The sequence below is a fragment of the Actinosynnema sp. NPDC023794 genome (genome assembly GCF_040639675.1).
In the GTDB taxonomy this organism is placed as follows: domain Bacteria; phylum Actinomycetota; class Actinomycetes; order Mycobacteriales; family Pseudonocardiaceae; genus Actinosynnema; species Actinosynnema luteola.
The window spans coordinates 1-57,671 of record NZ_JBFAFR010000036.1; the positions used below are offsets into that span (position 1 = coordinate 1).

A 57,671-nucleotide genomic window follows, 5' to 3' on the forward strand; every position below is an offset into this window, starting at 1 on the left:
AAGCGCTTGTCGGTGTCGCACGCGTTCCACTCCGTCCTCATGGACCCGATGTTGGACGACTTCCGGGCTGTCGTGGGGGAGTTGAGCTTCCGGGAACCGGAGATCCCGATCGCCACGACCGGCGACGTGACGGACTCGGAGTACTGGGTGCGGCACGTCCGTGACGCGGTGCGCTTCCACGACGCCGTGACGCACCTGCGGGATCAGGGTGTCACGAGGTTCGTCGAGGTCGGGCCGGACGGTGTGCTCAGCGCGCTGGTCGAGGACGGCATCGCGTTGCAGCGCAAGGGACGTGACGAGGCGGTCACGGCGGTGACGGGCCTCGGCCGGTTGCACGCAGCCGGCGGTGCGGTCGACTGGTCCGCGTTCTTCGCCGGCAGCAACGCCCGCAAGGTCGACCTGCCGACCTACGCGTTCCAGCGCGAGCGCTACTGGCTGGACGTCCAGCCGGGGCAGGGTGACGTCGCCGCCGCGGGCCTGGACCGGGTGGACCACCCGATGCTGAGCGCCGCCGTCGTCGAGCCTGACTCCGGCGGGGTCGTCCTCACCGGCAGGCTCTCGACGGGTGTGCAGCGGTGGATCGCCGATCACGACGTGCTCGGCACGGTCCTGTTGCCGGGCACCGGTTTCGTGGAGCTGGCGCTGTGCGCCGGGCGGTACGCCGGCTGCGGGCACGTGGACGAGCTGACCCTGGAAGTGCCGCTCGCGCTGCACGTCGGCGTGACGCTGCGCGTGGTCGTGGGTCAGGCCGAGGACGACGGCACGCGTGCGGTGCGGGTGTACTCGCGCGCCGACGGGGACGACGTGCCGTGGGTGCGGCACGCGACCGGCGTGCTCGGCCCGGTGGCCGACCCGCCGACGTCGGAGCTGGTCGAGTGGCCGCCGCCGGGCGCCGCCGAGGTGCCGGTGGACGACGCCTACCGGTGGCTGGTCGACCGCGGTTACGCCTACGGCCCGGCGTTCCAGGGCTTGCGGCGCGCGTGGCGGCGTGATGACGACGTGTTCGCCGAGGTCGCGCTGCCCGAGGAGGCCAGGCGTGACGCCGGCCGGTTCGGGTTGCACCCGGCGCTGCTCGACGCCGCGATGCACGCCGACCTGCTGGACGCGCACGGTGGCGCGTCGGGTGCGACGCTGCTGCCGTTCTCGTGGAACGGCGTGTCGCTGCACGCGTCGGGCGCGACCGACCTTCGGGTGCGGCTGCGGCGGCTGCGTGGCGAGGAGGTCACCGGGATCACCGTCGCGGACAGCTCCGGCAACCCCGTCCTGTCGGTGCGCTCGCTGGTCAGCCGCCCCGTCACGGCCGGCGAGCTCGGCCGGGCCGCGGTGTCGTCCGGTGCGCTGTGGCGGGTCGACTGGAGCCGGGTCGGCGTGCGGACCGGTGGCCCCGTCCCCGAGCACGACGTCCTCGTGGCCGCGCCCGGGTCGGGTGACGTGCCCGAGGCGACCCGAGCGGTCGTCGTCGACGTCCTCGACGGGCTGCGGACGTGGCTGGCCGACGACCGCACCACCTCTTCGACGCTCGTCGTCCGCACCACGCGGGCCGTCGCGACCTCGGGTGACGACGCGATCGACGTGACGCAGGCCCCGGTCTGGGGTCTGGTGCGCGCCGCCCAGGCCGAACACCCGGGCCGCGTCGTGCTGGTGGACGACGACGGCACGGCGTCGGCCGAGCTGGTGGCGTCCGCGGTGGCCCTCGGTGAGCCGGAGATCGCCTTGCGGGCGGGTGAAGCGCTGGTGCCGAGGCTGGTCGCCGCGGCGCCCGCGACCGCCGACCTCTCCGCCGCCTGGCAGGGCGCGGTGCTCGTCACCGGCGGCCTCACCGGGCTCGGCGCGATCCTCGCCCGGCACCTCGTCACCGCGCACGGCGCGCGGCAGCTCGTGCTCACCGGCCGCCGCGGCGCCGAGACGCCCGGCGCCGACGAGCTGAGGGCCGAGCTGACCGGGCTCGGCGCGGACGTGCGGGTCGAGGCGTGCGACGTCACCGACCGCGCCGCCGTCGCCGCCCTGCTCGACCGGATCGGCGCGGACCACCCGCTGACCGCCGTCGTGCACGCGGCGGGCGTGGCCGACAACGCGCTGGTCGGCGACCTGACCGCGGCGCGGACCGACGCCGTGCTGCGGCCCAAGGTGGACGGCGCGTGGCACCTGCACGAGCTGACCACCGACCTGAAGGCGTTCGTGCTGCTCTCCTCGGCCGGCGGCACGGTGCTGGCCGCCGGGCAGGGCAACTACGCCGCCGCCAACGTGTTCCTGGACGCCCTGGCGGCCCACCGCGCCGCGGCCGGCCTGCCCGCCGCGTCCCTCGGGTTCGGCATGTGGGCGGTCGACACCGGGCTGGGCGGTCCGCTCGCGGACGCCGACCTGGACCGGATGGCACGGCTCGGCACGCCCGCGATGGCCGTCGAGGACGCCCTCGCGCTGTTCGACAGCGCCCTCGCGACCGGCGACCCGGTGGTGACGCCGATGCCGGTCGACCGGGCGGCGTTGCGCGCGCGGTCCGACGAGCTGCCCGCGTTGCTGCGCGGCCTGGCCGGTCGGCCGGTGCGCGCGGGCCGGGCGTCCGACGACCGGTTCGCCGGGCTGTCCGGCGCGGAGCGGCTGCGGGCCGTGCTCGACGTGGTGCGGTCGTGCGCGGCGGCGGTGCTGGGCCACGCGAGCCCGGACGCGATCGACGCCGACCGGCCGTTCCGGGACCTCGGCGTGGACTCGCTCGCGGCGGTCGAGCTGCGCAACGCGCTCACCGCGGCGACCGGCGTGCGGCTGCCCGCGACGCTGGTGTTCGACCACCCGACGGCCCGCGCGGTCGCGGCGCTGATCGACGGCTCCCTCACGACGACCACGTCCGCTGTCGCCCCGCCTCCGGTCGCCACGTCCGCCGTCGCGGACGACCCCGTCGTGATCGTCGGCATCAGCTGCCGCTTCCCCGGCGGCGTGCGCGACGCCGAGGACCTGTGGCGGCTGGTGGCCGAGGGCCGGGACGCGGTCGGCGGTTTCCCCGCCGACCGCGGCTGGGACGTGGACGGCATCTTCGACCCGGAACCGGGGCGGCCGGGCCGCACGTACGTCCGCGAGGGCGGGTTCCTGCACGACGCGGCGGAGTTCGACCCCGAGTTCTTCGGGATCATGCCGCGCGAGGCGCTGGCCATGGACCCGCAGCAGCGGCTGCTGCTGCAGGGCTCGTGGGAGGCGTTGGAGGACGCCGGGATCGACCCGACCGCGCTGCGCGGCAGCCGGACCGGCGTGTACGTCGGCGTCATGTACGGCGACTACGGCAGCCGTCCCGGCGAAGTGCCCGAGGACCTGGCCGGGTACCTCGGCAACGGCAGCGCGGGCAGCATCGCGTCCGGCCGGGTCTCCTACACCCTCGGCCTGGAAGGGCCCGCCGTCACCGTCGACACGGCGTGCTCCTCGTCGTTGGTCGCGCTGCACATGGCGGTCCAGGCGCTGCGCCAGGGCGAGATCGGGATGGCCATCGCGGGCGGCGTCACGGTGATGCCGACCCCGGACATCTTCGTGGACTTCAGCCGCCAGCGCGGGCTGTCCGCCGACGGCCGGTGCAAGGCGTTCGCCGGCGCGGCCGACGGCACCGGCTGGGCCGAGGGCATGGGCCTGCTCGTGGTGGAGCGGCTGTCCGACGCCCGCCGCCACGGCCACCGGGTGCTCGCGGTCGTGCGCGGGTCGGCGATCAACCAGGACGGCGCGTCCAACGGGTTGACCGCGCCCAACGGCCCCTCGCAGCAACGTGTGATCCGGCAGGCGTTGGCGAGCGCAGGTCTGTCCACTTCGGACGTCGACGCGGTCGAGGGTCACGGCACCGGCACGCGGCTCGGCGACCCGATCGAGGCGCAGGCGCTGCTCGCGACCTACGGCCAGGACCGGACGCCGGACCGGCCGCTGTGGCTCGGCTCGGTCAAGTCGAACATCGGCCACGCGCAGGCGGCGGCCGGTGTCAGCGGCGTGATCAAGATGGTGATGGCGATGAGGCGGGGCGTGCTGCCCCGGACCCTGCACGTGGACGAGCCGTCGCCCCAGGTCGACTGGACCGAGGGCGACGTTCGGCTGCTGACCGAGCCGGTGGAGTGGGTCGCCGGGGGACGTCCGCGCCGCGCGGCGGTGTCCTCGTTCGGGCTCAGCGGCACCAACGCGCACGTGATCCTCGAACAGGCGCCGGACGAGCCGGTGGCGGAGTCCGCCGGGCAGGCGCCCGACGACCGCGGGGCCGTGCGGGAGGTCGGGCAAGCGCCCGAGCCCGGTCTCGTGCCGTTGGTGCTCTCGGCCGCGGCGGAGAGCAGGTTGCCCGAGCAGGCGGCCAGGCTGAAGGCGCGGTTGGAGGCCGACCCCGACGTCAGCCTGCTCGACGTCGGCTACTCCCTGGCCACCGGGCGGGCCGCGTTGAAGCACCGCGCGGTCGTGCTCGGCGCGAACCGGGACGACGTGCTGCGCGACCTCGCCGACCTGTCCGCCGGCGCGGTCGCCACCGGTGCCGCCGCGAGCGACGGCCTCACCGCGTTCCTGTTCTCCGGGCAGGGCGCGCAACGCGCCGGGATGGGCCGTGAGCTGTACGAGGCGCACCCGGTGTTCGCCGAGGCCCTGGACGAGGTGTGCGCGCACCTCGACCCGCTGCTCGGCCTCTCGCTGCGCGACCTGATGTTCGACCACGACAGCACCGACCTCGACCAGACCCGGTTCACCCAGACCGGCCTGTTCGCGTTCGAGGTCGCCTTGTTCCGGCTGGTCGAGTCGCTGGGCGTCGCACCCGACGTGCTGCTCGGCCACTCCATCGGCGAACTGGTCGCCGCGCACGTCGCGGGCGTGCTGTCGTTGGCCGACGCCTGCGCGCTGGTCGCCGCCCGCGGCCGGCTCATGCAGGCGCTGCCCGCCGGCGGTGCGATGGCCGCGTTGCGCGCGACCGAGGACCAGGTCGTGCCGCTGCTCACCGAGGGCGTCGGCATCGCCGCGCTGAACGGTCCCGAGTCCGTGGTGGTCTCGGGCGTCGCCGAGGAGGTCCGGGCCATCGCCGCCCACTTCCGCGGCACGGAGCTGCGCGTCTCGCACGCCTTCCACTCGCCGTTGATGGAACCGGTGCTCGCGGAGTTCCGGGAGGTCGCCGCGGGCCTCGACTACCGCACGCCGCGGCTGCGCGTCGTGTCCAACCTGACCGGCGGGTTCGCCACCGCGACCGACCTGGCCTCGCCCGACTACTGGGTGCGCCACATCCGCGAGGCCGTCCGGTTCGCCGACGGGATGCGCACGCTCGCCGACGCCGGGGTCACCCGGTTCCTGGAGCTGGGCCCGGCCGGTGTGCTCACCGCGCTGGCCGACGCCTGCCTGGACGACGCGCCGGCCGTGCTGACGCCTGCCGTCCGCAAGGACCGGCCCGAACCCGAGGCCCTGCTCACCGCGCTGGCCAGGCTCCACGTCACGGCCGGCGGCCCCGACTGGTCGGCCTACTTCGCCGGGCGCGGCGCGCGGCGCACCGACCTGCCCACGTACGCGTTCGAGCGACGGAGGTTCTGGCTCGACATGGCACCCGCGAACACCGGCGTCACCGGCGCCGGCCAGGTGGACGCCGACCACCCGCTGCTCACCGCCGTCGTGGTGGCGCCCGAGTCCGGTGGCGTCACGCTGACCGGGCGGCTGGCGCTGGACACCCACGCCTGGCTCGCCGACCACGACGTCCTCGGCACCGTGCTGCTGCCCGGCACCGGGTACGTGGAACTGGCCGTGCGCGCGGGCGAGGAGGTCGGCTGCCCCGTGGTCGAGGAGCTGACCATCGAGGCGTTGATGCCGCTGCCCCTGACCGGCGGCACCGCGGTGCAGGTCGTGGTGGAGGAGGCCGACGCGGGCGGTCACCGGTCGTTCGCGGTGTACTCGCGGGTCGAGGACGCGCCGCCGCACGTGCGGTGGACCCGTCACGCGTCCGGTGTGCTGGCTGAACTCACCCGGGAGCACCCGACCCCCGAGGAGTTCGACGTCGGCCACCGCGAGTGGCCGCCCGCGGGCGCCGAGGTCGTCGACATCTCCGACGTCTACGACTACCTCACCAGCCAGGGCTACCACTACGGGCCGATGTTCCGCGGGCTCAAGCGGGTCTGGCGGCGCGACCGGGAGATCTTCGCCGAGGTCGCGCTCCCCGAGGACGCGCGGACCGAGGCCGCCCGGTTCCGGCTGCACCCCTCGCTGCTCGACGCCGCGCTGAGCGCCACCGACTTCCTCGGCGGGCGCAAGCCGCAGGACGTCGGCGCGTCGCAGCTGCCGTTCGCGTGGACCGGCGTCACCGTTCACACCGGTGGTGTCGCGCACCTGCGGGTGCGGATCAACTGGGTCGACTCCGACGCGGGCGTCGGCTCCGACGCCGTGCGCCTGGAACTCGCCGACACCACCGGCAACCCGGTGGCGACCGTGCGGTCCCTGGTGGTCCGCGCGGTGACGCCGGACCGCGTCGCCGCCGCCGCCGCCGCGTCCACCGGCACCCGGCCGCGCGAGTCGATGTTCCGGCTCGGCTGGGTCTCGCTGCCGCTCGGCGCGGCGGGAGACGCGCCGGTGGGCCGGTGGGCCGTGCTCGGCGACCTGGACCTGCCGGGCGTGCCCGCGTTCGGCGACCTGGACGCGCTCGCCGCGACCGGGCCCGAGGTCGTGTGGTTCGGGTGCCCGGCGGGTGACGACGACGTGCCCGGCTCCGCCCGGCGCGTGCTGTCCGAGGTGGTGGACCTGCTCCAGCGCTGGCTCGCCGACGAGCGGTTCGACCGGTCGCGGCTGGTGGTCGTCACGCGCGGCGGGGTCGACACCGACGACGTGGACCCGGCGCAGGCGGCCGTGCACGGCCTGGTGCGCGCGGCGCAGCAGGAGCACCCCGGCCGGTTCGTGCTGGTCGACGTGCTCGACGGGCGGATCTCCCCGGCGCTGGTCGCGCTGGACGAGCCGGAGCTGTCCGTGCGCGGCAGCGACGTGCGCGTGCCGCGGCTCGCCGAGGTGTCCACGTCCGACCCGGAGCGGGCGGCGCCGTGGGACGCGGACGGCACCGTGCTGGTGACCGGCGGCACGAGCGGCCTCGGTGCGCTGGTGGCCCGCCACCTGGTGTCCGTGCACGGCGTCCGGCACCTGCTGCTCACCAGCCGCAGCGGCGCGACCGCCCCCGCCGCGGCGGCGCTGGTCGCCGAACTGGCGGAGCTGGGCGCACGGGTCGAGGTGGCCGCGTGCGACGTGGCCGACCGCGCGGCGCTGGCCGACCTGCTGGCGGGGGTGCCCGCCGAGCACCCGCTGCGCGGCGTCGTGCACGCGGCGGGCGTCATGGACAACGCGTTGGTCGACTCGCTGGACGCGGACCGGCTGGAACGGGTGCTGCGGCCCAAGGTCGACGGCGGCTGGCACCTGCACGAGCTGACCCGTGACGCCGACCTGACCGCGTTCGTGCTGTTCTCGTCGGTGTCCGGGCTGGTGCTGGGCACGGGTCAGGCGAACTACGCCGCCGCGAACCGGTTCGTGGACGCGCTCGCGCAGCGCAGGCGCGCCGACGGCCTGCCGGCCACGGCGCTCGCGTTCGGCCTGTGGACCACGGTGACCGGCCTGGGCGGCGGCACGGTGGACGCGGACGCGGAGGAGCAGCGGTTGGCGGCGCTCGGCCTGCCGCCGATGTCGTCCGCCGAAGGGCTCGTGCTGTTCGACGAGGCCGTGGCGCTGGACCAGTCGGTGCTCGTGCCCATGCGCGTCGACGCCGCGGCGCTGGCCGCGTCGTCCGCCCCGGTCCCGGCGATGCTGCGCGAGGTCGCCAAGCGCACGACCCCGACCCGGGCCGCCGCCGCGGACCGCACGGCCACGCCCACAGCCGCCAAGCCCGCGCCCGTGTCGCTGGAACAGCGGTTGGCGGGCCTCCCCGACGACGAGCGGGAACGCGTGCTGCTCGACCTCGTCCGCACGCACGTCGCCGCCGTCCGGCACGACGAGCCGGAGGCGATCGACGTCGACCGGGGCTTCACCGAGATGGGCCTGGACTCCCTGGCCGCCATCGAACTGCGCAACCGGCTCCAGACCGCGACCGGCATGCGGTTGCCCGCCACGCTCATGTTCGACTACCCGAACCCGAGCGCACTGGCCGGTTACCTGTTCGAAGAGGTGTCGGACCTGATTCCGGCCGTGACGCCCGCACCGACCGCCGCGCCGGTACCGGTCGCCGCGCCCGCCCCGGCGGCGCCCGACGACGAGGCGGTCCGCCGGGCCCTCACGTCGGTCCCGGTCGACGCGCTGCGCGCCGCGGGTCTGCTCGACGCGATCCTCGCGCTGGCCGGGACGCCGGACGCGGGCCGGCCGGACGCGCCGCCCGCGTCGGACGGCCCGACCGACCAGAGCGACCTGATCAAGAACCTGGACGTGGACGAGCTGGTGCGCGCCGCGCTCGCCGCGAGCGACGACGACTGAGAGTGGGGACGGTCCTCAGTGGACACATCTGTTGAGCGGATCGTCGAGGCGCTGCGCAAGTCCATGCTGGACAACGAGCGCCTGCGACAGCAGAACGCGCGGCTCACCGCGGCGGCCACCGAGCCGATCGCGGTGGTCGGCATGGCGTGCCGCTACCCGGGCGGCGTGACGTCCCCGGACGAGCTGTGGCGCCTGGTCGACGAGGGCCGGGACGGGGTGACCGGGTTCCCCACCGACCGCGGGTGGGACCTCGACGGCCTGCACGACCCCGAGCCGGGCGCGCCGGGCCGCAGCATCGCGCGGGAGGGCGGTTTCCTGCACGACGCCGCCGACTTCGACGCCGAGTTCTTCGGCATCAGCCCGCGCGAGGCGATCGGCATGGACCCGCAGCAGCGGCTCCTGCTGGAGACGTCGTGGGAGGCGATCGAGAGCGCGGGCATCGACCCGCGCTCCCTGCGGGGCAGCCGCACGGGCGTGTTCGCCGGTGTGATGTACCACGACTACGGGTTCGGCACGAGCGACGGCAGCCTGGTCACCGGGCGGGTCGCGTTCTCGCTCGGACTCGAAGGCCCCGCCGTCACGGTCGACACCGCCTGCTCCTCGTCCCTGGTGGCCCTGCACTCGGCGGTGCAGGCGCTGAGGTCGGGGGAGTGCGGGCTCGCGCTCGCCGGCGGTGTCACGGTGATGGCGACCCCGGACATGTTCGTCTACTTCAACGTCCAGCGCGGCCTGGCCCGCGACGGCCGGTGCAAGTCGTTCTCCGCCGCCGCCGACGGCACCGGCTGCTCGGAGGGCGTCGGCGTGCTGCTGCTGGAACGGCTGTCCGACGCCCGGCGCAACGGCCACCCGGTGCTCGCGGTGGTGCGCGGCAGCGCGGTCAACTCCGACGGCGCGTCCAGCGGCCTGACCACGCCGAACGGCCCGGCGCAGCAGCGGGTGATCAAGCAGGCGGTCGCCGCGGCCGGCCTTGCCCTGGCCGACGTGGACGTGGTCGAGGCGCACGGCACCGGAACCGTGCTGGGCGACCCGATCGAGGCGCAGGCGCTGCTGGCCACCTACGGCCGGGACCGGCCCGCCGACCGCGCGCCCCTGTGGCTCGGCTCGATCAAGTCGAACCTGGGGCACACCCAGGCCGCCGCCGGTGTCGGCGGCGTGATCAAGGTGGTCCAGGCGATGCGGCACGGCGTGCTGCCGCGCACGCTGCACGTCGACCAGCCGACGCCGCACGTGGACTGGTCCGCGGGCGCCGTCGAACTCCTGACCGAGGCGCGGCCGTGGCCCGAGCACGGTGGCACGCGCCGCGCCGGCGTGTCGTCGTTCGGCATGAGCGGCACCAACGCGCACGTGATCCTGGAGCAGGCGCCCGCCGAGGACGGCGCCGACGTCGCCGTCGAGCCCCCGCGCGCGGTGTGGCCGCTGGTCGTGTCCGCGAAGACGCCGGAAGCGCTGCGCGGGCAGGCCGCCGCCCTGCTGTCCCGGATCGACGCCCGGCCGGACGTCCGCGTGGTGGACCTCGCGTTCTCCCAGGCGACGACCCGCACCTCGTTCGACCACCGCGCGGTGGTGCTCGCCGCGGACCACGACGAGGCACGCTCGGCGTTGGCCGCGGTCGTGGCCGGTCGACCGCACCCGGACGCGGTCGTCGACCACGGCCGCAACCGCGCCCCGGCGGTGTTGTTCACCGGCCAGGGCGCGCAGCGGCTCGGCATGGGCCGGGACCTGCACGCGGCGTTCCCGGCGTTCGCCGCCGCGTTCGACGCCGTGCTCGCCGCGCTGGACCCCCACCTGGACCGGCCGCTGCGCGAGGTCGTGTGGGGCGAGGACGCCGAGCTGCTGGACCGCACCGACTTCGCGCAGCCCGCGCTGTTCGCGTTCGAGGTCGCGCTGTACCGGTTGGTCGAGTCGTGGGGCGTGCGGCCGGCCGCGGTCGCGGGCCACTCGATCGGCGAGCTGGCCGCCGCGCACGTCGCCGGTGTGCTGTCGTTGGAAGACGCGTCCACCCTGGTCGCCGCACGCGGCCGGTTCATGCGGGAGCTGCCCGCGGGCGGCGCGATGGTCGCGGTGCGCGCGGGCGAGCACGAGGTGCGCCCGCTGCTGACCGACGAGGTGGGCATCGCCGCGGTCAACGGCCCCGACGCCGTGGTGCTCTCCGGCGTCGAGTCCGCCGTGCTGGAGCTGGCGTCCAGGTTCCCCCGGGCCAAGCGCCTGAGGGTCTCGCACGCGTTCCACTCGCCGCTGATGGAACCGGTGCTCGCGCGGTTCCGGGAGGTCTCGGCCGGGCTGACCTACCACCCGCCGACGCTGCCGGTGGTGTCGATGACCACCGGGCAGAAGGCCGGCGCGGACGTGCTGTGCTCGCCGGAGCACTGGGTCCGGCACGTGCGCGACGCCGTGCGCTTCGACGACGCGGTGCGGGCGATGGCCGCCGACGGCGTGCGGACGTTCGTGGAGCTGGGCCCGGACACGGTCCTGTCCGCGCTGGGGGAGGAGGCCCTGGCGGACCCCGAGGTGGTGTTCCGCGCCGCCGCGCGCCGGGGGCACGACGGGCCGCGCGGCGTGCTCGCCGCGCTGGCCACCGCCGTCGGCCGCGGCGCCACCCCCGACTGGGCCGCGTTCTTCGCCGACAGCGGCGCCCGCCGCGTCCCGCTGCCCACGTACGCCTTCCAGCGCCGCCGCTTCTGGTCGCAGGCCGAGGTCGGGCAGGACTCCGACGCGCGGGCGCACGGCCAGCTCAGCGCCGGCCACCCGTTGCTGTCCGCCGTGGTGCCCTTGGCGGACGACGGCATCGTGCTGACGGGTCGCCTCGACCCGCGCGGCCACCAGTGGCTCGCCGACCACGCCATCAACGGCCGCGTGCTGCTGCCCGGCACGGCGTTCGTGGAGCTGGCGCTGAGCGCGGGCGGCCACGTCGGGTGCGACGCGTTGGAGGAACTGGTCCTCACCGCGCCGCTCGTGCTCACCGGCGTACTCGCGATCCAGGTGGTCGTGGACCCGCCGCACGAGGACGGCCACCGTCGCGTCCGCGTGTACTCGCGGCCCGCCGGTGACGCCGCCGCGTCGTGGACGTCGCACGCGGACGGCGTGCTCACCACCGCCACCGAGCCCGCGTGGGAGCCGCCCGCCGAGTGGCCGCCCGCCGGCGCCACCCCGCTCGACACGGACGACGCGTACGAGCGGATGGCCGAGCGCGGGTACGACTACGGCCCGGCGTTCCAAGGCCTGCGGGCCGCGTGGCGGCGCGGCGACGAGGTGTTCGCCGAGGTGGCGTTGCCGGAGCAGGCCCAGCGGGGAGCCGGGTTCGTGGTGCACCCCGCCCTGCTCGACGCGGCCCTGCACGCCGACGTGCTGCAGGACACCGGCGCCACGCTCCTGCCGTTCACGTGGACCGGCGTGACGCCGCACGTCCACGGCGCCGCGGAGCTGCGCGTCCGGTTGCGGCGGCAGGCCGACGACCTGGTGGCGGTCGACGCGGCCGACCCGTCGGGCCGGCCGGTGCTGTCGGTGGCAGCCCTGCTGTCCCGGCCGGTGGCGCGGGAGTTCGGCGGCTCGTTGTTCGGCGTCGAGTGGCGGACCGCGCCCGCGGGCGAGCTCGGCGGGCCGTTCGCCGTGCACGAGTGCGTGTCGCCGGACGGGTTGGCCGTTCCCGACGCCGTGCGCGGGGCCGTGGGCGATGTGCTCGCCGCCGTGCGGGCCTGGGTCGCGGACGACCGTCCGGGCAGGCTGGTGGTGGTGACCCGCGGAGCGGTCGCCACGGCCGAAGGCGAGTCGGTGGACGTGCGGCTGGCTCCGGTGTGGGGGGTGGTGCGCGCCGCGCAGGCCGAGCACCCCGGGCGGTTCACGGTGGTGGACGTCGATCGTGCCGACGCCTCCCTCGCGGCGGCCGTGGCGACCGGTGAGCCGGAGATCGCCTTGCGGGGCGACGAGGTCCTGGTGCCCCGCCTGGTCCAGGCGACCGGCTCGGCCGTGCGGTGGCCCGTGGACGGCACCGTGCTGATCACCGGTGGCACCGGTGGCCTCGGCGCGCTCGTCGCCCGTCACCTGGTCGCCGAGCACGGTGTGCGACGGCTGTTGCTGGCGAGCAGGCGGGGTGCGGCGGCGCCGGGCGCGGACGCGTTGCGCGACGACCTGACCGGGTTGGGCGCCGAGGTCACCATCGCCGCGTGCGACGTGTCGGACCGGGCCGCGGTGGCGGCGCTGCTGGCCGACCACCCGCCCGCCGCCGTCGTGCACGCCGCCGGTGTCGCCGAGAACGCTTTGGTGGGTGCGATCACGGACGAGCAGGTGGACCGCGCGTTGCGGGCGAAGGCCGACGCGGCGTGGCACCTGCACGAGCTGGCGGGCGACGTGGCGGCGTTCGTGCTGTTCTCGTCCGCCGGTGGTCTGGTGCTGGCGTCCGGGCAGGCGGGCTACGCCGCGGCCAACGTGTTCCTGGACGCGCTGGCAGAGCACCGCCGTGCGGCCGGGCTGCCCGCCACGGCCGTCGCGTTCGGACTGTGGGCCGTGGGCACCGGGCTGAGCGGCGACCTGGCCGAGGCCGACCTGGAGCGGATGCGACGGCAGGGCCTGCCGCCGTTGTCGGTCGAGGAAGGGCTCGCGCTGCTCGACGCGTCGGTCGGCGAGGACCGGGCGAGGTCCGTGGCGATGCGGGTGGACCTGCCCGCGTTGCGCCGCCGGACCGACGAGGTGCCCGCGGTGCTGCGCGACCTGGCGCGCCGTCCGGCCCGCCGGGAGCCGGTCGCCGTCGGTGGTGCGGCGCTGGTCGCGAAGCTGGCCGGGCTGACCGACGCCGAGCGGGAACGGGTGCTGCTCGACCTGGTCCGCACGCACGCGGCGGCCGTGCTGGGGCACGAGCGGACCGCCGCGGTCGCCGCCGCGAGCGGCTTCCTCGACCTCGGTTTCGACTCGCTCACCGCGTTGGAGCTGCGCAACCGGCTGGCCGAGGCCACGGGCCACCGCCTGCCGCCGACCCTGATCTTCGACCAGCCGACCCCGATCGCCCTGGCCAGGCACCTGCGTGACGAACTGGCCCCGCCCGTCGAGGAGGCTCCCACGAGCCTCGACGACGCCACGGCCGACGAGCTGTTCGACATCCTGGACCGGGAACTCAGCGGCTGACCGACGATACAGCGGAGGTTCCGGCTGGACCGGGGCTCAGCGGTCTACCTGTGGCGGTTGACCGGTGGTTCAGCCCGGCTCGATTGGACATGGGGCCCGTACGGGCACTCCATGCAGGCCGAAGCCGGCAGGCCCGGCGGGGAAGCTCTTCCCCGCCGGGCCTGCCGGCTTCGACCAGCCTGAAGCACCCGAACCCATGTCACATCGGGCCTCTGCGGGGTGTGGCGGGTCCGTTGTCGTCGTGTGCAGTGGGCGTTTGTAGTGGGTTCAGCGTCGCGGGGCCAGCTCCGGGCGTTCGGCCTTCGTCACGTAGTCGGACACGTCGACCGACCGCTGCGGCTTGCGGGCCAGCGCCTCCTTGATCGGCACTTCGAGCCGGCGCAGCTTCGCCGCGTCCCGCTCCTCGCGGCGCGCCTCGAACTCCGGCATGACCTCGGCGGCGAACAGCTCCAGGGCCTCGCACACGTGCTCGTGCTTGTTGGCCCCGATCTGCGCCTGGAAGATGATCTGGTCCACGCCCGCGTCCTCGTAGGCGCGGATGACCTCGGCCAGCTGCTCGGGCGTGCCGATGCCGCGGCGCAGGGCGGCGCGCTCCGCGCGGGTCTTCGGGTCCATCGAGGCGAGCGCGGAGTCGCCCAGGTCGCGCACGAACCCCAACTGGTGGCGCATCCGCTCGAAGTCCGCCGTGACGTCGGTGACGCCGGGGCGGTGCTTGCCGTTCACGTAGTAGTGCATGAACGAGTAGGCGAAGAAGTAGGCGCCGTCCAGGCCGCGGTCGAGGGCCACCTGCTCGTCCTGGTGGCACATGAACGGCAGCACCAGCGCGAAGTTCGGGTTCACCGAGAAGCCCATCGGCAGGCACTCGTCGGAGGCCAGCGTCTCGTAGTAGGCGTCGACCCGTTCCTTGGCCTGCTCGGGCGAGATGAAGGCGAACGACAACGCGCCCATGCCGTTGCGGGCCGCGGTCTCCACGGTCTGCGGGCTGCTGCACGCCACCCACATCGGCGGGTGCGGCTTCTGCTTGGGCTTGGGCAGGACGTTGCGGGGCGGCAGGTCGATGAACCGGCCGTTGTGCCCGGTGAACGGGGTCTCGGTGAGCAAGCGGGTGATGACCTCGACGGCCTCCTCCCACTGCTCGCGCTTGGTCTCCCGGTTGACGCCGAACGCCTCCAGCTCCAACTGCGTGCTGCCCTGCCCGGTGCCGAAGTCGACCCGGCCGCCGGAGATCAGGTCCAACGTGGCCAGTCGTTCCGCCACCCGCACGGGGTGGTTGACACCAGGTGGGAGGGACACGATCCCGTGCGCGAGCCGAATCCGCTTGGTCCGCGCCGCAGCGGCGGCCAGGAACACCTCGGGCGCGGACGAGTGCGAGTACTCGTCCATGAAGTGGTGCTCGGTTTCCCAGGCGTAGTCGAAACCGAGCCGGTCGGCCAACGTGATTTGGTCCAGCGACTCGTTGAGCATCCGCTCTTCGCTGTCCTCGGCCCACGGCCGGGGAAGCTGGTGGTGATACAGGAGCCCAAATCGCATGACCATCCCCATCTCATCGGGAAAATCTCGTGTCGTCCGCTCGCTTCGCCCCGAAGTATTCGGCCGCCCGAGGGCGACAGGCAACCATTACCGGCCCGGTCTCTGGGGCATTCGCACAGTTAGGGGTACCTAGGGGATAGGAGGAAACCCGCCCCGCCGAGGCCATCCCCACAACGGACCCGGAACCTCCCCGCAGAGGCCCCAGGTCAAATCGAGCCGGACCCGACCACCGAGCAGCCGCCCCACTCGCACCACCCACAGGACCCGCACCACCCGCACCCCACCGACAGCACCCGACCCCCACAGCACTCAGGCCCCACGACCTCCCAACCGGGAGTCGCGGGGCCTGAGCGGACGCGGCGCTGAACGGGGTGCTGCTAGTCGCCCTCTGGCAGTGCGGCCTCCAAGGGTCGACCCTTCGTCGCGCGCATCGCGAACGTGAACGTCGCGGCGAGCACGAGCACGAACGCCGCACCGATCACGGCGAAGTACATCCAAACCGGGCCGACCGGGAACGGCGAACCGGTCCGCGCCAGGCTGAACGACACGATCGTCGTCGGCGCGATGAGGCTGCCGAGCACGATGCCGATGAGCGCCACCAGCACGCCCTCCAGCATCGTCATCCTCATCACCTGGCCGCGGGTCGCGCCGGTGAGCCGCTGCAGCCCGAACTCACGACGCCGCCTGCCGACCGACAGCGCCAAGGTGTTGATCACCGAGATCGCGATGAAGCCGAGCAGGATGGTCAGGAACAGGTAGTTGATCGTGGCCATCGCGTCGAGGTAGTTCTCGAACGCCTCGTTCAGCTGCTCCCGGTTCACCACGTGGCTGCCCGGGTGGGCCGCCGTCACCGCCTCCACCGCCGCGGTCAGCTGCGCCGCGTCGGTGCCGGCCGCCGGCGCCGCCACGATGTGGTTGGGCAGGCCGGACGTGGTGTGCTCGGCGAGCAACCGGGCGGGCAGGATGATCGAGGTGAAGTCCTCGTCCTCGGCGTGCAGCGCGACGACCCGCAGGTCGACCTCCGCGCCGTCACCGAGGCGCATCGTGATCGAGTCACCGACCTTCACACCCATGGCCTGAGCGTGACCCTCGTTGAGCGACACCGAATCGCCCTCCAGGTCCGCCAGCGAGCCGTGCGCCACCTTGGTCGTGGTGACCTGCTGCGCGGCGTCCGCCGTCAAGCCCTTCAGCTGCCAGCCGCCGAGGCTCTGCTGGCCCGCCCACGCGTCGGTCGGCGAGGTGATGAACCCGTTGCTCACCAGGAACTCCGACGCGGTGCCGACCCCCGGCACCGCCCGGACCTCCTCCAGCACGGTGGGGGCGAACCCGTCCGGGCCCGACCGCAGGATCGTGTTGGCGCCGAAGCCCTCGGTGTACTTGCCCACCGTGCTCTGCTCGGTGGTGTTCACGTACAGGCTGCCGGTGCCCACGGAGACCAGCAGGATCAACGGCGTGATCACGGCGGCCACCTGGGCCGGCCGGGCCCGCGCGTTGAGCGTGGCCAGCGTGCCCGAGAACCCGGACAGCGCACGCAGCAGCGGACCGAGCACGGCGACCATGAGCCGCGAGACGTCCGGCCCGAGCAGCAGCAACGCGATCGCCAGCAGGATCGACGACCAGGTCGCAGGTCCGGCCACGAACGGGCCGCTGACGAAGTTGAACGTGACGAAGACCAGGCCACCGGAGTAGATCACGCACAGGATGGCCAGGCCACGTCGGACCCACCCGGCGCGGGTGCGCTGGGCGGCGAGGTCCCCGAGCGCCTCGATCGGCCGCGTCTTGGTCGCGCGCCGACCGGCCACCAGACCCGCGCCCACGGCCGTGACCAGGGCGGTCGCCACCGCGGCGACGGTGGGGATCCAGCCGAGGTGGAACGCCATCATCTTGGGCGCGATCTCCGCGTCCACGACCCGGCTGAACAGCCAGCGACCCAGCAGGACGCCCGGCGCGACGGCCAGCGCGGAGGCGACCAGCGCGACCGCGATCGTCTCGCCGAGCACCATCCGCCGCAGCTGACCCGGCGTCGCGCCGACCGCGCGCATCAGCGCTAGCTCGCGGTGGCGGTTCTGCAGCGCCAGGGTGAGCGTCACCGCGATGCCCAGCAGCGACACCAGGAAGGCGACGCTGGCCAGCATCAGCGAGATCAGCAGCAGGTCGTCGGACTCCAACGCGACCGGGTACTCGGCGTGACCGCGCTGGTCACCGGTCAGCACGGTCGCCTGCTTGCCCGCGACGGCGTCGGTGATCCGCTGGGCGAGCGCCGCCGTGTCCGTGCCCGGCTCGGGCAGCACGGCGATCGCGTCGACCTTCGACGCGTCGGTCACGAAGCGTCGCGCGTCCTCGCCGGTGAAGAAGACGGTCGCCGAGTTGTTCGCGCCCGGACCGCTCGCGATGCCGGCGACCTCGAACTGCTCGACACCGCCCGCGATGGACAGCGTGACCGGCTCACCGACCTTCGCGCCGGACTGCTGCTGCGCGATCGGGTCGAGCACGACCTGGCCCGCGGTGGGCGCGGCGCCCTCGCTGAGCGAGTACGGGCGCAGCTTCGCGGTGTCCCAGTCGTGGCCGGTGGTGGCCAGCGGCGTGCCGCTCGGCGGGGTGGCGGCCAGCGGCAGGACCGGGAAACCGCGGTCCGGCACCGCTTCGGCGACACCCGGGACGGCCGCCACGGTGTCCACCAGGTCCTCGTCGATCCGGATGCGCTCGCTGAACGAGCCGGTCGCGCCGAACCTCTGGTCCCCGGTCACCACGACCGGCGCGGCGGCCAGCCGTTCGGCCGGGATGGCGTTGAGCATGGTGGTCTCCAGCAGACCACCCGCCGCGATCATCATCGCCGCGCACAGGAACATGCCGACGAACGTCGCCACGAACCCGGCCCAGCGGTGCCGCAGCGTCAGCAGGGCGAGGCGAAGCATCAGGCACCCCCGAACGCGCTCGACCCGACGGCGTCCTTGTCGGCCCAGGCGCCGAGCATCGTCATGCGCTCGGCGACGGTCTCGGCGGTGGGGTTGCGCAGCTCGCTGTCGATCTGGCCGTCCGCGAGGAACACGACGCGGTCGGCGTAGGAAGCGGCGGACGGGTCGTGCGTGACCATGACGATGGTGTGGTGGTGGTTGCGCACGGCGTTGCGCAGCAGCGTCAGCACGCTGCGGCCGGAGCGGGTGTCCAACGCGCCGGTCGGCTCGTCGGCGAAGATCACGGCAGGGCGGGTGATGAGGGCGCGCGCGACGGCGACGCGCTGCTGCTGACCACCCGACAGCTCAGTCGGCCGGTGGTGGCGGCGGTCCGCGAGACCGACCTGCGCCAGGGCGTCCTCCACCGCGGCGCGGTCCGGCTTGGTGCCGGCCAGCTGCAGCGGCAGCGTCACGTTCTGCTCGGCGGTCAGCGCGGGCAGCAGGTTGAGCGACTGGAAGATGAACCCGATGCGTTGGCGGCGCAGCAGCGTGAGCTTCTTCTCGTTCAGCTTGCCCAGGTCGACGCCGTCCAGCACGACCGTGCCGGACGTGGGCTGGTCGAGTCCGGCCGCGCAGTGCAGCATCGTGCTCTTGCCCGAGCCGGACGGGCCCATGACGGCGGTGAAGGTGCCCTTCTCGAACTCGAGCGAGAGATCGGCCAGCGCAGTGACGCTGTTCGGACCTTTGCCGTAGACCTTGCGCACGGAATCCAGCCGGACAATCGCCGTGCTCGAGGATTTCTGGGTTTCCACTTCGTGACTCCTCAAAGGTTCGTCAGCGCCGTTCGTCGTGCCGCATCGCATCTGGCAGAGACACTACGAGCGGTTGGCGCTCCGTTGGAATGGGGCGCGCCCTGAGCCGGTGGGTAGGGCTAGCCTCACCCCTGGTCGCTGGCGCTGACACCAAGACCGCCGGGGGGCCGGCCGGTCCGGCGTTCGTGCGGTTTTCCCGGTGGTCGCGGTCCCCGGCGCTCACGCCGGGAACAGCTCATCGAGCTTTCCCGACACCTCGTCGTCGAGCGGCGCGCCCAGCGCGCGCTCGGCCGAGGCCAGGTGGTCCAAGGTGCGCGGGCCGATGACCGCGCCGGTGATCCCCGGCCTGGTCAGCACCCAGGACAGCGCCACCTCGGCCGGGTCCGCGCCGAGCTCGGCGCAGAGCTTCTCGTACTCGCTGATCCGGTCCCGCTGCGTGCGCATCTCGACCTCGGCCCGGCCCTGCGCCGTCTTGACCGCGGTGCCGTCCGCGAGCTTGCGCACCGCGCCGCCCAGCAGACCGCCGTGCAGGGGGGACCACGCGAACACACCGACGCCGTAAGCGGTGGTCGCCGGGATCAGCTCGGCCTCCGCGCCGCGCCGGACCAGGTTGTAGACGCACTGCTCGGACACGACGCCGAGGTTTCCGCGCCGCACCGCGGCCTCCTGCGCCGACACCAGGTACCAGGCGGCGAAGTTGGACGTGCCGACGTAGCGGACCTTGCCCTGCCCGATCAGCACCTCCAACGCGCTCCACACCTCGTCCCACGGCGCGGTGAAGTCCATGTCGTGCAACTGGAACAGGTCGATCCAGTCGGTGCGCAACCGGCGCAGCGACGCGTCGCAGGACGCGATGATGTGCCGCGCGGACAACCCCTGGTCGTTGGGCCAGTCGCTCATCGGCTGGCACACCTTGGTGCCCAGTACCACCTTCTCGCGCCGCCCGCCGTCACGGGCGAACCACTCGCCGATCAGCTCCTCGGTGAATCCCTTGTGGACCTGCCAGCCGTAGTTGTTGGCCGTGTCGAAGAAGTTCACGCCGCGGTCGAGCGCGGCGTCCATGATCTCGAAGCCCTCTTCCCTGGTGGTGCGCACGCCGAAGTTGAGCGTGCCGAGGCACAGCCTGCTCACCTTCAGCGCCGTGCGGCCGAGCCTGACGTGCTGCACCGTCACCCCTCGTCCCAGTTCGACGCGCCGAACGTGCTGTGCAGGCACGCGATCAGGCTGCGGGCCTGCACGTTGACGTAGTGCCCGTGCCGCAGCAGGCTCACCAGCTGGTGCAGCGTCATCCAGCGGTAGTCGTCCGCCAGCTCCGGCGGCACGTCCAGGTCGACCTCGACCACGGTGTAGCGGGTCTGCGCGTTGAAGAACCGCCCGCCCTCCTCGGACAGGACCGTCTCGAACCGCACCCGGTCCGCCGGCGCGTCGAGCACCTCGTCCAGGAACGGCGGGCGCGCGGCGTCGGGCAGCGCGGCGTAGTTGCTCGGCATGCCCTGCACCGTCGGACCCAGCTCGACCACGTCGAGGTAACCCGGTTCCACCCGCGCGTTCACCAGCACGTGCAGCACGCCGTTGATCGGCTTGGCGAGGAACGCCACCACGCCGACGTCGGTGGGCTCGATCATCGGCTGGGTCCAGCTGCGCACCTCGCGGTTGCCCGCGACCGTGTCGACGCCGACGACGTTGAAGAACAGCCCGCTCTCGTGCGAGATCCGCTCGTCCGTGCGCACCCAGTGCTCGACCTGGTCCAGCGGGATGCGCTCGGTGGCCACGTCGTGCCGGGTCCGCGCGCCGGTGATCCAGCTCAGGATCTCGCCGGTGGTGTGCAGGCTGCCCTCGTCGTCGCTGCACGACCGCAGCACGTCGAGCCGCACCGCGCCGGCCGCGGCCGAGAACGCGTCGGTCAGCCGGTCACCGGAGAACGGCAGGCAGGAGAGCACCGTGCGGGAGTCCATGTTGACCAGGTTGTCGATCTCGAACAGGTGGTGCAGCTGGCCGATCGTCAACCAGCAGAACCCGTCGAGCAGCTCGACGTCGTCGGTGGTCTCGACGATGATGTTCCGGTTCCGCTTGCGGTAGTACCAGGAACCCTGCTCGGACTGAAGCACGTCCGCCAGCACGTGGTTGCGGTCGGTGTCGGTGAAGTAGTCCAGGTACGGCACCGGAGCGCCCTTGTGCACCCGCGTGTAGTTGCTCTTGGTCGCCTGCACGGTGGGTGACAGCTGCAAGGTGTTGCAGTTCCCGGGCTCCATCTTGGCCTGCATCAGGCAGTGCAGCACCCCGTTGAACTCCTTGACCAGGATGCCCAGGATGCCGATCTCCGGCTGGTTGATGATGGGCTGCGTCCACGCGGGCACGGCGGCGCCCTCGATCCGCACCGACAGGCCCTCCACCACGAAGAACTTGCCGCTGTCGTGGACCAGGTTCCCGGTGTCCGGGTCGGTCCGCCACCCCTTCAGGTCGCGCAGCGGGATCTTCTCGATGACGCTGCCGTCGGTGGCCAGTCTCTCGGCGAACCACTGGAGGAACTCGGGCAGCGACATCTCGGAACCGGAGTCGGCGAGGACCGACTCGGCGATGCGCACGGGTGTCGTCTCATCCGTGGTGCGCAGCAGGACGGCTCGTGCCGCCGTGGTTTCGGACACTGGGCACTTCCTGTGGCTCGTGAGCGGGCCGGCGCGGTCGACGGACGGACCGCGCTGGAAAGGGTCGACGGTGCCGCGTGACCGGGTAAAGTGGAGGACGGGTCGACGCGGTCGACCCGCTCGATCGTGTTGCCTCGGCGCGGTGGAATCAAGGCCGGCGCGGAACCTAAGGGTGAGGTCGGGGGTGCGCCCGAGTTCCGTAAGGGGCGGCCGAGGGGCGGCCGGTGTTCCGTAGGGGTTGAAGGGGCGGTCGACCGGCCCGCACCATGCAGGAATGCCTGACGAGCCTCTTTTCAGCAGCCCGCTGCACGTGGGGCGCCCGAACGTGGGTGAACGGTCTCGCTTGTTCGAGCTCCTCAACGAGGCACTGGACAGGCTGTGGCTGACCGACGGTCCCCTGGTCCGCGAGTTCGAGCAGCGACTGGTCGAGGTGACCGGCGCCGATCACTGCGTGGCCGTCGTCAACGCGACGGTCGGCATCCAGCTCGCCGCCAGGGCGTGCGGCATCGGGCCGGGTGACGAGGTGATCGTGCCGTCGTTCACCTGGGTCGCCACCGCGCACGCGCTGAGCTGGATCGGCGTCGTCCCGGTGTTCTGCGACATCGACCAGGGGACCGGCAACATCGATCCCGAGCACCTGGAGCGGGTGATCACCCCGAGCACCAAGGGGATCGTCGCCGTGCACGTGTTCGGCCGGCCGTGCCCCATCGCCGAGCTGACCGCGATCGCCGAGCGGCACGGCATCCCGCTGATCTTCGACGCCGCCCACGGCCTGGGCTCGACCTACGGCGGCGTGCCGCTGGGCGGGTTCGGCGCGGCCGAGGTGCTGAGCTTCCACGCCACGAAGTTCCTCAACAGCTTCGAGGGCGGCGCGGTGGTGACCAACGACGCCGAGCTGGCCGCGCGGATCCGCGCCATGCGCAACTTCGGCATCGACCCGGACCGCGACGTCGTCTCCCACGGCACCAACGGGAAGATGAACGAGGGCGTCGCCGCCATGGGCCTCACCTCGCTGGAGGTGATGGACGAGATCATCAAGCACAACCTGCTCAACTACGAGCTGTACCTCAGGGAGCTGGCCGACGTGCCGGGCGTGACGGTGCGGGAGCAGGCGCCGGACGAGCGGTCGAACAACCAGTACCTGGTGATCGAGGTCGACGGCGCGGTCGCCGGGCTGTCGCGCGACGAGATGTGCGACGAGCTGCACGCCCGGAACGTGATGGCGCGCCGCTACTTCCACCCCGCGTGCCACCAGATCGAGCCGTACAAGCAGGCGCCCGAGGTGCACGCCCCGCTGCCGCTGCCGCACTCGGAGGCCCTGGCCGAGCGCGTGCTGGCGCTGCCGACCGGCACGTCCATCGGCGAGGAGGAGATCGTCGGCATCGCCGCGATCATCCGCGCCGTCATCACCGAACGGGGTTCCCGTGTACGACGCTGAGTTCGCCGACGCCTACGACGCGATCTACCAGGCGCACAAGGACTACCGCGCGGAAGCGGACGTGATCCGCGGCCTCGTCCTGGACCGCTGCCCGCACGCGACCACGTTGCTGGACCTCGGCTGCGGCACGGGTTCGCACCTGGTCCACCTCGCCGAGCAGTTCGAGGTGGTGGGCGTGGACCTGTCCGCGGCCATGGTGGAGCACGCCCGGGTGAAGCTGCCCGACGTGCCGATCCACTGCGGTGACATGCGGGACGTCGCGCTGGACCGCGAGTTCGACGCGGTGGTCTCGATGTACAGCTCCGTCGGCTACCTGCCCGGCCTGGCGGGGCTGCGCGCGGCGGCCGAGAACATGGTGCGGCACCTGTCGCCCAAGGGCGTCCTGGTCGTGGAACCGTGGATCCTCGCCGAGCACTGGAACGGCGGCGAGCTGGTCACCGCGACGTTCGAGCACAACGGGGTCGTCGTGTCGCGGATGGGCCGGTGGAAGACCGTCAAGGCGCGCAGCGTGGTGGAGATGCACTACCTGGTCAGTGACGCCGAGGGCGACAACATCCGCTACTTCACCGACCGCCAGAGCCTGGGGCTCTACACGAAGGCGGAGTACGAGGCCGCGTTCGCCGACGCCGGCTGCCCGGTGGAGTACGTCGAGGGCGGCGGCCACGCGGCACGCGGGCTGTTCGTCGGCACCAGGACGCACTGATCCGACGTCCACACTGGACGTCCCTTGTGGACGAGAAGCCCGGCCGGGGGATTCCCGGCCGGGCTTCTCGTTTCGCGAACGGTCTTCGGTCAGGCCGTGCGACGGCGGAACATCACCGTGCAGAACACGATGCCGGCGGCGGCGATGCCCACGCACCAGATGATCGCCAGCAGCGGGTTGTCACCCACCGGCGTGCCGAGCAGCAGGCCGCGGATGGTCTCGATGACCGGCGTCACCGGCTGGTACTCCGCGAACGGCTGCAACCAGCCCGGCATGGTGTGGATCGGCACGTACGCGCTGCTCGGGTAGGGCAGGAACACGACCACGAAGGTGAACGCGTTCGCGGCCTCGCTCGACCGGGCCAGCACGCCGACCGACGCCGCCAACCACGCCATCGCGAAGATGAACAGCGCGATGATGCCGACCGCGCTGAGGATGTCGAGCGCGGTCGCCTCGGACCGGAACCCGTAGAGCAGCGCGACGCCGACCACCGGCACGAGCGTGACGATCGTGCGGACCGTGCCGACCAGGACGTGACCGGCGATCACCGGCGCGCCGCTGATGTCCATCGACCGGAAGCGGTCCACGATGCCGCCGGTCATGTCGTTGTTGACGGTGACCGCGGTGGTGGCGGCGCCGAAGCCCGCGCAGGTCAGCAGGATGCCGGGGGTGAGGTAGAGGATGTAGTCGGTGCCGGTCTGGATGGCGCCCGCGAACAGCGACATGAACAGCACCATGATCGCGATCGGCAGGATCCAGGTGGTCAGCAGCGCGTCCAGGTCGCGCAGCGCGAGCCGGGTGGCCCGGCTGCTCATCGCGGGCCACTGGCCGAGGCGCGACGGCGGGGTGGCGGTGTCAGACACCGGAGATCTCCTTCTCGTGCTTGGCCTCGGCGTCGCCGTCGGCCTTCCCGGTCTGGTCCTCGGTCCGGGTCGCGGCACGCCCGGTGAGCGCGAGGAACACGTCGTCCAGCGTCGCGCTGTGCACCTCGAACTGCGTGACCGCGGTGCGGTCCGCGTCGATCTCGTCCAGCAGCGCCCGCATGTGCGCCGCCGTGCCGTCGGTCGCGATGCCGATCGTGCGGCGGGACTCCTCGCGGTGCACGGCGCGCTCACCGAGGAAGCCCAGGGCGGCGCGGAACGCGGCGTCGTCGACGAACGTGACGTCCAGCCGCTGCTCGGCCACCCGCTCCTTCAGCTCCGTCGGCGTGCCCTCGGCCACCACGCGCCCACCGTCGAGCAGTGCCACCTGGTCGGCCAGCTCGTCGGCCTCCTCCAGGTACTGCGTGGTGAGGAAGATCGTCACGCCGGCGGCGGTCAGACCGCTGATCACCTCCCACATCATGCGGCGGCTGCGCGGGTCCAGGCCCGTCGTCGGCTCGTCCAGGAACACGATGGACGGCTGGCCGACGAGGCCGGCCGCGAGGTCGAGCCTGCGGCGCATGCCACCGGAGTAGGTGCCCACGCGGCGGGCCCCGGCCTCCACGAGGTCGAACTGCTCCAGCAGCTCCTTGGCCCGCGCGCGGGAGCGGGCGCCGGACAGGCCCGACAGCTGCGCCATCATGCGCAGGTTCTCCTCGCCGGTCTGGCGCTGGTCCAGTGCGACCGACTGACCCGTCAGGCTGATGGCGCGGCGCACCTTGCGCTGGTCCTTCAGCAGGTCGTGGCCGGCCACCCGGGCCGTGCCGCCGTCGGGGCGCACGAGGGTCGACAGGATGCGGACCATCGTCGTCTTGCCCGCGCCGTTGGGGCCGAGGAGCGAGAAGATGCTGCCCCGGGCGACCTGGAGGTCGACGCCGGCGAGCACTTGGACCGACCCGTACGATTTCACCAGGCCGTTCGCCTCGATCGCGAAGTCATCGGCCATATCCGTGGTCCCCCTCGTTCGGTTGAGCGGTGCGACGTTCGTGGTGACTGATTGGATGATCATTGGCCGGGATGCACGGAAGCCGACCACCGGTGCCAGGACACGGTGTCGATCGCGGCGTCCACGTCGCGTCGGGCGCTTGATCTGCGGGGATTGTGCCATAGGGCGCAACCGTCGGCAGCTGTTTCCCGTGCTTCGCGCCCCCTATCGTTCGCAGTAGCCGCGCCGGGGCCATTGGGGTGAACACGAGCTTTCGCGCTTGCGCCGCACGGGTGTATTGCCGGGTAACAGTCACCGGGCGCGACGGGAGGTTTCGCCCGACAAGGGTTGAATTAGGGGGCCGCTAGGGGCCGTCCGTACGGGGCGGCGGTTCATACCGTCGGGAGTACCCGCCTCAGACATGAGCCCGCCTACCGAATTGGACCCTCAGCGATGTCCCACCATTTCCTGTTCGTCGGCATCCCCGACCGCGGTCACGTGTTCCCGAACCTCTCGGTCGTGGCCGAGCTGATTCGTCGCGGTCACCGGGTCACCTACGTCACCGGTGAGAGCATGGCAGAGGTCGTCAAGCCCTCCGGGGCCACGCTGCTCCCGTACGACTCGAAGTACGACAAGGTCGACATCCTCGACATCATCAACTCCGACGCGTCGTTCATGCCGCGCACGTTGGTCGAGGACAGCGGCGCGATGGTCCGGGCGGCGCTGGAGGGCCTGGCCGACGACGTGCCGGACATGGTCGTCGCCGACTCCGCCACGCCCCTCGCCTGGCGGATCCTGGGCCTGAAGTGGCAGCGGCCTGCCCTCCAGTCCGTCTCGGTGTTCGCCTCGAACGAGCACTTCTCCTACCTCCACGCGATGATGGAGGACGAGGACGGCGTGGTCAGCGAGGTGCCCGACGAGATGGGTGACGTCTTCGGCGCGATGGCCGAGGTCATCGCCTCGTTCGGGATCGAGACGCCGGTGTCGGAGTTCGTCCTGCCGGGCGAGGAGTTCAACCTCGTCTACCTGCCGCGGGCGTTCCAGTTCGCGGGGGAGACCTTCGAGGAGGAGCGCTTCGCGTTCGTCGGGCCGTCGATGGACGACCGGCCGTTCCTGGGCGAGTGGGAGCCGCCCGCCGGCGACCGGCCCGTCGTGCTGGTGTCCCTCGGCACGGTGTTCAACCAGATGCCGGAGTTCTTCCGGGTCGCCGCGGACGCGTTCGCGGCGGAGCCGTGGCACGTGGTCATGACCGTGGGCGACGGCATCGACCCGGAGGAGATCGGCCCGCTGCCCGCGAACGTCGAGATCCACCGCTGGCTGCCGCACCTGGAGGTGCTCGACCGCGCGAGCGTCTTCGTCACCCACGGCGGCCTCGGCAGCGTCATGGAGTCCCTCCACACGGGCACGCCGATGGTGATGATCCCGTTGACGCCGGTCGACCAGCCGACCGCGAAGCGGATCACGCAACTGGGCGTCGGCCGCATCCTGCCCTTCGGCACCATGACGGTGGAGGAGCTGCGGGACATGGTCGCCGAGGTGGCCCGCGACGAGGAGATCGCGGCGAACACCCGCGAGATGCAGCGGCACGTGCGCGAGTCGGGCGGCAGCAGGCTGGCGGCCGACGTGCTGGAGAAGCGCCTGGTCGACAACGGCTGATCCGGCGTTCGGCGCAACCTTCCCCCGCATCCGGCCCGGTATGCCATATTACTGACCTGGGCTGGCGGGGGGAGCTCATCGCCACCAACGGGCGGTGACGTTCAGGTCGGAGGCGACATGTTGGTGCGCAGGGACGGGGTGTTCGCCGGGTCCCGCAAGGGCATCCTGCGGACGTTGGGCTTCTTCTTCGCCAGCGCCGTCCCGCGCGTCGTCCAGTTCGGCCTGACGTTCACCGGGCTGGTGGTCGGGGCGATCACCACCCCGATCTGGATCGGCATACCCATCGTCGAGGGCACGCTGCGGATGACCGGCTGGTTCTGCCGGATCGAGCGGCAGTGGGTCGGCCGGATGCTCGACGTCGAGGTGCCGCCGGTGGCCCCCATCGAGTTCGACCCGGACGAGGACCGCGGCCTGATCCGCCGCGTGTTCCGGCGCATCACGGACTCGCGGACGTGGCGCGAGGTCGCCTACGTGGCGCTCGCGATGCCGCTGGGCGTGGCCGAGTTCGCCGTCGCCGCGATCGGCGTCGTCCTCGTGCCGGTCAGCATCTGGGCCGTGCCGTGGATCGGGTTCGCCCACGGCCTGGTCGCGCGCGGCGTGCTGGGCCCGACCAAGAAGTCCGAGCTGCAACGGCGGGCCGAACGCCTCCAGGCGTCGCGGGCGCGGGGCGTCGACGCCGCCGAGGCCGAGCGCCGCCGCATCGAGCGAGACCTGCACGACGGCGCCCAGCAGCGGCTGGTGTCGGTCGCGATGAGCCTGGGCCAGGCCAAGATGCGGCTGGCCCAGGACCCGGAGTCCGCGCGCGAGTTCATCGAGGAGGCGCACGTCGGCGCCAAGCTTGCCGTGTCGGAGCTGCGCGACCTGGCCCGCGGCATCTCGCCCGCCGTGCTGCGCGACCGGGGGCTCGACGCCGCGCTGTCCGCGCTCGCGGCGAAGTCGCCGATGGACGTGCGCATCGACACCAAGCTCACCCCGCGGCCACCGGCGGCGGTGGAGACGACGGCCTACTTCATCGTCGCCGAGTCGCTGACCAACGCGGCCAAGTACGCGGAGGCGACCGAGGTGACCGTGCGGGCGCGCCGCGACGGCGACGGCGTCACCGTGGAGGTCACCGACAACGGCGTCGGCGGCGCGAAGATCCGCCCGGGCGGCGGGCTCGCCGGGCTGGCCGACCGCGCGGCCACCATCGACGGCGTGATCACCGTGGAGAGCCCGGTCGGCGGCCCCACCGTCATCCGCGCTGAGCTGCCCTGTTCGTGGTGACGCGAAGCGCCGTGTGCCGCGGTGCTCGGCCGGTAGGGTGCCTCGCGTACCGGCATTGCTGTCAGGAGAGCGCATGCGTGTTGTGATCGTCGAGGACGCCGCTCTGCTCCGGGCGGGGGTGCAGCGCCTGCTGGCCGACGAGGGCATGGAGACGGTCGCCGCCGTGGACAACCCCGACGACTTCCTGCGCGCGGTCGAGGAGCACCGGCCGGACATGGCGATCGTCGACGTGCGGCTGCCGCCGACGTTCACCGACGAGGGGCTGCGCGCCGCGGTGGCGGCCCGCGAGATCGTCAAGGACCTGCCCGTCCTGGTGCTGTCCCAGTACGTCGAGGAGACCTACGCGGCCGAGCTGCTGGCCGGCGGCACGACCGGCATCGGCTACCTGCTCAAGGAGCGCGTGGCCGACGTGGCGGAGTTCCTCGACTCGGTGCGCCGGGTCGCGGCCGGCGGCACCGCGATCGACCCCGAGGTCATCTCGCAGCTCATCGCGCGGCGCAAGGTCGACCCGCTCGCCGCGTTGACGCACAGGGAGACGGAAGTACTCGGCCTAATGGCCCAAGGTCTGTCCAATCGGGCTATTGAACGGGACCTGCACGTCTCCTCGGGGGCGGTCGAGAAACATATCGGCAACATCTTCGCCAAACTCGGCCTCGATGTAACACCCGATGAGCACCGACGCGTGCGCGCCGTGCTCACGTATCTCGGTCACGCGTAGTAGGACCCCTTTTTGCGGATGTCCGCAAACACACCACACCTGATCCGTTTGTGGGTAGGCTCCACTCGGTCGCACCAGCGACCACCACGCACGGTGAAGGGTGTCGGGGCGCCGTCCTACCACGGCTACCCGGCCGTCTCGTATTGAAACGGATACCTCTCGCGCCGTGTTCAGGTCTTCGCTTTGAGTGATGTACCCGTGAGCTGGCTTGGGGGTCAGACGCATGGCGTTTGTTCAATACGAGGAAGCGTTCGATTTGCTGCAAGGTCGCCTCGCGGAAATCTCCGCGGGCTGTGGCCAACTGGTCGTGGTGCGCGGTGGGCCCGCGAGCGGCAAGACGAAACTTCTTCACGAATTCGCCGGGTTGGCGACGACCGGCGGTGCGACATTTCTCGGCGCAAGCGGGTCCCGTGACGAGACCGGCTTGCCGGCGGGTGTGCTCGACCAGTTGTTCCACAGCGCCGGCCTGCCGAGCGGCGTCGCCGAACGGGTGTGGGACCGGCTCGCCTCGTCCGCCGACGAGGCGCAGACCGCCCGGGAGATCTGCGCGATCATCCTGGACCTCGCCAAGGACCGGCCGCTGGTCATCGGGGTGGACGACGTCCAGTACGCCGACGCCCAGTCGCGCCGCCTCCTGCTGTACCTGCAGCGGCGGCTCGGCTGGGCGCGCATCCTGCTCGTGGTCACCGAGTGGGACCGGTCCCAGCCGACCGACCTGCTGTTCGGCTCCGAGATCACCCGCCGCCCGCACCACCGGCTCCACCTCGCCCGGTTGACCAAGCTCGGCGTCGCCGAACTGGTCGAGCGGTCCGTCGTGGACCCGGCCGAGGCGGGCAGGCTGGCGCCGGAGGTCCACCGGCTCAGCGGCGGCAACGCGATGCTGGTGCAGGCGCTGCTCGAGGACTACCTCAACAGCGGCGACGCCGAGCGGTGCGAGCCGGTCGTCGGCCCGGCGTTCCGGCACGCCGTGCTGTCGTGCCTGCACCGCTGGGACAACCAGACCCTGGACGTGGCCCGCGCCGTCGCGGTGCTGGGCGACCTCAGCCAGCCGACCGAGCTCTCGCTGCTGACCGGGGTGGACGGCAAGGACGTCGAGCAGGTCCTCGCCATCCTCACCGAGGCGGGGATCCTCACGGCGGGCCGGGTCCGGCACCCCGCGGTCCGGGACGCCGTCCTCGGCGGCATGTCGGCCTGCGAGCGCGCCACCGCGCACCTGGACGTCGCCGAGATGCTGCACCGCCGCGGCGCGTCCGCGATGGACGTCGCCGACCACATCATCTCGGCCGGCCGCGTCCCGGACGGCTGGGGCGTCGGCCTGCTGCGCGCCGCGGCCGAGCAGGCCCTGGCCACCGACCGCGTGCAGCTCGCCCTGCGCTGCCTCAAGCTCGCGTTCACCGCGTGCGCCGACGAGCAGACCCGGTTGACGATCACGGCCATGCTCGCGCGCGCGTCGTGGCGGTTGAACCCGTCGGCCGCCGCGCCCTACCTGCCCGCCCTGCGCACGGCGTTGCAGGAGGGCAAGCTGTCCGGCCGTGACGCCGTCGTCCTCATCCGCTGCGCGCTGTGGAACGGCGACGAGGAGGAGATCGCGGACATCCTCCGCGCGGCGCACGACAGCGCGGCGCTGTCCGAACCCCTGATCGAGGCCGAGCTGCGACTGACCCACCACCTGATCTACGGGTCGGGCCGCAACCACTTCCCCCCGTCCGACCGGCCCGCGGCGGGCGACCCGTGGTCGCAGGCGGTGGCCGCGGTCGAGACGGTGTGGACCGAGGGCGCCAACGACCCCGCGTCGGCGAGCGCCGAGCAGATCGTGCGCAGCTACTGCCTCGGTGACAACACGCTCGGCATCGTGTCGTCGGCGCTGCTCGCGCTCGCCTACGGCAACCGGCTCGACAAGGCCACCGAGTGGTGCGACTCGCTGGTGGACGAGGCGACCAGGCGCGGCGCGAGCACGTGGCTGGCGGTGTTCAGCAACATCAGGGCCGAGGTGGCGCTGCGCTGCGGCGACCTGGCGGCGGCCAAGGCGAACGCCGAGACCGCGTTGCGCGTCCTGCCGCCGCAGAACTGGGGCATGGTGGTCGGCTACCCGGTCTCCGTCCTGGTGAGCGCGCTGACCAGGACCGGCAGGCACCAGGAAGCCGCCGAGGTGCTGAACTCCGTCGTGGTGCCCGATTCGATGTTCTCCACCCTGGGCGGGCTGCGGTACCTCCAAGCGCGCGGGCACCACCTGCTCGCCACCGACCGGGCGCTCGCCGCGATCCGGGACTTCCGGGACGCGGGCGCGCAGGCGGAGAAGTGGGGCCTGGACGTGCCGGCGCTCGTGTCGTGGCGCAGCGACGTCGCGGAGGCGAGCCTCAAGCTCAAGCGGGTGTCCGAGGCGCGCGACCTGCTCAGCCAGCAGCTCGAACCCGGCCGGTGCGTGGACCTGCGCACCAAGGGCATCTCGCTGCGGCTGCTCGCCCTGGCCACCGAGCCCGCGCACCGCCCTGCCCTGCTCAAGCAGGCCATCAACGCCCTGCACACCTCGGGCGACCGGTACGAGTTGGCCAAGGCGCTCTCCGACCTGAGCGCGGTGCAGAAGCACCTGGGTGAGGTCGAGCTGTCGCGCCAGACCGCCAGCCGCGCGGAGCAGGTCGCCAAGGCCTGCCGCGGCGTCACGCCGACGGGGTCGGTGGCGGCCACGTCACGGCAGCGCACCGTGCCGCACCCGACGACGCCGGTCATGCACGCGCCGGACGCCCGGCCGGTCACCCTCACGCCTCGCGGTGACGAGGGCGCGCAGGTGCTGAGCAACGCCGAGCAGCGGGTCGCGATGCTCGCGGCGAGAGGGCACTCGAACCGCGAGATCGCCCGCATGCTCTACATCACGGTCAGCACGGTGGAACAACACCTGACCCGCGTGTACCGCAAGCTGAACGCCAACAACCGCGGCGACCTGGCCTCGGTCCTGACGGGCCAGGGCGTGTCGTAGCCGGCGGTCACGCCGATGTCGCCGACCGTTCCGTCAGCGGTGGCGTTCGTGAGGTCCCGGTGGGGCATGGCGTGCGCGCGGTGCCCCACCGCGGTGCCCCGCGCGGGCATCACGACCGGTCGACGTGGACCCGGTGGAAGCGGTCCGCCTCGGCCAGCAGGTCCGCGGTCCACCGGGTCAGGACGCGGTGGCCCGCCTCGGCCGAGGCCGTCGTCGGGTCGCCCAGCACGCCGTTCGCGGTGACGGGTCGCAGGCCTCGTTCGCGCAGCACGCCCATCAGTTGCGGCAACGGGCGGGTGTCGCCGCGTTCCAACCGGTCCAGCCGCACGGCTCCCGGGCGCACCGCGAGCATCACCGAGGTCTCGGTGTGCCCGGCGTGGCTGTCGCGCGGCGGACCCGTCGGCGACCAGACCGCCACCGCCCGCCCTTCCGCGACCGCCGCCGCCACCGCCCGGCTCAGCGGCACGGCGTTGCCACCGTGACCGGACACCAGCAGCACCCCGGCGAACACCTCGGCCGACCGCACCAGCTCCAGCACCAGCGACTCCACCACGTGGTGCCCGATCGACAGCGTGCCCGGGAACCCGGCGTGCTCCCCGCTCGACCCGTAGGGCACGGCGGGCGCCAGCACGGCCCACGGCCGGGCCGCGACCACCCGCTCGGCCAGGCACGCCGCCACCTCGGTGTCCACCGTGCAGGGCAGGTGAGGCCCGTGCTGCTCGGTCGAGCCGATCGGCACCACCAGCACGCTGCGGGCCGCCAGCTCGGCCACCTCGGGCCACGTGAGATCGCTGAGCGCCCTCACCGCGGCGGCAGCTTGCCGGGCCAGTCGACGAGTTCCGGCAGCAACGGCTGGACGGTCCGGTGCTTCACGCACCCCCACCACACCCCGCAGCCGTACGCCAGGTCGTCGACGACGCGGAGCCCCAGGAACCGCGCCGGGTCGAGCTCGACCTGGCTGTCCCGCCACTCCACGAGGTGCCGCGCGAGCGACGCGGCCAGCAGCCGCCGTCCCCGCTTCGACAACGCCATCAGCGGCATCGCCACCGGTCCGTACACCCTGGTGATCGCGTCGGCTGCCTGCGTGCCCGCGCCGAGGTGGCCCTGGATCGCGAGCCGCAGCGAGTCCACCTCGGGCACCTCGAACCGCTTCAGCTTGCGCGGCAACAGCGCCGCCGTGCCCAGCGCCACGCCCACGCCCGCCGCGGGCAGGCCCACCGCGGCCAACGCCCAGGCCAGCGCGCTCCACGGCGACATCTTCACCGGCGTCACGGCGGGACCGTGCCGAAGTCCCAACGGCGCCGCGCCCGTGCCGTAGTCGAACCGCTGGCGCAGCCACTTCTGCCAGGTCGACCGCGGCTCGTGCGCCACCGTGGACGCGGGTTCGTAGCGCACCAGGTGCCCGGCGGCCGCCATGCGCCACACCAGGTCCACGTCCTCGCCGAAGCGCAGGCTCTCGTCGAAGCCGCCCATCTCGCGCAGCACCGAGGCGCGCATGACGATCGCGGCGCTCGGCATGTAGCTGATCCGCGCGCCGGGGCGCACCGGCCCCGGCGCCGTGCCGAGGTCGAGCGGCGACCGGACGAGTTCGTACCGGGCCAGCGTCGAGTCACCGGGCACGCTGCGCACCCGCGGCGCGACCAGGGCCACCTCCGGGTCGGCGAAGTGCGGCAGCACGGCGTCCAGCCAACCGGGGTCCGGGTGGACGTCGGCGTCGAGGAACGCCACCAGCTCGGTGCGCACGAGTGCCGCACCGGCGTTGCGGGCCGCAGCCGGACCGCGCGCGACCGGGTGCCGCACCGCCGCGCCGGGCACCCTCCGCGCCGACCCGTCGTCGACGACGATCGAGGCCGCGACGCCGTCCACGGTGCGCAGCTCACCGGGCTGGTCGCGCACCGGTGTCACGGCGGTGACGTCCGCGGTCGTGAGGCCTACCTTGTAGACGGGGTGCACCATCCCCGCGCGCACCAGCCGCTGGGCCAACGACCGCCGGGCGGGGTCGTCGCCGACCGGCTCGCCGTCGAGCCACGACCGGACGACCTTCGCGCCGGCCGCCGACAGGCGCATCACCCGGTACGGCGACCCGCCGAGGACCACGCGACCACCGGCCAACACCCGGGTGCCCCCGTCGAGGCGAAGCCACAACTCGCTCATGCGGTAAACCCTCCATCGGCGTGCAGCACGGTTCCGGTGACGGCCGAGGACTGCGGGCCGCACAGCCAGCTCACCGCGGCGGCGACCTCGTCCGGGTCGAGCAGCCGCTCGACGAGCTGGTGAGCGGCGAACTCGGACACGTCCGCCAGCCCGTACAGCGCGGCGCTCGCGGTCAGCATGTCCGTCGTGGTCGAACCGGGGGAGACGGCGGTGGCCGTGACGCCCGTGCCGCGCAGGTCGGTCGCCAGCCCGCGGACCAGGCCGACCACGGCGTGCTTGGCGGCGTTGTACCCGGCGAGGTGCCACAACCCGCGGTGCGCCGCGGCGGAGGCGAGCGCGACGAAGCGTCCCGAGCGCGGGGCCGGCACGCGCAGCAGGGCGGGCACGGCGGCCCTGGCCAGGTTCAGCACGCCGCGCACCCCGCTGTCGAACAGGGCGTCCCACTGCTCGTCGGTGGTCTCCCACAGCGGTGTGCCGCCGACCATCACCGCCGCGCCGGCCACGGCCGCGTCGAGCCGGCCGAACTCCTGCTCCGCCAGCGCGACCGCTCCGTCCACACCGGACTGGTCGCGCACGTCCGCGACGACGTCGAGCACCTGACCCGGCCACCGCCCCGCCAGCTCCGCCAACTGCTCGCGCGTGCCCAACGGGTACGGCACGCCGGGCAGGTCGCCGGGGACGTCGACCGCGACGACCCGCCAACCCTGCTCGGCGAGTTGGCGGACGACGGCCGCTCCGATGCCGCGCGCGGCTCCGGTGACCACGGCCACGCGCGGTGTCACGGCAGGTACCCGTGCTCGCGCAGGAACGCCATCAGCTCGTCGGCCGCGGCCTGCGGCGTCCTGGGCGTGACGACGCGCGAGCGGACCTTCGGGCCGGTCGGCCCGGACAGCGCCAGGATGCGCTCGTGGTGCGACGCGGCGCTCGCCGCCGGGAGCACGCGGGGACGCGGTCGGTAGGCGCGCACGGCGGTGACCGTCACCCGGTTGTCCGCGCGAACACCGGGCGACACCACCGGGATCACGGCCTGCCGGGCGGCGAGCACCGCGGGCAACGCACCACGGCGCAGCCGCACCGCGCCGGGCTCCACCGAGCACACGGCGGGGAACCCGATCCGCAGCCGCTCGCGCCGGCCGCCGTCGAGCCGTCGCACGCCGTGCAGCTCACCGTCCCGAAGCCCCAGTTCGCACAGACCCAATGCCTGCCGCGCGCCGAGCAACCCGGCCAGGAACGCGGGGGTGGTCCCGGTGCCGCGGTCCGACGAACGGTCCCCGCACAGCACGACGTCCGGCACGCCGGGTCCGGCGCGCAGCCCGGCCAGCAGCGCCGCCGCGGTCCGGCTGCCGTCGTCGGTGTGGTCGTCGTCCGCCGGGTGGTCCACCCGCAGCACCTCGTCCACGCCGACTTCGAGGGCCAGTCGCAGCACGTCGTCCGCCTCGGGCGGACCGAGCGCCACCGCGACGCAGCGGGCGTCGGGCAGCGCGGAGGCCAGGCGCACGGCGTGTTCGAGCGCGCAGCGGTCGGCCTCGGAGAGCCCGCCGGTGCGCGGGTTGCGCCGGACCCGACCGGTGAGCGGGTCGACCGAGGCGTGGGTCGCGGTCCAGCGCAGGGCGGCGACGACGAGCACCGGCCTCACCCCTTCGTGAAGACGACGCCCTGGCCGCCGTCGGGATAGGTCCAGGTGATCGCACCCGGCTTGTCGCACAACAGGTAGCACGCGCCGCACTCGAAGCAGTGCTCGTAGTTGAAGAGGACGCCGCCGTCCGCCATGGGCACGAACAGGTCGGCGGGGCACGCGCTCACGCACACCTGGGACGTGCACGAGGCGCAGACCGAGTTGTCCACCGTGATGTGCGCCCGCTCGCCGACGTGGAACTCCACAGTGGACAGAACGTCGTCGAACGCCCGCTCGGCGTAGCTCATCCGAACCCCCGCATCCCGGTCACGGCGTCGCGCACCAGGTGGCGCAGCCGCACCCCGTTGTCCTTCGCGCTGCGCCGCAACAGCCCGCGCAGCCCCGGCTTGGGCCGGGGGTTGTCGACCTGGAACACCGACTGCGCCAGGTCGCACAGCAGCCCCGGGTACTGGCGCTGCACCCGGTCCGACATCACCAGACCCGGGATGTCGCGCAGCTTGCGGTGGTCGGCGAGCACGAACGAGCTCTCCAACGCCTTGCGGTACCCCGCCAGGCCGCGCTTAGAGGTGTCGCCCTCGTCCAGCGCCGCCACCGCGCTGCGCCCGGCCTGCGCGCCCGAGCCGAGGGCGAAGTTCACGCCCTCCAACCAGATCCCCGCCGCCAGGCACAACCCGGCCGCGTCGCCCGCGACCAGCAGCCCGTCGTCGGCCAGTCGGGGCAGGTGGCGGTAGCCGCCCTCGGGGATGAGGTGCGCCGAGTACTCGACCACCTCACCGCCCGCGACGAGCGGGGCGATCGCCGGGTGCCGCTTGAGGTCGGCGAGCAGGGCCTCCGGCCGGGTGCGCGCCGCGGCCAGGCCGGGCAGCGAGAGCACGACGCCGAGCGAGACCGACTCCCGCTGGGTGTAGAGGAAACCGCCGCCGGGCACGTCGCCCGTGCAGCCGAGCATCTCGATGTCCGCGCCTTCGTCGCCGCGCAGCGCGAACCGCTGGTCGATCACCTCGCGCGGCAGGGCGATGGTCTCCTTCACCCCGAGCACGGTGTGCTCCGCCTGCCGGGAGGCGTCGAACAGGCCGGCTTCCTTGGCCAGGAACGAGTTCACGCCGTCGCACGCGATCACGACCCCGGCGCGCAGGTCGCCGTCCGGGCGGTCCGTGCGGACGCCGGCGACCGCGCCGTCCGGCCCGCGCAGCAGCCCGGTCGCCACGGTGGAGGGCACGAGGACCGCGCCCGCCTCGACCGCGAGCCCGGCGAGCCACGGGTCCAGGTCGGCCCGGTGCACGGTCGCCCCGTTGTAGGGCGGTCGGCCCCAGTCCTGCGTGCGGAAGTCGACGGTGAGCGCGCGTCCCTCGGTCATGACCATGGTGGACCGGCGGGTGACCCAGCGCTCCACCGGCATGTGCTCCCACCAGTTCGGCACCAGGTCGTCCAGCACGCGGCCGTACACGACGCCGCCGTAGACGTTCTTCGAGCCGGGGAACGGGCCGCGCTCGACCAGGGCGACCGAGCGACCGGACCGGGCGACCTCCAGCGCCGCCGCCGATCCCGCCGGTCCGCCGCCGACCACCACCACGTCGAACTCGCTCATACGCCCAACCTCGCGGCCAACTCGGACAGCACCGCGGGCGCGTCGGCCACGATGCCGAGGTGCGCCATCGCGGTCATGGGGCAGGACGGGTCGGTGTTCACGCTCACCACGTGCGCCGGGTCGCCGAGCCCGCTGGTGTGCTGCACCGCGCCGGACACGCCGAACGCCACGTACAGCTCGGGGTTCACCACGACGCCGGTGGTGCCGATCTGCCGTTCGGCGTCCGCCCAGTCGGCATCGGTGACCGCCCTGGTGGCGCCCGTGGACGCGCCGAGCGCCGCGGCCACGCGTGCCATCACGGCGACGGTCCGCGCGTCGCCCAGCCCGACGCCGGCGCCGAAGATCCGGGGCGCCTCGGCCAGGTCGGCGGTGGCCGGGTCGGGCGCCAGCACCTCGACCGACGTCGCGTCCTCGGCGATGCGGTGGTCGGCTGCCGACTCGACCAGGTCGGGCGTGCCGCCGAACGCGTGGACGCCGCGCACGCCGGGCAGCAGCGTCGCGACGAACGGCCCCTCCACGGCGAGCTCGACGCTCACCCGACCGTCCCAGCGCACCACTTCCGCGCCGCCGTCCGACACCCGCACCGCGCCGGGCAGCAGCGGGCGGCCCAGTTCGGCGGCGAGCCGGGGCGCGAGGTCGCGGCCGTCCGGCGAGCCCGGCAGGATCACGCAGTGGTGCGCGGCCAGTGCGCGGGCGAGCCCACGCGCCCACCGGCCGGGCGCGAACGCCCCGGCTTCGACGAGCGTGCCCGAGACCAACGCGCAGAGCGCTTCGGCCGCTGCCCGCGTGCCGGTGCCGACGATCAACGCCACCCCACCGGCCTCGGCGACCGCCTCGTCCGCGCCCAAGGGCACCACCCCGTCACGCACGGGGACGACCGCGATGCGCTTGTCCACGGCTTCGCCGGCTTGTCGCGCCACCTCGGCCAGACCACCGACATCGGGCTCGACCGGATCTCCCGCGCTCGGGTTCGGGTCCACGGTTGTGGTGTTCACGGGGCCGTTCACAGGGCTGCCGCCGTCCGGTGGCCTTCGGCGACCGCCGAGTCCGCGCGCCGCGGCGTCAGGCAGTCACCCACCCGGTGCACCTCGAACGGCGCGTCCCGCAGTTCGTGCCACAGCCCGTCCTCCGGGTCCTGGTGCACCGCGCACACCACCCAGTCGTAGCGCTGCTGCACGGTCACCCCGGTGGTGTGCGTGTGCAGGTCGACCAGCACACCGCCGTCCTCCGCCTGCCACGCGCCGGTCACGACCTCGTCGGTCGACTGGGCGATCCCCTTGGCGTGCGCGCGGATCGTGAACATCTCCAGGTCCAGCGTGAGCCCGAGGTCCTGGCCGACCACCATGCCGGGCGTGCTGATCCGCACCGCGGCACGTCGGTCGGCCAGCAGCTCGGCCACCGAAGTCGCCTGGTGGAACCCCAGCTCGTCCACCACGAGCACGTCACCGAACGGCGCAGCCCGCCCCTCCAGGACATCCCGCACGTCCACCACCCGTTCCAGCTCGCCGGCCCACCACGGGCGCTTCGGCCTGGCGCCGGTGGCCAGCACGACCACGTCCGGGGCCTGCGCCCGCAACCACGCCGCGTCGACGCTCACGCCCGTCCGCAGCTCCACCCCGGACCGCACGCACTCCGCGAGCAGCCCGCGCACCAGCTCACCCAGCTCCACCCGGCTCGGCACGGTCGCCGCCAGCGCCACCTGACCACCCACCTGCGCGGCGCGCTCCAGCAGCGTCACGTCGTGCCCGCGCTGAGCGGCCGTCGCCGCGGCCTTCAACCCCGCCGGCCCGCCGCCGACCACGAGCACCCGCCTGCCACGTCGGCGCGGCGTCGGCAGCACGACGGTCTCCCGCCCGGCACGCGGGTTCACCACGCAGCCCAGCCAACGCCCCAACCCGACCCGGCCCACGCACTCCTGGTTGCACGACAGGCAGGCGTTGACGTCGCCGGCCCGCCCCGCCCGCGCCTTCGCGGCGAACTCCGGGTCCGCGATCTGCCCGCGCACCACGCCGACGAGGTCGCACTGCCCCTCCGCCAGCGCGCGCTCGGCCTGCGCCGGGTCCTTGATCCGGCCCGAGCCGACGACGGGCAGGCGGACGGCCTCGCGGATCGCGCTCGCGATGTGCAGCGCGTACCCCGGCGGGAACGCCATCGACGCCTCGATCATGAACAGGGTCGACGTCGCCACGCCGATCGAGGTGTTGAGGTAGTCCACCGCGCCGGTCGCCTCGACCATCCGCGCGACCTCGACGGCGTCCTCGATCCGCGTGCCGTTCTCGATCAGCTCGTCACCGCACAGCCGCACGCCCAGCGCCCGGTCCGGTCCGATCGCCTCCCGGACCGCCTCGATGATCTCCAGCAGGATGCGGGCCCGGTTGCGCGGCGAGCCGCCGTAGCCGTCGGTGCGCAGGTTCGTCACGGGCGACAGGAAGCCGCGCACGATCGAGGAGTGCGAGCACTGCAGCTCCACGCCGTCGAAGCCGCCTTCCACGCAGTGCGCGGCGACGGTGCGGTAGCCGGCCACCACCTCGGCGATCTCGCCGTGGTCCATCGCCTTGGGCACCTCGCGGAAGAGCGGGTCGGGCACCGCCGACGGCGCCCACACCGGCAGCCTCGAGTACATCGAGGACGCCTGGCCGCCGTTGTGGTTGAGCTGCGCGAAGATCGGCACGCCGTGCGCGTGCACCGCGTCGGTGATCCTGCGGTAGCCGGCGATCGCCTCGCGCCGGAAGCCGTGCACCAGCTTCTCGTACGGCCAGTCCGTGACGTGGGTCGAGTGCTCCTCGGTGATGATCAGGCCCGCGCCGCCGGCCGCACGTGCGGCGTAGTACTCCGCGTGCGCCTCGCTGGGCAGGCCGTGCCGCGCCTGGTTGGTCAGGTGCGCGGCGAACACGATCCGGTTGGGCACTACGACCGGGCCGAGCCGGACGGGGGAGAACAGGTAGCGGTAGCGGGACACGTCACACCCGCCCGAGCACGGGCGTCGGCCGCGTGACCCGCGTGGCCAAGGACAGGGCGGCGCGCCGACCTTCGAGGACGGCCTGGTGCGCCGTGCGCGGCGCGACGCAGTCGCCCGCCGAGGGCAGCCCGGACGGCGTCGGGTCGGGCAGCCGGTGCCCGCAGTGCACCACCACCGCGCAGTCCACAGTGGACTCCACGCCGGTGATGACGTGCACCAGCTCCGCGTGCCCGCCGAGCACCCGGCGCAGCTCCGCGCGCTTGTGCAACCGCACGCCGGCCACCTGCAACCGGGTGTTGGCCGCGGCCAGGTCACCGGTGATGGCGAGCTGGGTGCCGATCACCGGGTCCTGGGTGACGATGGCGGTGTCCCGACCGGCCGCCGCCAGCAGTTCCGCCGTGCCCGCACCGGTCCAGTCGCCGACGGGGTCCACCACCAGCACCGGCCCTGCGGGCAGGAGCTCGTCCACACCGGAGCCCGCGGCGAGTCCCGCGAGCAGGTCGCGCGTCTCGACCACGGGCCCGTCGGACGTGTACGCCCGCGGTCCGGCGACCGACCCGGTGGCGAGCAGCACGGGCACCGCGGGGTCGAGGTCGGCGAGGTCGACGCGGGTCCCGGTCTCGACCCGCACGCCGAGCCGCCGCACCTCCCGCTCCAGCCACCGCGCCAACCCCGCCAGCCGCGACCGTCCCGCCAGCTGCGCCGCGACCAACAGCGTCCCCCCGACTCGCTCCTCCTGCTCCACCAACCGCACCGAACACCCGCGCAACGCCAACACCCGCGCCGCCTCCAACCCGGCGGGCCCGCCACCCACCACCAGCACCTCGTCCGACACCGACACGGAACCCGTGCCCGCGCCGGAACCCGAACCCGGCCGAGGCAGGTCCACCGGCGGCTCGTCGCCCTCGTACCCACTGCTCGGCTCGCCCAGGCAGCTCACCCGCGGGTTGCGGCTGTCACGCACCCGGCAGAACTGGTTGCACAGCACGCAAGGCCGGATGCGTTCCGGCGTCCCCGCCCGCACCAGCGACACCAAGCGCGGCTCGGCGATCTGCGCCCGGGTCATCTCCACCAGGTCCGCCGTGCCGTCCTCGATCCCCGCACGCGCCGCACCCGGATCGACCACGCTGCCCTGCCACACGACGGCCGCACGCCCCGACACCGCCTCGCGGAGCGCCCGGCACAGCCCCGCGTTGAACCCGGGCTCGGTGTGCGAGTCGGGCCGCGTCGCGGACACGTTCATCGCCGACCCGCGCACCGGCACCACGTAGTCGACCACGTCAGCGAACCCGGCGAACGACGAGACCGCGTGTTCCGGGGTGATCCCCGCCCACGGCGCCAACTCGTCGCACGACAGCCGCAGCCCCAGCACCCGCCCGCCGCCCAACTCGGCCCGCACCGCCGCCAGCACCTCGACCAGCAGCGCCGTCCGGTCCTCGCCGTAGCGGTCACCGCGCTGGTTGGTCAGCCCGGAGAGGAACTGCCGCAGCACGGAGTACTGCCCGGCGTCGACCTCCACCCCGTCGAGGTCGCACGCCGCCGCCGAGGCCGCCGCCGCGGCGAACCCCGCCACGAGCGCCGCGATCTCGCGCTCCTCCATCTCGGCCGGCAGCTCGCGGCTCACCACGTCGGCCACCCGCGACGGCGCCCACAACGCCCGCTGCCCGTACGCCGAACTGCCCTGCGAACCCGCGTGACCCAACCCCGCCAGCACCAGCGCGCCGTGCGGACGGCACGCCGCGACCACCGCACGCCACCCGTCGGCGCACGAAGCCGCCAGCGGCGCGCGCTCGTAGGGCCAGTCCGAGTCGTGCACGCTCGCCGTCTCGGTGACGATCAGCCCGGCCCCGCCCGCGGCCCGCCGCTCGTAGTACGCGACGTGCCGCTCGGACAGCGCACGCCCGTCACCCAGGTTGGTCTCGTGCGGCCCGAACAGCACCCGGCTCGGCGCCGTCCTCCCGGCCAGCACGACCGGTCCGGTCAACGCGTTCATCGCGGCACTTCGAACCCGCTCAGCGGATTCGGGTCGCACGGGCGCAAGGCCGGCGCGGGCACGACGGCGGGCGGACCGAAGGTCAGCTGGAGCGGCACCGCCTTGCGGCGCGAGTGGTCGACGTCCGACCGTGGCGCCGCGCCGACCGTGGCCAGCGCCCGTTCGCCGTGCCCGCGCACGCACTCCGGGTCGGGCCCGTCCAACGGCAGGCCGGTGAAGAACTTCGCCGCCATGCACCCGCCCTGGCACGAGTCGAACGCCGAGCACGACGAGCACGCGCCGCCGTCGGAGGGCTCACGCAGCCGGGCGAACAGGTCGGACCCCCGCCACACCCCGGTGAAGCCACCCGGCTCGCGCACGTTGCCCGCCAGGAACTCCCGGTGGATCGCGAACGGGCACGCGTAGACGTCGCCCACCGGGTCGACCAGGCACACCACCCGGCCAGCGCCGCACAGGTTGAGCCCCGGCAACGGCGTCGAGCCCAGCGCGTTGAGGTGGAAGAACGAGTCGCCGGTGAGCACCCGGTCGCCGTTGGCCGACAGCCACTCGTACAGCCGCAGCTGCTGCTCGGCGGTCGGGTGCAGCTCGTCCCACACGTCGGCGCCGCGACCGGACGGGCGCAGCCGGGTGATCCGCAGCTGCGCGCCGTGCTCCTCGGCGATGGCCGCGAAGTCGTCCAGCTGGCCGACGTTCTGCCGGGTCATCACCACGCTGATCTTGAAGTCGCGGAAGCCCTCGTCGCGCAGGTTCGCCATCGCCCGCAACGCCGTCGCGTACGAGCCGGGACCGCGCACCACGTCGTTGACCTCCGCGGTCGCGCCGTCCAACGAGATCTGCACGTCGACGTAGTCGGACGCGGCCAGCGCGCGGGCACGGGCGCGGTCGATGCGCACGCCGTTGGTTGAGAACTTCACCCCCACCTGGTGGTCCACCGCGTAGTCGACCAGTTCCCAGAAGTCGGGGCGCACGGTCGGCTCGCCGCCGCCGATGTTGACGTAGAAGACCTGCATGCGCTGGAACTCGTCGATCAGCGCCCGGCACTCCTGGGTGCTCAGCTCCCGAGGGTCGCGCCTGCCCGACGACGACAGGCAGTGCACGCACGCCAGGTTGCAGGCGTAGGTCAACTCCCACGTCAGGCAGATCGGGGCGTCCAGACCCAGCTTGAAGTGCTCGGACAGCTTCATCGCGCGCCTTTCAGCGAGGTGGTGGGCCCGGCGGGCGCGGTTCGATCGTGCCCGCCTCGGCGAGCCGGGCGAGAGCCGCCAAGTACGTGCGGTGCTCCTCGGGTCCCACCTCCGCGGCCACGAGCGCGGCGGCGGCGGAGGGCTGGTGCTCCAGTGAGCGCACCACCTCGACCAGCTTGGTGGACTTGAGGAACGACAGCCGACGGGTGCCGAAGTGGTAGGCGAGCGCGCCGAACGGCTCAGGGCGCAACGCGAGCGCGGGCGAGCAGCGGTACGGCCGGTCCGGGTCGAATTCCATCCGGTCGACCTAGTAGACGCCGCACATGCCGTCGATCGACACGTCCTCGACGAGCAAGTCGGCTTCCACCAACGCGTTGTCGGCGTCGGTCTGCGGAATTGAGGTGTCCTGGGTGCCGCTCATGCCGTGCTCCTCGGATCGGCTGCTCAAACCGGTTCAGTGGACGACTGTAACCAGGGGTCGCAGGAGTGCCTAGCCCCTAGCCCCCTTACCCGGCAGGGGATTGCGGGCACCACGGGAACACCGGGCCGCTAGGGGGTCGAATGTCTTCCCTGGGCCGCGGGGGAGCGGTAGACAGTTGCCGGGTGTTAATGCTCCGACGGGTGTTCGCGCGTTCCGACGCGGGACGCCGGAACCGGTGGTCGCGGCACCCGTCTGACGAATTGTTCGTTCACAGCGATGGCAGGAGGCCGCACAATGGGCCGCGTTGAAGACAAGGTCGTGCTCATCACGGGCGCGGCGCGTGGGCAGGGTCGCAGCCACGCGGTGCGGCTCGCCGAGGAGGGCGCCGACATCATCGCCCTCGACCTCTGCGAGGACCTCCCGGGTATCGACTACCCGATGGCCTCGGAGGAGGACCTGGAGGAGACCGCCCGCCTGATCGAGAAGGCCGGGCGCCGGGCGTTCACCGCGAAGGTCGACGTGCGGGACCGCGCCGCGCTCCAGCAGGCGATCGACGCCGGCGTGGCCGAGCTCGGCAAGCTGGACGTGGTGATCCCGAACGCGGGCATCGCGCAGCTCGGCCCGGGCCGCCCGCTCACCACGTTCACCCAGATCGTCGACATCAACCTGACGGGTGTGCTCAACACCGTGCACTCGTCGCTGTCCTACCTGCAGCCCGGGTCGTCGGTCATCATCGTCGGCTCCGCGGTCGGCCTGATGCCGGGTCACGGCGACCCCGGTCCGATGGGCCCCGGCGGCGCGGCGTACTCGGTCGCCAAGCAGACCCTGGTGCTCTACACCAACATCCTCGCCACGCAGCTGGCGCCGATGAGCATCCGGATCAACGCGGTGCACCCGTCCAACGTCAACACCGCGATGATGCACAACCCGTCGATGTACAAGATCTTCCGGCCGGACCTGGAGGAGCCCACCCCGGAGGAGGGCGTGCAGGGCTTCTTCGCGTTCCACGCCATGCCGATCCCGTTCGTGGAGCCGGAGGACGTCTCGCACGCCGTCCTGTACCTCGCCTCGGACGAGTCGCGCTACACCACCGGCACGCACCTGAAGATCGACGCCGGCGCCCTGGTCAAGCAGGGCAAGTGACGTCGTAAGCGCCCGGTGGCGGGTGGCCGTGACGCCACCCGCCACCGGGTCTCCGCCTACTGGAACGAGATCGGCGCGAACGCGCTGCTGCCGGTGTGGTTCATCGCGCCGAGCAGGCAGCCGCCGGCCACCGTCGCGCAGTCGACCGTCGCGACCGGCGAGCCGGTCTGGTCGAAGCCCTCGAACGTCGCGTGGACGGTCGTGGTCGCGGAGCCCGCGCCGTCGGCGTCGGTGGTCAGCGACTGCACGTTGACCATGTCGCACAGGAAGACGCCGGCCTCGGGCTGCGCGCACTGGGCGACGAACAGCTCCTCCGCGGCGCCGAAGCCCGCGACCGCGACGTCGACCGACTGGCCGTCGACCAGCCCGGTGGCCGGGGTGACGGTGACCGACGCGTCGGCGACCGCGACGCCCGCGACGAGCGCGGTGGCGGCGAAGGCGACGCCGGTGGCGGACAGGATTCGGTTGAACAAACGCATGGCAAATTCCCCGATCTGTTTTCGGATATTCGGCGACAACGGGCCCGCAGGGTGCCGTGATAGCCACCGGAAGTGGCGGATATCCCCCTGATGTCGCCGATCGTGACGCTATCGGCACGCTCTGTTGGCTGTCAACCAGACTCGGGGAATAATTGTTGCCGCTTCGCTGAATGGCGTCCGAAAAATTTCCAAGTTAGTGGACGGTGAATTTTTCGGACAACCCCTACCGCGTTGATCCGCGCATTGTTCGGGGTGGTCGACGCGGTGTGCCTCCGCTTCAGGGGTTCCGTCGTCGCCGCTCGCCGGCGGGTTCCGGTAGGGTGCGCCGGTCGGGCGGCGGGCAATTCGATCGGTAATCGCGGCCGACGCGGTCTTGAGGACGCGGGCGGCACCTGCCGCCAGGTCCGGCGGCTGGAGGATGCCGGACAGGCGGCACTCGCGGCGCGCTCCGCCGCACCGCCGCACACGATCACCACCGGCTACGTCGAGGAGCTCGTCATCGCGCCGGCGGTGCGGGACCTGTTGACGCTGTGCGAAGACCGGTCCTAGCCTCGGTGTGAGAGCGTTCTCACAACCCTGTCGGCCGCGCACTCCCGTTGGGGAGGTCCAGTGCTGAACACCGTGGTTCACGCATCCCTGCTCCTGTCCTTTGTGGTCTTGCCGGCCGCGTCGCCCACCGCTCCACCGGATCCGGCCACCGTGCCGCTGTCGGCCACCGCCGTCTGCGACAGCTACTGCGACGACCGCGACCCCGCTTTGCCGCCCAGCGCGCACCGGTCGTCGTCCCGGCCGTCCGCCGAGTCCCGGTCGATCTCCGTGGGACCGGTCTGCAACCTCCACTGCGACGAACGCGACCCCGCCCTCTCGGCGGGGGAGCGCGTGGCCCAGGCCGTGCCCGTCGGCGCCCGCCGGGTCGCGTTGCACTTCGACAGCACCGAGACCATGGGCTGGGCGGTGATCTCCGGCGGCGGTCAGGGCGACGAGGTCTGGCTCGACCGCTCCTACGACGCCGGGGTCACCTGGCAGCCCAGGCTCGGCTCGACCACGACACCGGCGGGCTACGGCGGCTGGCGCACGTCCATGCACAACGTGGACGACTGGGCGAACCTCGGTGTCGGGCTGCTGCGGGCGTGCGGCCGGCCGGTCGGGTCGTCGTCCATCGGCTGCACGAGCTGGTACCGCACAACCTGGAATGCCGGGAACCGCGCCACCGGGGCGGCCACCGCCCTGATGCAGCGGTACAACCCGAGCACCGGCCTGTTCGACACCACCGGCTGGTGGAACGCCGCCAACGCGCTCCAGGCGATCATCGACAACACGCGGGCGAGCGGCATGGGCAGCTACCGGTACGCCATCGCGCGGACCTACGACCTCAACCGGACCGCCTGGGCGGGCGACTTCGTCAACGAGTACAACGACGACGTCGCGTGGTGGGGCCTGGCGTGGATCGCCGCCTACGACCTGACCGGCGACCGCCGCTACCTCGACACCGCCCGCGCCGGCGCCGACCACGTCCACCGGTACTGGGACCGGACCTGCGGCGGCGGCATCTGGTGGACGTCGAGCCGGACCTACAAGAACGCCATCGCCAACTCGCTGTACGTCCAGCTCAACGCCGCGTTGCACAACCGGTTGCCCGGTGAGACGACCTACGTGCAGCGGGCCCGCGACGGCTGGCGGTGGTTCGAGGGCAGCGGGATGATCAACGGCTCGAACCTGGTCAACGACGGGCTCGTCACGTCGACGTGCCGCAACAACGGCCAGACGCCGTGGAGCTACAACCAGGGCGTGCCGCTCGCCGCGTTGACCGAGCTGCACCGCGCCACCGGCGACCAGGCGTACCTCGCCAGGGCGCGCGTCCTGGCCGACGCGTCGACGACGAGCCCGGCGCTCAACCCCGGCGGGATCGTGTTCGACAACGGCGGCGGCGGTGACGTGCCGTCGTTCAAGGGCGCCTTCGTGCGCGGGCTCGGTCAGCTGAACCGGGCGTTGCCGGACCGTCCGTACACCGCCTACCTCAAGAGGCAGGCGGACACGGCCTACGCGCGCGACCGGTCCAGCAGCGACTCCTACGACCAGCCCTGGGCGGGGCCGTTCCAGCGCAGCGACGCGGCGCGGCAGCACAGCGCGGTGGACCTGATGAACGCAGCGATCTGACCGGGCCACGGCAACGCGTAGAGGGGTCGAGAAGGACCCTGATGCGCCGATCCGCTGATCGCGCTGCACCCGAATGTTGGCAGTCGCGCAACTGTTCGCAGCACTTTCGTAATTTTAGTACGATCTTTCGTTGACTCTGTACAAAAGCCGCCTTACGGTCGCCTAGCCGGATGTGACCTGGCTAACACACCGGCTCCCGGGCTCCCTGCCCCCGAACCCCCTTGCCGAGTCGAGTCCCCTGCTCACCGGCTTAGTTCAAGGGAGAACCGCCGATGTCGTCCCCTGCCCGTCGCATCCGGTGGCTGCGCGCCGCCGGTTCCCTCGCCTCGATCGCGCTCGTCACGGCCGCGTCCCTGCCCGTCTCCTCGCCCGCGCACGCCGCGGCGCCTCCGCCCCAAGAGCCCGGGGTCACGCTCCGGGTCTTCGACATGCAGACCGAGCTCGCCCGGCTGTGCACCCTCAAGACCGGCCAGACACCGAACGTCGACAAGCTGATGCCGTCGATCAACTGGACCACCACCGCGGACTTCGGCCTCGGCGACCGCTTCCTGTCCGAGGTGACCGGCAACCTCTCCATCACCACCGCCGGCACCTACGGCTTCCGCCTCACCAGCGACGACGGCTCCCGACTGCGGATCGACAACGCGGTGGTGGTCGACCACGACGGCCTGCACGGCAGCGAGTCGAAGAGCGGCTCCGTCCAGCTCGGGGCCGGCTACCACGCCCTGCGGATCGACCACTTCGACAACGGGGGCGGCCAGCAGCTGACGCTGGAGTGGCAGCCGCCCGGCGCGACCGGGTTCAGCGTCGTGCCGAACGCCGCGCTCAGCACCGACTCGGGTGTGGTCCGCGTGACCGCACCGGGCCGCAAGGAGTGCGAGGGCGGCGCCGACGCACCGGGCGACGGTCTGCCGCTGACCGCCGTGCACCCCGCGTACTCCCTGACCAACCTGCGCCCGGCCGGGTTCGAGCCGCAGGTCAGCGGCATGGACTGGCTGCCGGACGGCCGGCTCGCCATCGCCACCTGGGGCGGCTCGAACACCAAGTTGGGCGAGGTGCACCTGATCAGCGGCGTCACCGGCGCCACCGACCCCTCGAAGGTGCGCACGCAGCGGATCGCCTCCGGGCTCCAGGAGCCGATGGGGATCAAGCACGTCGACGGCAAGCTGTACGTGTCGGAGAAGGTCGGGCTCACCGAGCTGAACGACACCAACGGCGACGGGGTGACCGACGACTACCGCCGCGTCGCGACCTGGCCGTTCGGCGGCAACTTCCACGAGTTCGCGTTCGGGATGCTGTACCGCGACGGCGCCTTCTACCTGAACCTGTCGGTGGCGATCAACTACGGCGGCGCCACGACCGACCCCCAGCCCGCGCCCAACCGCGGCACCACGATCAAGGTGGACAAGGCCACCGGCGCGGTCTCCTACCTCGCCGGTGGGCTGCGCACGCCCCACGGCATCGGGTGGGGTCCCGACGGCGACCTCTTCGTCACCGACAACCAGGGCGGCTGGCTGCCGTCGTCGAAGCTGGTGCACGTCAAGCAGGACCGGTTCTTCAACCACTACACCAACCCGGTCGGCCCGTTCGACAACCGCGCGATCACCTCGCCGGTGCTGTGGCTGCCGCAGAACGAGATCGCGAACTCGCCGAGCAACCCGGTGCAGCTGACCACCGGACCGTTCGCCGGGCAGATGGTCTTCGGCGACGTGACCTACGGTGGCCTGCAACGCGGCTTCCTGGAGAAGGTCGGCACCGAGTACCAGGGCGCGGTGTTCCGCCTGACGCAGGGGCTCGAGTCCGGCGTGAACCGGATCAGCCTCGGCCCCGACGGCGCGATCTACACCGGCGGCATCGGCGCGGGCGGCAACTGGGGCCAGGCGGGCAAGCTGAACTTCGGCCTGCAGAAGCTGACGCCCAACGGCGCGGAGGCGTTCGACATCGTCGCCATGCGGGCGATCCAGGGCGGTTTCGAGCTGGAGTACACCCAACCGCTGTCCGCCCAGACGGTGCAGGACCTCGCGGCCAAGTACCGGGCGACGCAGTGGCGCTACCTGCCGACGTCGACCTACGGCGGACCGAAGATCGGCTCGCAGGCGCTGACCGTGCAGTCGGCGACGCCGTCCGCGGACCGCAGGAAGGTCACCGTCCTGCTCTCCGGCATCCAGGCCGGGCACGTGGTGCACCTGCGCTCGCCCCGACCGTTCGCCTCCGAGTCCGGCAAGTCGTTGTGGAGCACGGAGGCCTGGTACACGCTCAACACCAAGCCGGGCACCACGGCCCGCACCGGGCCGATCAAGGGCCTCGCCGCGAAGTGCGCGGACATCAGCAACGCGGGCACGGCCGACGGCACGAAGGTCCAGCTGTGGACGTGCAACGGCACGGTCGCGCAGCAGTGGACGGTCGGGACCGACGGGACGATCCGCGCGCTCGGCAAGTGCCTGGACGTGCAACAGGGCGGTTCGGCCAACGGGACCGTCACCCAGCTCTGGACGTGCAACGGGACCGGCGCCCAGCAGTGGGTCGCGCAGCCCGACGGCTCGGTGCGCAACCCGAGGTCGGGGCGCTGCCTCGACGTGTCGGGCAACAACTCCGCCGACGGCACCGTGCTGCACATCTGGGACTGCCTCGACGTCGGCAACCAGAAGTGGGTCCTCCCCTGATCGCGGGGATCCGCGGGTCCGCCGGTCGCCCTGCCGGCCGGCGGACCACCCCTCGTCCCACGTCCAGGCAGTGAAGTCCAGGAGGACGACGTCACCATGACAAGATCCCCGCGAACCCGCACCGGCCTCGGCGCCGCCGCCCTGCTCCTGGTGGCCGCCGCCGTCCAGACCGCCGCACCGACGACCGCCGCCGCCCAAGCGCCCGCACCGCTCGGCCACTCGACGCCGCGAGCAGCGCCGGCGCCCTCGTTCCAGCAGGTCACGCTCGCCAAGGGCGTGGCCGAGATGGGCGAGCCGATCTCCATGACCGTGCTGCCCGACCGGTCGGTCCTGCACACCTCCAGGGACGGCACGATCCGGCTCACCGACGCCGCGGGCAACACGAAGGTGGCCGGGAAGCTCACCGTCTACTCCCACGACGAGGAGGGCTTGCAGGGCATCGCCGCCGACCCGAACTTCGCCACGAACCGCCACCTGTTCCTCTACTACGCGCCCCCGCTGTCGACACCGGCCGGCGACGCGCCCTCCGACGGGACCGACTTCTCCGCCTGGAACGGGGTCAACCGGCTGTCCCGCTTCGTGCTCAACGCCGACGGCACGCTGAACACGGCCAGCGAGAAGGTGGTCCTGGACGTGCCCGCCAGCCGCGGCACGTGCTGCCACGTCGGCGGCGACATCGACTTCGACGCCGCGGGCAACCTCTACCTGAGCACCGGCGACGACACCAACCCGTTCGCCTCCGACGGCTACAGCCCCCTCGACGAGCGCGCCAACCGCAACCCGGCCTTCGACGCCCAGCGCAGCGCCGGCAACACCGACGACCTGCGCGGCAAGCTGCTGCGGATCAAGGTCAACGCCGACGGCGGCTACTCCGTGCCGGCGGGCAACATGTTCGCAGCCGGCACGGCGGGCGCCAGGGCCGAGATCTACGCCATGGGCTTCCGCAACCCGTTCCGGTTCTCCGTGGACAAGGCGACCGGGGTCGTCTACCTCGGCGACTACGGCCCGGACGCGGGGTCGACAAGCGCCACCCGCGGCCCGGCGGGCCAGGTCGAGTTCAACCGCATCACCGGACCCGGCTTCTACGGCTGGCCGTACTGCACGGGCTCGAACACCACCGAGGAGACCTACAACGACCACGACTTCGCCACCGGCGTCTCCGGGGCGAAGTACAACTGCGCGGGTGGGCCGACGAACAACTCGCCCCGCAACACCGGCCTGCCGACGCTGCCCGCCGCGAAAGCGGCCTGGATCAAGTACGACGGCTGCTCCGTGCCCGAGTTCGGCTGCGGCAGCGAGTCGCCGATGGGCGGCCCCGTCTACCGCTACAACCCGAACCTCGACTCCGCCGTGAAGTTCCCGCAGTCCTACGACGGGCACTTCTTCGGCACGGAGTTCGGCCGCCGCTGGATCAAGGACATCACGGTGAACGCCAACGGCACGCCGGGCGCGATCACCGCATTCCCCTGGTCCGGCACGCAGGTGATGGACTCGGCGTTCGGCCCGGACGGCGCGCTGTACGTGCTGGACTACGGCACGGGCTGGTTCGCCGGTGACGCGAACTCGGCGCTGTACCGGATCGAGCACGTGACCGGCGGCCTCGCGCCGATCGCCAAGGCCGCCGCGGACAAGACCTCCGGCCAGGCGCCCCTGACCGTGACCTTCTCGTCGGCGGGCTCGTCCGACCCCGACGGCGACGCCATCACGTTCGCGTGGAAGTTCGGCGACGGCGGGACGTCGACGGCGGCCAACCCCCAGCACACCTACTCGGCCAACGGCGCCTACACCGCCACGCTCACCGTCACCGACAGCACCGGTCGGACGGCCACGGCGAGCGTGCAGGTGACCGTCGGCAACACGGCTCCGACCGTGACCCTGCACCTGCCGCAGCACGGGCAGCTGTTCGAGTTCGGCGACGCGGTGCCGTTCCGGATCAGCGTGACCGACCCCGAGGACGGCGCGGTCGACTGCGCCAAGGTCAAGATCAGCTACATCCTCGGGCACGACTCGCACGGCCACAAGCTGACCGAGGCGACCGGGTGCTCGGGCACCGTCCAGACACCCCAGGACGGCGAGCACGACCCCAACGCCAACATCTTCGGCGTCTGGGACGCGGAGTACACCGACAACGGCGGCGTCACCACCCACACCCAGCACGTCACCCAGCCGAAGAACCGGCAGGCCGAGCACCACGGCTCGGCCAACGGCGTCTCGGTCTACGACAAGGGCGCCGCGCACGGCGGCAAGGCGGTCGGCGACATCCACAACGGCGACTGGATCGCGTTCCAGCCCTACGTGCTGACCGACGCCACGACCATGACCGCGCGGGTGGCCTCGGCCGGTGCGGGCGGCGCCATCGAGGTGCGGGCCGGGTCCGCGACCGGCACGCTGCTCGGCTCGGCCGCGGTGCCGGTGACCGGTGGCTGGGAGACGTTCACCGACGTCAGCGCGGGCCTGACCAACCGGCCCGCCGGCACCACCACCCTCTACCTGGTGTTCAAGGGCGGCGCGGGCGCGTTGTTCGACGTCGACGACTTCACCTTCGCCACCGGTCCCCGCACCGGTCCGATCACCGGCATCGGCGGCAAGTGCGTCGACGTCAGCGGCGCGGCCACCGCGGACGGCACGAAGATCCAGCTGTGGACCTGCAACGGCACCAACGCGCAGCAGTGGACCACGGCGGCCGACCGGTCGCTGCGCGCGCTGGGCAAGTGCCTCGACGTGCGGTCCGGCGGCACGGCGAACGGCACGGTCACGCAGCTGTGGACGTGCAACGGCAGCGGCGCGCAGCAGTGGATCGCGCGACCGGACGGCGCCCTGGTGAACCCGCAGTCCGGGCGCTGCCTCGACGCCGAGGGCGGCAGCAGCGCCGACGGCACCGCGCTGCACATCTGGGACTGCAACGGCGCCGCCAACCAGAAGTGGACCGGGCCGATGACCACGACGACCGCTCGACCGAGGAGCAACTGATGTCCCGACTGCGATCCGTGCTGTCGACGATCACCGCGACGGCGGTGGTGGTCCTCGCCGCGGCGCCCGTCCCGGCGACCGCGGCCGATCCCCCCTACAAGGTGCTCGTCTTCTCCAAGACCGCGGGCTTCCGCCACTCGTCCATCCCCAACGGCATCCAGGCGATCCGCGACCTCGGTGCGGCGAACAACTTCACGGTGGACGCCACCGAGGACGCCGGGGCCTTCACCGGCGCGAACCTGACCCAGTACAAGACCGTGATCTTCCTGTCCACGACCGGTGACGTGCTCAACGCCACCCAGCAGGTCGCGTTCGAGTCGTACGTGCGCTCCGGCGGCGGTTTCGTCGGCGTGCACGCCGCGTCCGACACCGAGTACGAGTGGCCGTTCTACGGCGGCGTGGTGGGCGGGTACTTCCACTCCCACCCGGCGATCCAGCAGGCGACGGTGCGGGTCGAGGACCGCGCCCACGCCTCGACCTCCCACCTCGGCCAGGACTGGGTCCGGACCGACGAGTGGTACAACTTCCGGGCGAACCCGCGGGCCGACGTGCACGTGCTCGCGCGCCTGGACGAGGGCACCTACTCCGGCGGCAACATGGGTGACCACCCGATCGCCTGGTGCCAGACCTACCAGGGCGGCCGGTCCTGGTACACCGCCGGCGGGCACACCGAGCAGACCTTCGCCGAGCCCGGGTTCCGCGCGCACCTGCTCGGTGGCATCCGCTACGCGGCCGGCGTGACCGACGCCGACTGCCGGGCCGAGACCGGCTACACGTCGCTGTTCAGCGGCTCCGACACCAGCGGGTGGAGCCAGGCCGGTCCGGGCAGCTTCGCCGTCGCCGACGCCACCCTCACCTCACGAGGCGGGATGGGGATGCTCTGGTACTCGGCCAAGGAGTTCCGGTCGTACTCGCTGAAGCTCGACTGGAAGCTCGCCGGCGACGACAACTCCGGCGTGTTCATCGGGTTCCCGGCGAGCAGCGACCCGTGGTCGGCGGTGAACAACGGCTACGAGATCCAGATCGACCCCACCGACGCGGTCGACCGGACCACCGGCGCGGTGTACGGCTTCAAGTCGGCCGACATCGCCGCCCGGGACGGCGCGCTCAACCCGCCCGGCGAGTGGAACACCTACGAACTGCTCGTCGAAGGCGAGCGGTTGCAGCTGTTCCTCAACGGCGTGAAGATCAACGACTTCACCAACACCGATCCGGTCCGGAGCCTGCAACAGGGGCACTTCGGCCTGCAGAACCACGGCGACGGTGACGACGTGTCCTTCCGCAACATCCGGGTCAAGGAGCTGTCGGCCACCCGCACCGGTCGGATCACCGGCATCGGCGGCAAGTGCGTCGACGTCAGCAACGCGGGCACCGCGGACGGCACGAAGATCCAGTTGTGGACCTGCAACGGCACGAACGCGCAGCAGTGGACCCTGCCGGGTGACGGCACGATCCGCGCGCTGGGCAAGTGCCTCGACGTGCGGTCCGGCGGCACGGCGAACGGCACGGTCACGCAGCTGTGGACGTGCAACGGCAGCGGCGCCCAGCAGTGGGCCGCGCAGTCCGGTGGCGCGCTGCGCAACCCGCAGTCCGGGCGTTGCCTGGACGCGTCGGGCAACAGCTCCGCCGACGGCACCGCGCTGCACATCTGGGACTGCATCGGCGCGGCCAACCAGAGATGGACGTTGCCCTGACGGGTAGACCGGCCTGACCGGGGTGTCCCGCCGCGCGTGGTGCGGCGGGACACCTCTGCTCGTGCCGTTGCCGGAAATGACAGGGGGGCGCGGCGGCCCGGTCACACCACCATCCCGGTGGCCACGGGTGCTCGCGTCCACGACCGGTGTGCGTGACGATGACGTCATACCGCCGAACCGCGCCGCCGGGCTACCGATCGGCGGACAGCTGGGCGAGGGCCGCGGCCACGGTGCCGCCCCGGGTCGACCCCAGTGCGCGGTACAGGTCCAGTGCGGCGGTCCACCACCGCCGCGCCTCGTCGAAATCGCCCGCCGACGCGGCGAGCGCACCGAGTTCCTGGAGTGCGCGTGCTTCCTCGTGCTTGCTGCCGCAGGACCTCGCGCACCGGACGGCCTGGCGGAACGCGATCTCCGCCAGGACGTGGTCGCCCGCACGGTGCCGGACCCGGCCGAGCCTGCCGTACCCCTCGGCCGCGTCCAGGTCCGAGCCGAGTCCGATCGCGATCGCGATGGCCTCCTCGGCGTGCTCGACCGCGTCGGCGAAGCGGCCCAGCTCCATCTCCACGAGGGCCATGCTGCGCAACGTGATCCCGACGTTGCGGTGCGCGCCGCTGTCGCGGTACCAGCCGAGCGCGAGCTCCTGGTTGCGCAACGCCGCCGCGAACTCACCGCGCCTGCGGTGCACGGCCGCCTCGTTGGCGAGCGCGTTGCTCCTCCCGTGCCCGTCGCCGAGTTCCTCGAACAGCTCCCGCGCCCGTCGGTAGTGCTGCGCCGCTCCCTCCAGCTCCTCCAGCTCGACGAGCACCATGCCGAGGTTGTTGCGGGTGAGCGCCTCGGCGAGCGGGTCACTCGCCCGGACGCACGCCAGGAGCGCCTGTTCGTGGGTGGTCCGCCAGCCGTCCAGGGCCTTGGTCAGGAAGTAGTAGTCGCGCAACGCGTAGGCGAGCTGCCAGCGCCGTTCGTCGAGCCGGGGGTCGTCGACGGCGCACATCGCTTCGAGGTTCCGGCGTTCGAGGTCCAGCCAGCGCAGTGCGCCGTGGCGATCCGGGAGGTCGAGCAGAGCCGCTGCTCGTCCGGCGAGGGGGAACCGGAGCCGGTGCGGCATGACGATCCGCCCGGCGCGGTCCGCCATGTGCAGGTAGTGGTCGAACAGCCGCGCGACCGCCGCTCGTCGGTCTTCGGCGGCGTCGACCTGCTCGCACACCTCCCGCGCGTAGAGGCGCAGCAGGTCGTGCAGGCCGAAGCGATCGGATCCCAGGTCGAGGACGAGGTGCCGCCGTGCCAACGACCTCAGCAGCGCGGCGGCGGCGAGGGGTGGGACGTCGAGGAGCGCCGCCACGGCGTTCGCGCCGAACTCCGGGCCGGGGTGCAACCCGAGCAATCGGAAGGCGCCGGCCTCAGCGGACGGCAGCGACCGGACGGACCAGGAGAACACGGTGCGCACCGCGGAACGGGCGTCGTCGTCCTGGGTGTCGAGCACGTCGAGCCGCCCGTGCTCGTCGGTGAGGTCGGCCACGACACCGTCGAGCTCCGCGGACGGGGAGCGGGCGATCCGCTCGGACACGATGCGCAGCGCCAGCGGCAACCCGGCGCACAACCGCACCAACCTGCCCGCGGCGGGGTGACGAGCCCGGTCACCGACCTCCGCACGCAGGAGCGTCATGCCGACGTCCTCGGCCAGCGGCTCGACCCGGAGCGCGGTGGCCCCGTGCTCGACCACGAGGCCGCTGAGCTGGTGGCGGCTGATCACGACGACCATCCCCCCGGCGGGACCCGGCAGCAACGGCCGAACGTGGTCCGCGGACAACGCGTTGTCGACCACGACGAGCGCCCGACGTCCGCTCATCAACGTCCGGAAGTGCGCGGCGCGTTCCTCGACCGTGGCCAGCTCTTCCGGTCGTGCGTACCCGAGCGCTCTCAAGAAGCCCGCCAACGCGTCCTGCGGGCGCAGCGGCTCGCCTCCCCCGAAACCGCGCAGGTCGACGTGGAGCTGCCCGTCGGGGAACTCGTGGATCACGCTGTTCGCCCAGTGCAGCACGAGTGCCGTCTTGCCGACGCCTGCCATGCCGGACAGGACGACGAGCCCGCCTGCCCGCAGCGCGTCCAGCCGGGTCAGCAGGTCCTCGCGGCCGGTCAGCCTGCCGGCTCCGGCGGGGAGCTGGCGGGGCACGGTCTTGGTGACGGCGTGCGTCGTGATGTGCACGTCGCCGTGGATGGCACCGGCCTGCACCGCGAACGCCGCATCACCGGTGAGGCTGTTGTGCACGTCGCGTCGAGGGATCATGAACCGATTGTCGACTCGTCCGGCTGCGGGCACGAGCGTCCCGAAGTCGCCCCCCGCGCCTACCGCAGTGCCGGGGATCCCGCTGCTCGCGCCGTAGAACGTGATCCGGACGATCAGGTGCTTCGGGGAGGGTTCGGTGTCGTGCGTCCCGGGCGGGGGACCGGGAGGCTCCGAAGCCACGTCGGTGCTCGTCGTCGAACCGGTCGGCGTAGGGGCGCTGCCGGCAGCCGGGCAGGCCTGGGTGCTCGCCCCGCCGCTTCCGCCGACTGCCGAAGAACTTCGGCCGTGCTCGACCGGGCCTGCCCCTCCACGCGGGCGGGCCGGTCGTGCGCGGGGCG

The 57,671-nt window shown here is 72.8% G+C and carries 34 protein-coding genes and 1 pseudogene; 14 read left to right on the top strand and 21 right to left on the bottom strand.

Translation table 11 applies throughout. From position 1 onward, the window contains the following. Positions 1 to 39 precede the first annotated feature (39 nt). Entirely contained in the window at positions 40 to 8,415 is an 8,376-nt protein-coding gene (locus tag AB0H12_RS39260; protein WP_499630103.1) for an SDR family NAD(P)-dependent oxidoreductase, read from the top strand. Between the two features lie 36 nt (positions 8,416 to 8,451). Then, positions 8,452 to 13,530: pseudogene (locus AB0H12_RS39265) on the top strand (type I polyketide synthase); the annotation flags it as partial. A gap of 267 nt (positions 13,531 to 13,797) precedes the next feature. On the opposite strand, the gene AB0H12_RS39270 reads toward AB0H12_RS39265, so the two are convergent. The 5 genes from AB0H12_RS39270 to AB0H12_RS39290 all read right to left on the bottom strand — a co-directional run bounded on the left by AB0H12_RS39270 (position 13,798) and on the right by AB0H12_RS39290 (position 21,411). Beyond that, on the bottom strand, positions 13,798 to 15,060 hold the full coding sequence (locus AB0H12_RS39270) for an LLM class flavin-dependent oxidoreductase (protein WP_499630105.1): 1,263 nt from the start codon (positions 15,058 to 15,060) through the stop codon (positions 13,798 to 13,800). A 377-nt stretch (positions 15,061 to 15,437) separates the two neighbouring features. After that, positions 15,438 to 17,975 carry an FtsX-like permease family protein gene (locus tag AB0H12_RS39275; protein WP_499630107.1) on the bottom strand — a complete coding sequence of 846 codons (2,538 nt, stop codon included), beginning with the start codon at positions 17,973 to 17,975 and terminating at the stop codon, positions 15,438 to 15,440. Further along, positions 17,975 to 18,766: an ABC transporter ATP-binding protein gene (locus AB0H12_RS39280; protein WP_499630109.1), complete on the bottom strand. Its 792-nt coding sequence runs from the start codon at positions 18,764 to 18,766 to the stop codon at positions 17,975 to 17,977. The genes AB0H12_RS39275 and AB0H12_RS39280 overlap by 1 nt, the downstream gene beginning before the upstream one ends. A gap of 219 nt (positions 18,767 to 18,985) precedes the next feature. Then, positions 18,986 to 19,933, bottom strand: a complete 948-nt coding sequence (locus AB0H12_RS39285; protein WP_499630111.1) for an aldo/keto reductase — start codon at positions 19,931 to 19,933, stop codon at positions 18,986 to 18,988. 2 nt (positions 19,934 to 19,935) lie between these two features. Further along, positions 19,936 to 21,411, bottom strand: a complete 1,476-nt coding sequence (locus AB0H12_RS39290) for an NDP-hexose 2,3-dehydratase family protein (protein WP_499630113.1) — start codon at positions 21,409 to 21,411, stop codon at positions 19,936 to 19,938. A gap of 343 nt (positions 21,412 to 21,754) precedes the next feature. Between AB0H12_RS39290 and AB0H12_RS39295 the strand changes: the two genes are divergently transcribed. Together AB0H12_RS39295 and AB0H12_RS39300 are read left to right on the top strand one after the other, a co-directional pair. Further along, positions 21,755 to 22,849 (top strand): DegT/DnrJ/EryC1/StrS family aminotransferase, encoded by a 1,095-nt coding sequence (locus AB0H12_RS39295; RefSeq protein ID WP_499630115.1) that lies wholly within the window; start codon positions 21,755 to 21,757, stop codon positions 22,847 to 22,849. Further along, complete coding sequence (locus tag AB0H12_RS39300; protein ID WP_499630117.1) at positions 22,836 to 23,552, top strand: class I SAM-dependent methyltransferase; 717 nt, start codon at positions 22,836 to 22,838, stop codon at positions 23,550 to 23,552. Before AB0H12_RS39295 ends, AB0H12_RS39300 begins: the two co-directional genes overlap by 14 nt. Before the next feature lie 89 nt (positions 23,553 to 23,641). Here the strand turns inward: AB0H12_RS39300 and AB0H12_RS39305 are convergent, their stop codons facing one another. Both AB0H12_RS39305 and AB0H12_RS39310 read right to left on the bottom strand, forming a co-directional pair. Further along, on the bottom strand, positions 23,642 to 24,415 hold the full coding sequence (locus AB0H12_RS39305; RefSeq protein WP_499630119.1) for an ABC transporter permease: 774 nt from the start codon (positions 24,413 to 24,415) through the stop codon (positions 23,642 to 23,644). Next, positions 24,408 to 25,418, bottom strand: a complete 1,011-nt coding sequence (locus tag AB0H12_RS39310; RefSeq protein ID WP_499630121.1) for an ATP-binding cassette domain-containing protein — start codon at positions 25,416 to 25,418, stop codon at positions 24,408 to 24,410. Before AB0H12_RS39310 ends, AB0H12_RS39305 begins: the two co-directional genes overlap by 8 nt. Positions 25,419 to 25,850: 432 nt before the next feature. On the opposite strand from AB0H12_RS39310, the gene AB0H12_RS39315 reads away from it, so the two are divergent. From AB0H12_RS39315 to AB0H12_RS39330, 4 genes are all read left to right on the top strand, one after another. After that, positions 25,851 to 27,053, top strand: a complete 1,203-nt coding sequence (locus AB0H12_RS39315) for a macrolide family glycosyltransferase (RefSeq protein ID WP_499630123.1) — start codon at positions 25,851 to 25,853, stop codon at positions 27,051 to 27,053. A 117-nt stretch (positions 27,054 to 27,170) separates the two neighbouring features. Continuing rightward, positions 27,171 to 28,316, top strand: coding sequence for a sensor histidine kinase (locus AB0H12_RS39320; RefSeq protein ID WP_499630125.1), 1,146 nt, complete (start codon positions 27,171 to 27,173; stop codon positions 28,314 to 28,316). Between the two features lie 73 nt (positions 28,317 to 28,389). Next, positions 28,390 to 29,034 carry a response regulator transcription factor gene (locus AB0H12_RS39325; RefSeq protein WP_230567585.1) on the top strand — a complete coding sequence of 215 codons (645 nt, stop codon included), beginning with the start codon at positions 28,390 to 28,392 and terminating at the stop codon, positions 29,032 to 29,034. A 223-nt stretch (positions 29,035 to 29,257) separates the two neighbouring features. Then, complete coding sequence (locus AB0H12_RS39330; RefSeq protein WP_499630127.1) at positions 29,258 to 32,008, top strand: helix-turn-helix transcriptional regulator; 2,751 nt, start codon at positions 29,258 to 29,260, stop codon at positions 32,006 to 32,008. Between the two features lie 109 nt (positions 32,009 to 32,117). Here the strand turns inward: AB0H12_RS39330 and mftE are convergent, their stop codons facing one another. The 12 genes from mftE to mftA are packed head-to-tail and all read right to left on the bottom strand — an operon-like array spanning position 32,118 to position 43,943. Next, a complete protein-coding gene (gene mftE / locus AB0H12_RS39335) occupies positions 32,118 to 32,813 on the bottom strand; it encodes a mycofactocin biosynthesis peptidyl-dipeptidase MftE (RefSeq protein WP_499630129.1) in 696 nt (231 codons plus the stop codon). Then, positions 32,810 to 34,162, bottom strand: coding sequence for a mycofactocin biosynthesis glycosyltransferase MftF (mftF, locus tag AB0H12_RS39340; RefSeq protein ID WP_499630131.1), 1,353 nt, complete (start codon positions 34,160 to 34,162; stop codon positions 32,810 to 32,812). The genes mftE and mftF overlap by 4 nt, the downstream gene beginning before the upstream one ends. Beyond that, on the bottom strand, positions 34,159 to 34,944 hold the full coding sequence (locus tag AB0H12_RS39345; protein ID WP_499630133.1) for a mycofactocin-coupled SDR family oxidoreductase: 786 nt from the start codon (positions 34,942 to 34,944) through the stop codon (positions 34,159 to 34,161). Before AB0H12_RS39345 ends, mftF begins: the two co-directional genes overlap by 4 nt. Next, entirely contained in the window at positions 34,941 to 35,789 is an 849-nt protein-coding gene (locus tag AB0H12_RS39350) for a mycofactocin-associated electron transfer flavoprotein beta subunit (protein ID WP_499630135.1), read from the bottom strand. The genes AB0H12_RS39345 and AB0H12_RS39350 overlap by 4 nt, the downstream gene beginning before the upstream one ends. A 5-nt stretch (positions 35,790 to 35,794) precedes the next feature. Further along, entirely contained in the window at positions 35,795 to 36,085 is a 291-nt protein-coding gene (locus AB0H12_RS39355; protein ID WP_499630136.1) for a ferredoxin family protein, read from the bottom strand. After that, positions 36,082 to 37,386: an FAD-dependent oxidoreductase gene (locus tag AB0H12_RS39360; protein WP_499630137.1), complete on the bottom strand. Its 1,305-nt coding sequence runs from the start codon at positions 37,384 to 37,386 to the stop codon at positions 36,082 to 36,084. The genes AB0H12_RS39355 and AB0H12_RS39360 overlap by 4 nt, the downstream gene beginning before the upstream one ends. Further along, a complete protein-coding gene (locus tag AB0H12_RS39365; protein WP_499630139.1) occupies positions 37,383 to 38,381 on the bottom strand; it encodes a mycofactocin-associated electron transfer flavoprotein alpha subunit in 999 nt (332 codons plus the stop codon). The genes AB0H12_RS39360 and AB0H12_RS39365 overlap by 4 nt, the downstream gene beginning before the upstream one ends. Positions 38,382 to 38,389: 8 nt before the next feature. After that, entirely contained in the window at positions 38,390 to 40,345 is a 1,956-nt protein-coding gene (locus tag AB0H12_RS39370) for a mycofactocin system FadH/OYE family oxidoreductase 2 (RefSeq protein ID WP_499630141.1), read from the bottom strand. Position 40,346: 1 nt separating this feature from the next. Beyond that, positions 40,347 to 42,338, bottom strand: a complete 1,992-nt coding sequence (locus tag AB0H12_RS39375; RefSeq protein ID WP_499630143.1) for a mycofactocin system FadH/OYE family oxidoreductase 1 — start codon at positions 42,336 to 42,338, stop codon at positions 40,347 to 40,349. After that, on the bottom strand, positions 42,335 to 43,522 hold the full coding sequence (gene mftC, locus AB0H12_RS39380; protein WP_499630145.1) for a mycofactocin radical SAM maturase: 1,188 nt from the start codon (positions 43,520 to 43,522) through the stop codon (positions 42,335 to 42,337). The genes AB0H12_RS39375 and mftC overlap by 4 nt, the downstream gene beginning before the upstream one ends. 10 nt (positions 43,523 to 43,532) lie before the next feature. Continuing rightward, positions 43,533 to 43,820 (bottom strand): mycofactocin biosynthesis chaperone MftB, encoded by a 288-nt coding sequence (gene mftB, locus AB0H12_RS39385; protein ID WP_499630147.1) that lies wholly within the window; start codon positions 43,818 to 43,820, stop codon positions 43,533 to 43,535. 9 nt (positions 43,821 to 43,829) lie between these two features. Next, the gene (mftA, locus tag AB0H12_RS39390; protein ID WP_499630148.1) at positions 43,830 to 43,943 is read right to left on the bottom strand and encodes a mycofactocin precursor MftA; all 114 of its coding nucleotides are present in this window, start codon (positions 43,941 to 43,943) and stop codon (positions 43,830 to 43,832) included. Positions 43,944 to 44,237: 294 nt separating this feature from the next. On the opposite strand from mftA, the gene AB0H12_RS39395 reads away from it, so the two are divergent. Further along, complete coding sequence (locus AB0H12_RS39395; RefSeq protein WP_498776834.1) at positions 44,238 to 45,086, top strand: mycofactocin-coupled SDR family oxidoreductase; 849 nt, start codon at positions 44,238 to 44,240, stop codon at positions 45,084 to 45,086. Between the two features lie 56 nt (positions 45,087 to 45,142). Here the strand turns inward: AB0H12_RS39395 and AB0H12_RS39400 are convergent, their stop codons facing one another. After that, entirely contained in the window at positions 45,143 to 45,565 is a 423-nt protein-coding gene (locus tag AB0H12_RS39400; protein ID WP_499630150.1) for an enediyne antibiotic chromoprotein, read from the bottom strand. A gap of 231 nt (positions 45,566 to 45,796) precedes the next feature. Between AB0H12_RS39400 and AB0H12_RS39405 the strand changes: the two genes are divergently transcribed. From AB0H12_RS39405 to AB0H12_RS39425, 5 genes are all read left to right on the top strand, one after another. Continuing rightward, positions 45,797 to 46,114: a hypothetical protein gene (locus AB0H12_RS39405; RefSeq protein ID WP_499630152.1), complete on the top strand. Its 318-nt coding sequence runs from the start codon at positions 45,797 to 45,799 to the stop codon at positions 46,112 to 46,114. Positions 46,115 to 46,186: 72 nt separating this feature from the next. Continuing rightward, positions 46,187 to 47,722: a glycoside hydrolase family 76 protein gene (locus AB0H12_RS39410; RefSeq protein WP_499630154.1), complete on the top strand. Its 1,536-nt coding sequence runs from the start codon at positions 46,187 to 46,189 to the stop codon at positions 47,720 to 47,722. 272 nt (positions 47,723 to 47,994) lie between these two features. Then, complete coding sequence (locus AB0H12_RS39415) at positions 47,995 to 50,385, top strand: ricin-type beta-trefoil lectin domain protein (protein ID WP_499630156.1); 2,391 nt, start codon at positions 47,995 to 47,997, stop codon at positions 50,383 to 50,385. Positions 50,386 to 50,481: 96 nt separating this feature from the next. Then, positions 50,482 to 53,355, top strand: a complete 2,874-nt coding sequence (locus tag AB0H12_RS39420; protein WP_499630158.1) for a PQQ-dependent sugar dehydrogenase — start codon at positions 50,482 to 50,484, stop codon at positions 53,353 to 53,355. Beyond that, positions 53,355 to 55,049, top strand: coding sequence for a ThuA domain-containing protein (locus tag AB0H12_RS39425; RefSeq protein ID WP_499630160.1), 1,695 nt, complete (start codon positions 53,355 to 53,357; stop codon positions 55,047 to 55,049). The genes AB0H12_RS39420 and AB0H12_RS39425 overlap by 1 nt, the downstream gene beginning before the upstream one ends. Before the next feature lie 190 nt (positions 55,050 to 55,239). Here the strand turns inward: AB0H12_RS39425 and AB0H12_RS39430 are convergent, their stop codons facing one another. Further along, positions 55,240 to 57,333 (bottom strand): tetratricopeptide repeat protein, encoded by a 2,094-nt coding sequence (locus AB0H12_RS39430; protein WP_499630162.1) that lies wholly within the window; start codon positions 57,331 to 57,333, stop codon positions 55,240 to 55,242. Positions 57,334 to 57,671: the final 338 nt, after the last annotated feature.

What these genes read in the sequence shown, in the direction of transcription:
- mftF (WP_499630131.1), bottom strand. Translation starts at nt 34,162, where the DNA reads ATGAGCGAGTTGTGGCTTCGCCTCGACGGGGGCACCCGGGTGTTGGCC.
- AB0H12_RS39415 (WP_499630156.1), top strand. Translation starts at nt 47,995, where the DNA reads ATGTCGTCCCCTGCCCGTCGCATCCGGTGGCTGCGCGCCGCCGGTTCC.
- AB0H12_RS39400 (WP_499630150.1), bottom strand. Translation starts at nt 45,565, where the DNA reads ATGCGTTTGTTCAACCGAATCCTGTCCGCCACCGGCGTCGCCTTCGCC.
- AB0H12_RS39325 (WP_230567585.1), top strand. Translation starts at nt 28,390, where the DNA reads ATGCGTGTTGTGATCGTCGAGGACGCCGCTCTGCTCCGGGCGGGGGTG.
- AB0H12_RS39360 (WP_499630137.1), bottom strand. Translation starts at nt 37,386, where the DNA reads ATGAGCGAGTTCGACGTGGTGGTGGTCGGCGGCGGACCGGCGGGATCG.
- AB0H12_RS39395 (WP_498776834.1), top strand. Translation starts at nt 44,238, where the DNA reads ATGGGCCGCGTTGAAGACAAGGTCGTGCTCATCACGGGCGCGGCGCGT.
- mftB (WP_499630147.1), bottom strand. Translation starts at nt 43,820, where the DNA reads ATGGAATTCGACCCGGACCGGCCGTACCGCTGCTCGCCCGCGCTCGCG.
- AB0H12_RS39260 (WP_499630103.1), top strand. Translation starts at nt 40, where the DNA reads ATGGACCCGATGTTGGACGACTTCCGGGCTGTCGTGGGGGAGTTGAGC.
- AB0H12_RS39320 (WP_499630125.1), top strand. Translation starts at nt 27,171, where the DNA reads ATGTTGGTGCGCAGGGACGGGGTGTTCGCCGGGTCCCGCAAGGGCATC.
- mftC (WP_499630145.1), bottom strand. Translation starts at nt 43,522, where the DNA reads ATGAAGCTGTCCGAGCACTTCAAGCTGGGTCTGGACGCCCCGATCTGC.
- mftA (WP_499630148.1), bottom strand. Translation starts at nt 43,943, where the DNA reads ATGAGCGGCACCCAGGACACCTCAATTCCGCAGACCGACGCCGACAAC.
- AB0H12_RS39425 (WP_499630160.1), top strand. Translation starts at nt 53,355, where the DNA reads ATGTCCCGACTGCGATCCGTGCTGTCGACGATCACCGCGACGGCGGTG.
- AB0H12_RS39315 (WP_499630123.1), top strand. Translation starts at nt 25,851, where the DNA reads ATGTCCCACCATTTCCTGTTCGTCGGCATCCCCGACCGCGGTCACGTG.
- AB0H12_RS39375 (WP_499630143.1), bottom strand. Translation starts at nt 42,338, where the DNA reads ATGAACGCGTTGACCGGACCGGTCGTGCTGGCCGGGAGGACGGCGCCG.
- AB0H12_RS39420 (WP_499630158.1), top strand. Translation starts at nt 50,482, where the DNA reads ATGACAAGATCCCCGCGAACCCGCACCGGCCTCGGCGCCGCCGCCCTG.
- AB0H12_RS39310 (WP_499630121.1), bottom strand. Translation starts at nt 25,418, where the DNA reads ATGGCCGATGACTTCGCGATCGAGGCGAACGGCCTGGTGAAATCGTAC.
- AB0H12_RS39330 (WP_499630127.1), top strand. Translation starts at nt 29,258, where the DNA reads ATGGCGTTTGTTCAATACGAGGAAGCGTTCGATTTGCTGCAAGGTCGC.
- AB0H12_RS39275 (WP_499630107.1), bottom strand. Translation starts at nt 17,975, where the DNA reads ATGCTTCGCCTCGCCCTGCTGACGCTGCGGCACCGCTGGGCCGGGTTC.
- AB0H12_RS39355 (WP_499630136.1), bottom strand. Translation starts at nt 36,085, where the DNA reads ATGAGCTACGCCGAGCGGGCGTTCGACGACGTTCTGTCCACTGTGGAG.
- AB0H12_RS39270 (WP_499630105.1), bottom strand. Translation starts at nt 15,060, where the DNA reads ATGCGATTTGGGCTCCTGTATCACCACCAGCTTCCCCGGCCGTGGGCC.
- AB0H12_RS39430 (WP_499630162.1), bottom strand. Translation starts at nt 57,333, where the DNA reads ATGATCCCTCGACGCGACGTGCACAACAGCCTCACCGGTGATGCGGCG.